Source organism: Comamonas thiooxydans, from assembly GCF_002157685.2.
Classification (GTDB): domain Bacteria; phylum Pseudomonadota; class Gammaproteobacteria; order Burkholderiales; family Burkholderiaceae_C; genus Comamonas; species Comamonas testosteroni_H.
This window is the reverse complement of sequence record NZ_AP026738.1, coordinates 285,417-339,974: the sequence shown is the minus strand read 5'-3', so window position 1 is coordinate 339,974 and position 54,558 is coordinate 285,417. Positions and strand designations below refer to the sequence as shown.

61 protein-coding genes (2 of these 61 running past the window's edge) are annotated in these 54,558 nt (G+C 61.2%); 21 read left to right on the top strand and 40 right to left on the bottom strand.

From position 1 onward, the window contains the following. On the bottom strand, positions 1 to 416 hold the 5' portion of the coding sequence (locus tag CTR2_RS01545) for a c-type cytochrome (protein WP_087085365.1). The gene continues 31 nt to the left of window position 1, outside the view; 416 of the gene's 447 nt are visible here — the first part of the coding sequence; the start codon lies at positions 414 to 416; its stop codon lies off the left edge, out of view. A 107-nt stretch (positions 417 to 523) separates the two neighbouring features. Between CTR2_RS01545 and CTR2_RS01540 the strand changes: the two genes are divergently transcribed. Together CTR2_RS01540 and CTR2_RS01535 are read left to right on the top strand one after the other, a co-directional pair. Further along, a complete protein-coding gene (locus tag CTR2_RS01540; protein WP_087085759.1) occupies positions 524 to 1,258 on the top strand; it encodes a cytochrome b/b6 domain-containing protein in 735 nt (244 codons plus the stop codon). Positions 1,259 to 1,340: 82 nt separating this feature from the next. Continuing rightward, the gene (locus CTR2_RS01535; protein ID WP_087085760.1) at positions 1,341 to 1,829 is read left to right on the top strand and encodes a GNAT family N-acetyltransferase; all 489 of its coding nucleotides are present in this window, start codon (positions 1,341 to 1,343) and stop codon (positions 1,827 to 1,829) included. 117 nt (positions 1,830 to 1,946) lie between these two features. Here the strand turns inward: CTR2_RS01535 and CTR2_RS01530 are convergent, their stop codons facing one another. From CTR2_RS01530 to CTR2_RS01430, 21 genes are all read right to left on the bottom strand, one after another. Then, positions 1,947 to 2,453 (bottom strand): peroxiredoxin, encoded by a 507-nt coding sequence (locus CTR2_RS01530; RefSeq protein ID WP_003065420.1) that lies wholly within the window; start codon positions 2,451 to 2,453, stop codon positions 1,947 to 1,949. Between the two features lie 116 nt (positions 2,454 to 2,569). Next, positions 2,570 to 2,839, bottom strand: coding sequence for a 30S ribosomal protein S17 (rpsQ, locus tag CTR2_RS01525; RefSeq protein ID WP_003059401.1), 270 nt, complete (start codon positions 2,837 to 2,839; stop codon positions 2,570 to 2,572). A gap of 9 nt (positions 2,840 to 2,848) precedes the next feature. Beyond that, on the bottom strand, positions 2,849 to 3,046 hold the full coding sequence (rpmC, locus tag CTR2_RS01520; RefSeq protein WP_003059403.1) for a 50S ribosomal protein L29: 198 nt from the start codon (positions 3,044 to 3,046) through the stop codon (positions 2,849 to 2,851). A 10-nt stretch (positions 3,047 to 3,056) separates the two neighbouring features. Further along, positions 3,057 to 3,473, bottom strand: a complete 417-nt coding sequence (gene rplP / locus CTR2_RS01515; RefSeq protein WP_003059405.1) for a 50S ribosomal protein L16 — start codon at positions 3,471 to 3,473, stop codon at positions 3,057 to 3,059. 2 nt (positions 3,474 to 3,475) lie between these two features. Further along, on the bottom strand, positions 3,476 to 4,345 hold the full coding sequence (gene rpsC, locus CTR2_RS01510) for a 30S ribosomal protein S3 (RefSeq protein WP_003059406.1): 870 nt from the start codon (positions 4,343 to 4,345) through the stop codon (positions 3,476 to 3,478). Between the two features lie 16 nt (positions 4,346 to 4,361). Continuing rightward, positions 4,362 to 4,694, bottom strand: a complete 333-nt coding sequence (rplV, locus tag CTR2_RS01505; RefSeq protein WP_003059408.1) for a 50S ribosomal protein L22 — start codon at positions 4,692 to 4,694, stop codon at positions 4,362 to 4,364. Positions 4,695 to 4,704: 10 nt separating this feature from the next. After that, positions 4,705 to 4,980 (bottom strand): 30S ribosomal protein S19, encoded by a 276-nt coding sequence (gene rpsS, locus CTR2_RS01500; protein WP_003059413.1) that lies wholly within the window; start codon positions 4,978 to 4,980, stop codon positions 4,705 to 4,707. Positions 4,981 to 4,990: 10 nt separating this feature from the next. Further along, entirely contained in the window at positions 4,991 to 5,815 is an 825-nt protein-coding gene (rplB, locus tag CTR2_RS01495; RefSeq protein WP_003059414.1) for a 50S ribosomal protein L2, read from the bottom strand. Between the two features lie 2 nt (positions 5,816 to 5,817). Then, a complete protein-coding gene (rplW, locus tag CTR2_RS01490) occupies positions 5,818 to 6,132 on the bottom strand; it encodes a 50S ribosomal protein L23 (protein WP_003059415.1) in 315 nt (104 codons plus the stop codon). Then, positions 6,129 to 6,752, bottom strand: coding sequence for a 50S ribosomal protein L4 (gene rplD, locus CTR2_RS01485; protein ID WP_087085366.1), 624 nt, complete (start codon positions 6,750 to 6,752; stop codon positions 6,129 to 6,131). The genes rplW and rplD overlap by 4 nt, the downstream gene beginning before the upstream one ends. Next, complete coding sequence (rplC, locus tag CTR2_RS01480; protein ID WP_003059417.1) at positions 6,752 to 7,426, bottom strand: 50S ribosomal protein L3; 675 nt, start codon at positions 7,424 to 7,426, stop codon at positions 6,752 to 6,754. Before rplC ends, rplD begins: the two co-directional genes overlap by 1 nt. Before the next feature lie 200 nt (positions 7,427 to 7,626). Next, on the bottom strand, positions 7,627 to 7,938 hold the full coding sequence (gene rpsJ, locus CTR2_RS01475; RefSeq protein ID WP_003059431.1) for a 30S ribosomal protein S10: 312 nt from the start codon (positions 7,936 to 7,938) through the stop codon (positions 7,627 to 7,629). 25 nt (positions 7,939 to 7,963) lie between these two features. Beyond that, a complete protein-coding gene (gene tuf, locus CTR2_RS01470; protein WP_012836789.1) occupies positions 7,964 to 9,154 on the bottom strand; it encodes an elongation factor Tu in 1,191 nt (396 codons plus the stop codon). Positions 9,155 to 9,334: 180 nt separating this feature from the next. Beyond that, positions 9,335 to 11,443 carry an elongation factor G gene (fusA, locus tag CTR2_RS01465; RefSeq protein WP_087085367.1) on the bottom strand — a complete coding sequence of 703 codons (2,109 nt, stop codon included), beginning with the start codon at positions 11,441 to 11,443 and terminating at the stop codon, positions 9,335 to 9,337. 145 nt (positions 11,444 to 11,588) lie between these two features. Next, positions 11,589 to 12,062 carry a 30S ribosomal protein S7 gene (gene rpsG / locus CTR2_RS01460; protein ID WP_003059438.1) on the bottom strand — a complete coding sequence of 158 codons (474 nt, stop codon included), beginning with the start codon at positions 12,060 to 12,062 and terminating at the stop codon, positions 11,589 to 11,591. Between the two features lie 168 nt (positions 12,063 to 12,230). Next, the gene (gene rpsL / locus CTR2_RS01455; protein WP_003059441.1) at positions 12,231 to 12,608 is read right to left on the bottom strand and encodes a 30S ribosomal protein S12; all 378 of its coding nucleotides are present in this window, start codon (positions 12,606 to 12,608) and stop codon (positions 12,231 to 12,233) included. Between the two features lie 235 nt (positions 12,609 to 12,843). Beyond that, complete coding sequence (locus tag CTR2_RS01450; RefSeq protein ID WP_003059442.1) at positions 12,844 to 14,016, bottom strand: D-alanyl-D-alanine carboxypeptidase family protein; 1,173 nt, start codon at positions 14,014 to 14,016, stop codon at positions 12,844 to 12,846. 152 nt (positions 14,017 to 14,168) lie between these two features. Then, positions 14,169 to 14,807, bottom strand: a complete 639-nt coding sequence (locus tag CTR2_RS01445; RefSeq protein WP_087085368.1) for an alpha/beta hydrolase — start codon at positions 14,805 to 14,807, stop codon at positions 14,169 to 14,171. 161 nt (positions 14,808 to 14,968) lie between these two features. Then, positions 14,969 to 15,325: a (2Fe-2S) ferredoxin domain-containing protein gene (locus CTR2_RS01440; protein WP_034357909.1), complete on the bottom strand. Its 357-nt coding sequence runs from the start codon at positions 15,323 to 15,325 to the stop codon at positions 14,969 to 14,971. A gap of 11 nt (positions 15,326 to 15,336) precedes the next feature. Then, positions 15,337 to 16,434 (bottom strand): VanZ family protein, encoded by a 1,098-nt coding sequence (locus CTR2_RS01435; RefSeq protein ID WP_087085761.1) that lies wholly within the window; start codon positions 16,432 to 16,434, stop codon positions 15,337 to 15,339. Positions 16,435 to 16,491: 57 nt separating this feature from the next. Further along, positions 16,492 to 16,908, bottom strand: a complete 417-nt coding sequence (locus CTR2_RS01430) for a CopD family protein (RefSeq protein ID WP_003064013.1) — start codon at positions 16,906 to 16,908, stop codon at positions 16,492 to 16,494. Between the two features lie 144 nt (positions 16,909 to 17,052). Here CTR2_RS01430 and hemB point away from each other — a divergent pair, with 144 nt between their 5' ends. Then, on the top strand, positions 17,053 to 18,063 hold the full coding sequence (gene hemB, locus CTR2_RS01425; protein WP_087085369.1) for a porphobilinogen synthase: 1,011 nt from the start codon (positions 17,053 to 17,055) through the stop codon (positions 18,061 to 18,063). A 133-nt stretch (positions 18,064 to 18,196) separates the two neighbouring features. Continuing rightward, a complete protein-coding gene (locus CTR2_RS01420; RefSeq protein WP_087085370.1) occupies positions 18,197 to 19,399 on the top strand; it encodes a magnesium transporter CorA family protein in 1,203 nt (400 codons plus the stop codon). Between the two features lie 165 nt (positions 19,400 to 19,564). Here the strand turns inward: CTR2_RS01420 and CTR2_RS01415 are convergent, their stop codons facing one another. Beyond that, positions 19,565 to 20,257 (bottom strand): dienelactone hydrolase family protein, encoded by a 693-nt coding sequence (locus CTR2_RS01415; RefSeq protein ID WP_087085371.1) that lies wholly within the window; start codon positions 20,255 to 20,257, stop codon positions 19,565 to 19,567. Between the two features lie 182 nt (positions 20,258 to 20,439). Here CTR2_RS01415 and CTR2_RS01410 point away from each other — a divergent pair, with 182 nt between their 5' ends. Next, positions 20,440 to 21,087, top strand: a complete 648-nt coding sequence (locus CTR2_RS01410; RefSeq protein ID WP_003059455.1) for a MarC family protein — start codon at positions 20,440 to 20,442, stop codon at positions 21,085 to 21,087. 71 nt (positions 21,088 to 21,158) lie between these two features. Here CTR2_RS01410 and CTR2_RS01405 read toward each other — a convergent pair whose 3' ends face one another. The 5 genes from CTR2_RS01405 to CTR2_RS01385 all read right to left on the bottom strand — a co-directional run bounded on the left by CTR2_RS01405 (position 21,159) and on the right by CTR2_RS01385 (position 25,680). Then, positions 21,159 to 21,656 carry a hemerythrin domain-containing protein gene (locus CTR2_RS01405; RefSeq protein WP_087085762.1) on the bottom strand — a complete coding sequence of 166 codons (498 nt, stop codon included), beginning with the start codon at positions 21,654 to 21,656 and terminating at the stop codon, positions 21,159 to 21,161. A 172-nt stretch (positions 21,657 to 21,828) separates the two neighbouring features. After that, positions 21,829 to 22,512 (bottom strand): ABC-type transport auxiliary lipoprotein family protein, encoded by a 684-nt coding sequence (locus CTR2_RS01400; protein WP_087085372.1) that lies wholly within the window; start codon positions 22,510 to 22,512, stop codon positions 21,829 to 21,831. A 106-nt stretch (positions 22,513 to 22,618) separates the two neighbouring features. After that, positions 22,619 to 23,566: an MlaD family protein gene (locus CTR2_RS01395; RefSeq protein WP_087085373.1), complete on the bottom strand. Its 948-nt coding sequence runs from the start codon at positions 23,564 to 23,566 to the stop codon at positions 22,619 to 22,621. Beyond that, positions 23,566 to 24,426 carry an ABC transporter ATP-binding protein gene (locus tag CTR2_RS01390; RefSeq protein WP_409021361.1) on the bottom strand — a complete coding sequence of 287 codons (861 nt, stop codon included), beginning with the start codon at positions 24,424 to 24,426 and terminating at the stop codon, positions 23,566 to 23,568. The genes CTR2_RS01395 and CTR2_RS01390 overlap by 1 nt, the downstream gene beginning before the upstream one ends. A gap of 126 nt (positions 24,427 to 24,552) precedes the next feature. Further along, the gene (locus CTR2_RS01385; RefSeq protein ID WP_087085375.1) at positions 24,553 to 25,680 is read right to left on the bottom strand and encodes an MlaE family ABC transporter permease; all 1,128 of its coding nucleotides are present in this window, start codon (positions 25,678 to 25,680) and stop codon (positions 24,553 to 24,555) included. A gap of 312 nt (positions 25,681 to 25,992) precedes the next feature. Between CTR2_RS01385 and CTR2_RS01380 the strand changes: the two genes are divergently transcribed. Together CTR2_RS01380 and CTR2_RS01375 are read left to right on the top strand one after the other, a co-directional pair. Continuing rightward, positions 25,993 to 27,660 carry a GMC family oxidoreductase gene (locus CTR2_RS01380; protein WP_087085376.1) on the top strand — a complete coding sequence of 556 codons (1,668 nt, stop codon included), beginning with the start codon at positions 25,993 to 25,995 and terminating at the stop codon, positions 27,658 to 27,660. Between the two features lie 573 nt (positions 27,661 to 28,233). Then, a complete protein-coding gene (locus CTR2_RS01375; RefSeq protein ID WP_087085377.1) occupies positions 28,234 to 28,992 on the top strand; it encodes a sulfite exporter TauE/SafE family protein in 759 nt (252 codons plus the stop codon). A 36-nt stretch (positions 28,993 to 29,028) separates the two neighbouring features. Here CTR2_RS01375 and mrdA read toward each other — a convergent pair whose 3' ends face one another. From mrdA to CTR2_RS01355, 4 genes are all read right to left on the bottom strand, one after another. Beyond that, positions 29,029 to 30,981, bottom strand: coding sequence for a penicillin-binding protein 2 (gene mrdA, locus CTR2_RS01370; RefSeq protein WP_057094411.1), 1,953 nt, complete (start codon positions 30,979 to 30,981; stop codon positions 29,029 to 29,031). Positions 30,982 to 31,103: 122 nt separating this feature from the next. Continuing rightward, on the bottom strand, positions 31,104 to 31,622 hold the full coding sequence (gene mreD / locus CTR2_RS01365) for a rod shape-determining protein MreD (protein ID WP_034372326.1): 519 nt from the start codon (positions 31,620 to 31,622) through the stop codon (positions 31,104 to 31,106). After that, complete coding sequence (gene mreC, locus CTR2_RS01360; RefSeq protein WP_003074630.1) at positions 31,619 to 32,635, bottom strand: rod shape-determining protein MreC; 1,017 nt, start codon at positions 32,633 to 32,635, stop codon at positions 31,619 to 31,621. Before mreC ends, mreD begins: the two co-directional genes overlap by 4 nt. A 165-nt stretch (positions 32,636 to 32,800) precedes the next feature. Further along, complete coding sequence (locus tag CTR2_RS01355; protein ID WP_003059473.1) at positions 32,801 to 33,844, bottom strand: rod shape-determining protein; 1,044 nt, start codon at positions 33,842 to 33,844, stop codon at positions 32,801 to 32,803. Between the two features lie 212 nt (positions 33,845 to 34,056). On the opposite strand from CTR2_RS01355, the gene gatC reads away from it, so the two are divergent. The 6 genes from gatC (at position 34,057) to CTR2_RS01325 (ending at position 41,391) form a co-directional block, all read left to right on the top strand. Beyond that, positions 34,057 to 34,356, top strand: a complete 300-nt coding sequence (gene gatC / locus CTR2_RS01350) for an Asp-tRNA(Asn)/Glu-tRNA(Gln) amidotransferase subunit GatC (protein WP_003070403.1) — start codon at positions 34,057 to 34,059, stop codon at positions 34,354 to 34,356. A 20-nt stretch (positions 34,357 to 34,376) separates the two neighbouring features. Further along, on the top strand, positions 34,377 to 35,867 hold the full coding sequence (gene gatA / locus CTR2_RS01345; RefSeq protein WP_087085379.1) for an Asp-tRNA(Asn)/Glu-tRNA(Gln) amidotransferase subunit GatA: 1,491 nt from the start codon (positions 34,377 to 34,379) through the stop codon (positions 35,865 to 35,867). 150 nt (positions 35,868 to 36,017) lie between these two features. After that, positions 36,018 to 37,475, top strand: coding sequence for an Asp-tRNA(Asn)/Glu-tRNA(Gln) amidotransferase subunit GatB (gene gatB / locus CTR2_RS01340; protein ID WP_087085380.1), 1,458 nt, complete (start codon positions 36,018 to 36,020; stop codon positions 37,473 to 37,475). 128 nt (positions 37,476 to 37,603) lie between these two features. After that, on the top strand, positions 37,604 to 38,296 hold the full coding sequence (locus CTR2_RS01335; protein WP_087085381.1) for an excinuclease ABC subunit A: 693 nt from the start codon (positions 37,604 to 37,606) through the stop codon (positions 38,294 to 38,296). 133 nt (positions 38,297 to 38,429) lie between these two features. After that, a complete protein-coding gene (locus CTR2_RS01330; RefSeq protein WP_140401085.1) occupies positions 38,430 to 39,758 on the top strand; it encodes an ATP-binding protein in 1,329 nt (442 codons plus the stop codon). 820 nt (positions 39,759 to 40,578) lie between these two features. Further along, positions 40,579 to 41,391, top strand: coding sequence for an alpha/beta hydrolase (locus tag CTR2_RS01325; protein ID WP_087085383.1), 813 nt, complete (start codon positions 40,579 to 40,581; stop codon positions 41,389 to 41,391). A gap of 43 nt (positions 41,392 to 41,434) precedes the next feature. Here CTR2_RS01325 and CTR2_RS01320 read toward each other — a convergent pair whose 3' ends face one another. From CTR2_RS01320 to serA, 4 genes are all read right to left on the bottom strand, one after another. Continuing rightward, positions 41,435 to 41,773: a YegP family protein gene (locus tag CTR2_RS01320; RefSeq protein ID WP_087085384.1), complete on the bottom strand. Its 339-nt coding sequence runs from the start codon at positions 41,771 to 41,773 to the stop codon at positions 41,435 to 41,437. A gap of 123 nt (positions 41,774 to 41,896) precedes the next feature. Next, positions 41,897 to 42,721, bottom strand: coding sequence for a hypothetical protein (locus CTR2_RS01315; protein WP_087085385.1), 825 nt, complete (start codon positions 42,719 to 42,721; stop codon positions 41,897 to 41,899). Beyond that, entirely contained in the window at positions 42,718 to 44,718 is a 2,001-nt protein-coding gene (locus CTR2_RS01310) for an OPT family oligopeptide transporter (RefSeq protein ID WP_087085386.1), read from the bottom strand. Before CTR2_RS01310 ends, CTR2_RS01315 begins: the two co-directional genes overlap by 4 nt. Before the next feature lie 158 nt (positions 44,719 to 44,876). Further along, on the bottom strand, positions 44,877 to 46,106 hold the full coding sequence (serA, locus tag CTR2_RS01305; protein ID WP_034357918.1) for a phosphoglycerate dehydrogenase: 1,230 nt from the start codon (positions 46,104 to 46,106) through the stop codon (positions 44,877 to 44,879). 276 nt (positions 46,107 to 46,382) lie between these two features. Between serA and CTR2_RS01300 the strand changes: the two genes are divergently transcribed. The 5 genes from CTR2_RS01300 to CTR2_RS01280 all read left to right on the top strand — a co-directional run bounded on the left by CTR2_RS01300 (position 46,383) and on the right by CTR2_RS01280 (position 50,083). Continuing rightward, positions 46,383 to 47,420 (top strand): hypothetical protein, encoded by a 1,038-nt coding sequence (locus tag CTR2_RS01300; protein ID WP_087085387.1) that lies wholly within the window; start codon positions 46,383 to 46,385, stop codon positions 47,418 to 47,420. Between the two features lie 100 nt (positions 47,421 to 47,520). Further along, positions 47,521 to 48,084 (top strand): nitroreductase family protein, encoded by a 564-nt coding sequence (locus CTR2_RS01295; protein ID WP_087085388.1) that lies wholly within the window; start codon positions 47,521 to 47,523, stop codon positions 48,082 to 48,084. Positions 48,085 to 48,218: 134 nt separating this feature from the next. After that, the gene (locus tag CTR2_RS01290) at positions 48,219 to 49,340 is read left to right on the top strand and encodes an HPP family protein (protein ID WP_238707613.1); all 1,122 of its coding nucleotides are present in this window, start codon (positions 48,219 to 48,221) and stop codon (positions 49,338 to 49,340) included. A gap of 90 nt (positions 49,341 to 49,430) precedes the next feature. Continuing rightward, entirely contained in the window at positions 49,431 to 49,649 is a 219-nt protein-coding gene (locus tag CTR2_RS01285; RefSeq protein WP_003070377.1) for a hypothetical protein, read from the top strand. 86 nt (positions 49,650 to 49,735) lie between these two features. Continuing rightward, the gene (locus CTR2_RS01280; protein ID WP_087085390.1) at positions 49,736 to 50,083 is read left to right on the top strand and encodes a hypothetical protein; all 348 of its coding nucleotides are present in this window, start codon (positions 49,736 to 49,738) and stop codon (positions 50,081 to 50,083) included. Between the two features lie 11 nt (positions 50,084 to 50,094). Here the strand turns inward: CTR2_RS01280 and CTR2_RS01275 are convergent, their stop codons facing one another. Next, positions 50,095 to 50,766, bottom strand: coding sequence for a DUF4124 domain-containing protein (locus tag CTR2_RS01275; protein WP_087085391.1), 672 nt, complete (start codon positions 50,764 to 50,766; stop codon positions 50,095 to 50,097). Between the two features lie 8 nt (positions 50,767 to 50,774). Further along, positions 50,775 to 51,476 carry an orotate phosphoribosyltransferase gene (gene pyrE / locus CTR2_RS01270; RefSeq protein WP_087085763.1) on the bottom strand — a complete coding sequence of 234 codons (702 nt, stop codon included), beginning with the start codon at positions 51,474 to 51,476 and terminating at the stop codon, positions 50,775 to 50,777. 10 nt (positions 51,477 to 51,486) lie between these two features. Between pyrE and CTR2_RS01265 the strand changes: the two genes are divergently transcribed. Next, on the top strand, positions 51,487 to 52,290 hold the full coding sequence (locus CTR2_RS01265) for an exodeoxyribonuclease III (RefSeq protein ID WP_087085392.1): 804 nt from the start codon (positions 51,487 to 51,489) through the stop codon (positions 52,288 to 52,290). A gap of 211 nt (positions 52,291 to 52,501) precedes the next feature. Next, positions 52,502 to 52,957, top strand: coding sequence for an azurin (gene azu, locus CTR2_RS01260; protein WP_087085393.1), 456 nt, complete (start codon positions 52,502 to 52,504; stop codon positions 52,955 to 52,957). A gap of 167 nt (positions 52,958 to 53,124) precedes the next feature. Here azu and CTR2_RS01255 read toward each other — a convergent pair whose 3' ends face one another. After that, on the bottom strand, positions 53,125 to 53,580 hold the full coding sequence (locus tag CTR2_RS01255; RefSeq protein ID WP_087085394.1) for an Lrp/AsnC family transcriptional regulator: 456 nt from the start codon (positions 53,578 to 53,580) through the stop codon (positions 53,125 to 53,127). A gap of 105 nt (positions 53,581 to 53,685) precedes the next feature. Here CTR2_RS01255 and CTR2_RS01250 point away from each other — a divergent pair, with 105 nt between their 5' ends. Next, the gene (locus CTR2_RS01250) at positions 53,686 to 54,312 is read left to right on the top strand and encodes a LysE family translocator (protein WP_087085395.1); all 627 of its coding nucleotides are present in this window, start codon (positions 53,686 to 53,688) and stop codon (positions 54,310 to 54,312) included. Positions 54,313 to 54,450: 138 nt separating this feature from the next. Here CTR2_RS01250 and pntB read toward each other — a convergent pair whose 3' ends face one another. Beyond that, positions 54,451 to 54,558, bottom strand: partial view of a Re/Si-specific NAD(P)(+) transhydrogenase subunit beta gene (pntB, locus tag CTR2_RS01245; protein ID WP_087085396.1) — the 3' end only. Its footprint extends 1,308 nt past the window's final position; only the last 108 of its 1,416 coding nucleotides appear in the window; its start codon lies off the right edge, out of view — the gene reads right to left on this strand; the stop codon is at positions 54,451 to 54,453.

The window sequence follows — 54,558 nt, the reverse complement described above, 5'->3', positions numbered from 1 at the left end:
TTGCAGCTATTGGCGGCCGGGCCGAAAGCCGTCTTGAGATTGTCCAGATTGCCGGTCTTGGCGGCAGCGTTGAGCTTGACGACTTCTGCTTCCATCTTGCCCGACAGGTCATGGAACTTGGCCTGCTCCTTCCACACCTCAGGCTTGGCCTTGCCGCCTTCGGTGCCGGCGCCGAAGCCGGCCCAGGGCAGCTTGGCCATGAAGGCCACCACCTCGGCGCTTTCCTGCGCGCTCTTGGCATCGAAGGGCATCTTGCCGTTGGCCATGGCGCCCAGACGGCTGAAATGCGTGCCCAGCACGCTCAGGGCGCTCTGGCGGTACTTGATGGCATCTTCAGCCTTGGCGAATTGGGCCGAGGCAGGCAGGGCCACGGTGGCAACCACAGCAGCGAATGCCAGAGTGGAAAAAGCTTTCATCGGGGTATCCTTTCTTGGTTCTGCAGCCTGCCGCAGGCGGCTGCCTGACCAGTATGGCAGAGTCACCCAAAGGCCGCGATTTGGGCTTGCGGCCCTGCCAGGGCACAATGTCCGGGTCCATCAGCCATGAAAAAGCCATGACAGAGTCCGCCGCACAAGCCGCCACGAAAATCCACAGAATCCGGATCTGGGACCTGCCCACCCGCCTGTTTCACTGGCTGCTGGCAATCTGCATCGTGGCCCTGGTGGTCACCGCCAAGATGGGAGGCAATGCCATGAACTGGCACCTGCTGCTGGGACAGGTGGTGCTGGCCTTGCTGGTCTTCCGCATTCTCTGGGGCCTGGTGGGCGGGTACTGGTCGCGCTTCGGCAGCTTCATCCCTTCTGCAGCAGCCATGAGACGCTATCTGAGCGGCGCATCGACCACGCAGGACCGCGCTGGCCACAACCCGCTGGGTTCACTGTCCGTGATCGCGATGCTCATCGTTTTAATAGCGCAGATCGCAAGCGGGCTGATGAGCGATGACGAAATCGCCTTCAGCGGACCGTTGACGCGTTTTGTCTCTGGCGAGCTGATCTCCAAGGCCACCGATTACCACGCCCACTGGGGCCAATATCTGATCTACGGACTGATCGCGCTGCATCTGCTGGCCCTCATTGGATACAGCATCAAGGGCAATAGACTGGTCCCAGCCATGGTCACGGGCGACAAATGCCTGGCCGAACCAGTCGCCGCGAGCCGCGATACCGCAGCCACCCGCATGCTGGCTGCGCTGCTGGCCGTGGTGGCAAGCGCACTGTCCTGGTGGATCCATCAGCTGGGCCAGGGCGCTGCTTTCTGAGTTCTGACAATGCAGCCTGCGCTTTAACCATGAAGCGCACTTGCCGCTACACTGGCCCTTCTTTCATCATTGCCTAGTTGCCGTGGACAAGCCCGCCGTGGACTTGCTGACGCCCAGCCTGGAGGAAATGGGTGCTGTGCGCCAGATCTTCCAGGAGTATGCGGACAGCCTGAACATCGACCTGGAATTTCAAGGATTCGAATCCGAAATCGCCGATCTGCCCGGCGACTATGCCCAGCCCCGCGGCCAGATCCTGCTGGCCCATGTGGACGGCGCCCTCGCCGGCTGCTGCGCGCTGCGACCGCTCGATGATTGCGACTATCCCAATGCGGCCGAAATGAAGCGCCTGTATGTGCGCAAGCCCTTTCGGGGCTTCGGCCTGGGCCGCCAGCTGGCCGAGGCCATGCTGGACGTGGCGCGCCAGAGCGGCTACGACCATGTGCTGCTCGACACGCTGGATGACATGGAATCCGCCCGCGCGCTGTATGTGGACCTGGGCTTCACGTCCATCGAACCCTACTACCACAACCCGCTTCCAGGCGCGCACTACCTCAAGGCCGATCTTTTCTGAGCCCGGATGCGAAAAAGGCATTGCCAGACTGGCAATGCCTTTTTTCTGTGGCGACGCGCCAAGCCGCCTAGCGGCGAGAACATCAGTCCCGCGCGCAGCGGCTCAGGGCTTCACCCATCAAGCCTTGGCCTGAGCCAGCATGGTGCCGGCATCGCTGACTTCAAACTTGCCGGGGGCCTCCACGTTCAGGGTCGCAACCTTGCCATCCTTGACCAGCATGGAGAAGCGATTGGCGCGCAGGCCCAGGCCCTTGCCGTTCAGGTCCAGCGTCAGGCCGGTCGCCTTGGCAAAGGCCGCATCGCCGTCGGCAATCATGCGCACCTTGCCAGCTACCTTCTGATCGCGGCCCCAGGCGCCCATGACGAAAGCATCGTTCACGGCCAGGCACCAGATTTCGTCCACACCCGCAGCCTTGAGCTCTTCGGCCTTGGCCACATAGCCTGGCAGGTGCTTTTCGGAGCAGGTGGGCGTGAATGCGCCGGGCACGGCAAACACGGCAATAGTCTTGCCGGCCAGAGCTTCGGGCAGCTTCACGGGGTTGGGGCCAAGGCTGCAGCCATTGCCTTCCACTTCCACATATTCCATCAAGGTCACTGCGGGCAGGGCATCACCAACTTTAATCATGACTATCTCCTTTGTTGCAAAGCACGGACCGCATTCTTGGCGGCCCAAATAAAAAAACGACCCACAGCATTGTGGGTCGTTTTCAAGGGCTTTGCAGCCGGCGGGCCTGGTTAGGCTTACACCAGAGCAGCCTTTTGAACCAAGCGGGTAGCAACCCAGTTCTTGGTCTTGGAGAGAGGACGGCTCTCGGTGATTTCAACCACGTCACCCAGCTTGTACTCACCTTGCTCGTCGTGAGCGTGGTACTTGCTCGACTTGATCATGATCTTGTCGTAGATGGGGTGCTTGACGCGGCGTTCCACCAGAACGGTCACAGTCTTGGCACGCTTGTCGCTGACCACCTTGCCAATCAAGGTGCGCTTGAGGGATGTTTTAGCTTCCGTCATGTCGGCTCCTTACTTGGCGGCTTGCTTTTCAGCAAGGATGGTCTTGGCACGAGCGATGTCACGGCGTGTAGCCTTGATGGTCGCAGTGTTGCCCAGTTGTTGCGTGGCCTTTTGCATGCGCAGACCGAAGTGAGCCTTTTGCAGGGACTTCACTTCAGCTTCCAGACCAGCCACGTCTTTTTGGCGGAGTTCAGCAGATTTCGTCATGTTGATCTCCTTAAGCACCAATGTGACGGGACACGAAGGTCGTGCGCAGAGGCAGCTTTGCAGCAGCCAGGCGGAACGCTTCACGGGCCAGCTCTTCAGGCACACCCACGATTTCGTAGATCACCTTGCCGGGCTGGATTTCGGCCACGTAGTACTCGGGGTTACCCTTACCGTTACCCATACGCACTTCGGCGGGCTTGGTAGAGATGGGCTTGTCCGGGAACACGCGGATCCAGATACGACCACCACGCTTGACGTGACGGGAAATTGCACGACGTGCAGCTTCGATCTGGCGTGCGGTCAGACGACCACGGTCGGTAGACTTCAAACCGAAATCGCCGAAGGCAACGGAGTTGCCACGAGTAGCGATGCCGGTGTTGCGGCCTTTTTGTTCCTTACGGAACTTGCGGCGTGCAGGTTGCAGCATGTTTATTCTCCTTTACCGTCCGCTGCTGTAGCGGGCGCGTCGGCCTTACGAACGCGCTTAACGGAATCAGCACCAGCGCCAGCAGGCTTGTCGCTGCCATCGGCAGGAGCGGCATTGGTGCCTGCGGGACGACGGCCACCACGGCCAGCGCCATCACGGCCATCACGGCGACCGTCACGACGGGGACCACGAGGACGACGCTCGTCTTCAGGACGGGGCGTTTCCACGGCGGGCAGATCGTTGCGGCCCAGGGTGTCACCCTTGTAGACCCAGACCTTCACGCCGATGATGCCGTAAGTCGTCTTGGCTTCGGAGAAGCCGTAGTCGATGTCGGCACGCAGAGTGTGCAGAGGCACGCGGCCTTCGCGGTACCACTCGGTACGAGCGATTTCGATACCGTTCAGACGACCGGAAGACATGATCTTGATGCCTTGAGCACCCAGACGCATGGCGTTCTGCATGGCACGCTTCATGGCGCGGCGGAACATGATGCGCTTTTCCAGCTGTTGGCAGATGGAGTCAGCGATCAGCTTGGCATCGATTTCAGGCTTGCGCACTTCTTCGATGTTCACAGCCACGGGCACGCCCAGGCGAGCAGCGAGTTCCTTCTTCAGGGCTTCGATGTCTTCACCCTTCTTGCCGATCACCACGCCCGGACGAGCCGAGAAAATGGTGATGCGGGCGTTCTTGGCAGGACGCTCGATCAGAACGCGAGCCACGGCGGCGTTCTTCAGCTTGGCCTTCAGGTACTCGCGCACCTTGATGTCTTCGGCCAGCATGCCGGCGAAGTCACGGTTGCTAGCGTACCAGCGGCTTGCCCAGTTGCGGCTCACCGCCAGACGGAAGCCGGTAGGATGGATTTTCTGTCCCATATTCTTCCTTAAGGCCTCAGTTACCCACTGTCACGTAGATGTGGCAGGTAGGCTTGCTGATGCGGTTGCCGCGGCCCTTGGCGCGAGCAGTGAAACGCTTGAGCGTAGTGCCTTGCTCGACGTAGATGGTCTTGACCTTCAGTTCGTCGATATCGGCGCCGTCGTTGTGCTCAGCGTTGGCGATAGCGGATTCCAGAACCTTCTTCACGATCACGGCAGCTTTTTTCTGCGTGAACTGGAGAATGTTCAGAGCTTGATCCACCTTCTTGCCGCGGATCAGATCCGCGACCAGGCGACCCTTGTCAACAGACAGGCGGACGCCACGGAGAACAGCACGTGTTTCAGACATGTTCTATTCCTTACTTCTTGGCTTTCTTGTCCGCAGGGTGACCCTTGAAGGTACGAGTCAGCGCGAATTCACCCAGCTTGTGGCCGACCATCTGGTCAGTCACATAAACCGGCACGTGTTGCTTGCCGTTGTGCACGGCGATGGTCAGACCGATGAACTCGGGCAGGACCATGGAGCGACGCGACCAGGTCTTCACTGGCTTCTTGTCCTTGGTGGCGATGGCCTTTTCGACCTTGGCCAGCAAGTGATGGTCAACAAACGGACCCTTTTTAAGAGAACGAGTCATTTGCTACCCCTTACTTCTTACGGCGCGACACGATCATGGTCTGTGTGCGCTTGTTGTTACGGGTGCGGTAGCCCTTCGTCAGATTGCCCCATGGGTCAACTGGGTGACGGCCTTCACCGGTCTTACCTTCACCACCACCGTGCGGGTGGTCGACAGGGTTCATGACCGTACCGCGGACGGTAGGACGAATACCCATCCAACGCTTCACACCGGCCTTGCCCAGACGGCGCAGGCTGTGTTCTTCGTTGGCAACTTCACCGATGGTGGCGCGGCACTCGATGTGCACCTTGCGGACTTCGCCCGAACGCATACGCACTTGAGCGTAGATGCCTTCGCGAGCCAGCAGAGTGGCGGAGGTACCAGCCGAGCGAGCGATCTGAGCACCGGCACCGATCTTCAGTTCGATGCAGTGGATGGTCGAGCCCACGGGGATGTTGCGGATAGGCAGGGTGTTGCCCACGCGGATAGGAGCTTCGGAGCCGCTGATGATGGTAGCGCCGACTTCCAGGTTGCGAGGAGCAATGACGTAGCGACGCTCGCCGTCTGCATAGCACACCAGAGCGATGTGGGCAGTACGGTTGGGGTCGTATTCAATGCGCTCAACCTTGGCGGGGATACCGTCCTTGTTGCGCTTGAAGTCCACCACACGGTAGTGGTGCTTGTGACCACCGCCCTTGTGGCGAGTTGTGATGTGACCGTTGTTATTACGACCGGCCTTCTGGAATTGAGCTTCCAGCAGGGGGGCAAAGCCCTCACCCTTGTGCAGGTGGTCGCGAGTAACCTTCACCGCGCCGCGTTGGCCGGGGGTCGTAGGTTTGAGCTTGATAACAGCCATGATTACGCAGCCTCCCCGGACAGGTTCAGCTCTTGACCGGGCTTGAGCATCACGTAAGCCTTGCGCACATTGTCGCGACGGCCAACGGTCTTGCCAAAGCGCTTGGTCTTGCCCTTGGTGTTCACCACAGACACGCCAGCCACTTCAACCTTGAACATCAATTCCACAGCGGCCTTGATTTCGGGCTTGGTAGCGTTCTGCAGCACCTTGAATGTCACAGCATTGGACTTTTCAGCAACCAGAGTGGCCTTTTCGGACACGATGGGAGCGACCAGCACTTGCATCAGACGACCTTCGTCAAACTTGGTAGTGCTCATGCGAACATCTCCTTGAGTTTGTCGATCGCACCCTTGGTGACGAGCACTTTCTTGTAGTGCACCAGCGACACGGGGTCTGCATAGCGCGGCTCAACCACGAACACGTTCTTCAGATTGCGGGATGCCAGGTACAGGTTCTCGTCGATTTCTTCAGCGATCACCATCACCGACGAAGACAGGTTCATAGCCTTGAACTTGTCTGCCAGCACCTTGGTCTTGGGGGTATCCAGCGTCAGGGATTCCACAACTGCCAGACGGCCTTCGCGGGCCAGCTGAGACAGGATGGCAGCCATACCGGCGCGATACATCTTCTTGTTGATCTTCTGCGAGAAGTTTTCTTCGGGCAGATTGGGGAAGATGCGACCGCCGCCACGCCACAGAGGCGAGGAGGACATACCAGCACGTGCACGGCCTGTACCCTTTTGCTTGAAAGGCTTGGCAGTGGTGTGACGCACTTGTTCACGATCCTTCTGGGCGCGAGTGCCTTGACGTGCGTTGGCACGGTAGGCAGTCACCAGCTGGTGGACCAGATCTTCGTTGAATTCACGACCGAACACAGTCTCGGGAGCTTCCACCTTGGAAGCGGCCTGGCCTTGTTCATTCAGGAGTTCGAGCTGCATTAGTTCGCTCCTTTGGAAGCTTTAGCCTTGATCGCGGGGCGCACGGAAACGAAGCCACCCTTGGCACCAGGAATGGCACCCTTGATCAACAGCAGTTGGCGTGCTTCGTCGATACGAACCACGTCGAGGTTTTGAGTAGTGACGGTTTCGTCGCCCATGTGGCCAGTCATACGCTTACCGGGGAACACGCGACCGGGGTCTTGTGCCATACCGATAGAACCGGGAACATTGTGCGAACGGCTGTTACCGTGCGAAGCGCGCTGCGAACTGAAGTTGTGGCGCTTGATCGTGCCGGCGTAACCCTTACCGATGGAGGTGCCTTGCACGTCCACCTTCTGGCCAACGCTGAACAGCTCTGCCACAGGCAGAACGGCACCAGCGGCATACTTGCCAGCGGTTTCATCGGTCACGCGGAATTCACGGGTCACTTCACCGGCTTCGACACCCGCCTTGGCGAGGTGGCCGGCTTGAGGCTTGGTCACGCGAGAAGCCTTGCGTGCACCGAAAGTGACCTGCAGGGCCACATAGCCATCGTTCTCTTGGGTTTTGACCTGAGTCACGCGGTTGTTAGAAACATCCACCACTGTGACAGGCACTGCGTCCCCATCATCAGTGAACAGACGCATCATGCCCACCTTGCGACCCAGCAACCCCAGGGAGTTGCTCAGACTCATTTGTTTGCTCCAAAACTTTTGCCGCTGAAACTGCAATTGGCCCAGCGTTGTGCTCTAGCAATCATGCCTAGCACACAAAAGAAGGTTAATAAAACTTCGCATCAAAGGCGAAGCTCCAAATTTTAACGCGAACTGCTTTTTCAAGCAAGTTCGCGTTAAACAAAGACCCTTAAAAGCCTCTTGCGAGGCTTCCAAAACTCTTATTGCAGTTTGATCTCGACGTCCACACCTGCGGGCAGGTCCAGCTTCATCAGAGCGTCAACAGTCTTGTCAGTCGGATCCACGATGTCCATCAGACGCTGGTGCGTACGGATTTCGAACTGGTCACGGCTGGTCTTGTTGACGTGAGGCGAACGCAGGATGTCGAAGCGCTTCATGCGTGTCGGCAGGGGTACGGGACCCTTGACGATGGCGCCGGTACGCTTGGCGGTATCAACGATTTCGGCTGCAGACTGGTCGATCAGCTTGTAATCGAAAGCCTTCAGACGGATACGGATTTTTTGCTTAGACATTGTTAATTCCTAGCTTTTCTAAGAATTAGGCAATGATCGTGGCAACCACACCGGCACCAACGGTACGACCACCTTCGCGGATAGCGAAGCGCAGACCTTCTTCCATGGCGATGGGGGAGATCAGCTTCACAGTGATCGACACGTTATCGCCAGGCATCACCATTTCCTTGCCTTCGGGCAGTTCGATGGAGCCGGTCACGTCAGTTGTACGGAAGTAGAACTGGGGACGGTAGTTGTTGAAGAAGGGAGTGTGGCGACCGCCTTCGTCCTTCGACAGCACGTAAACTTCAGCAGTGAAGTTGGTGTGGGGCTTGATGGAGCCGGGCTTGCACAGCACTTGGCCGCGTTCCACGTCTTCACGCTTGGTGCCGCGCAGCAGCAGACCCACGTTGTCGCCAGCTTGACCTTGGTCCAGCAGCTTGCGGAACATTTCCACGCCGGTGACGGTGGTCTTGACGGTGTCCTTGATACCGACGATTTCGATTTCTTCGCCGACCTTGACAATACCGCGCTCGATACGGCCGGTCACCACGGTACCACGACCGGAGATGGAGAACACGTCTTCCACGGGCATCACGAAGGCGCCGTCAACAGCACGCTCGGGAGTGGGGATGTAGGTGTCCAGAGCTTCGGCCAGCTTCAGGATGGCAGGCTCGCCCTTGTCGGACTGGTCACCTTCCAGGGCCAGCTTGGCGGAACCGCGGATGATGGGGGTGTCGTCACCGGGGAAGTCGTACTTGGACAGCAGCTCGCGCACTTCCATTTCGACCAGTTCCAGCAGTTCTTCGTCGTCCACCATGTCGGCCTTGTTCAGGAACACGATGATGTAGGGCACGCCCACCTGACGCGACAGCAGGATGTGCTCGCGAGTCTGGGGCATGGGGCCGTCAGCAGCGGAGCAAACCAGGATAGCGCCGTCCATCTGAGCGGCACCAGTGATCATGTTCTTCACATAGTCAGCGTGGCCGGGGCAGTCCACGTGAGCGTAGTGGCGGTTGGCAGTTTCGTACTCAACGTGCGAAGTGTTGATCGTGATACCACGAGCCTTTTCTTCGGGGGCGTTGTCGATCTGCGAGTAATCCTTGGCTTCACCGCCGAAGTGCTTGGACAGCACGGTAGCGATAGCAGCAGTCAGGGTGGTCTTGCCGTGGTCAACGTGACCGATGGTGCCCACGTTCACGTGGGGCTTGGTACGTTCGAACTTTTCTTTTGCCATGATTTCTCCGAAAGAGCAAAAACCTGTGTGATGTTTAAGGTCTGCACCTCATTGCTGACTCGCCCCGCACAGGAAACAGGACGGCATGGGATCGCAGACCGGCAAAAATCGCGGCAATCCTCAAAGGACTGCCGCGATTGGAAGCCGTAGATTATGACTGATTCGTCAAACCTGCGTCAATTACTTGGCGCGGGCAGCAACGATGGCTTCAGCCACGTTACGAGGAGCTTCAGCGTAGTGCTTGAATTCCATGGTGTAGCTGGCGCGACCTTGAGTCATGGAGCGCAGCGAAGTGGCGTAGCCGAACATTTCGGACAGAGGCACTTCAGCCTTGATGGCCTTGCCGCCACCAACCATGTCGTCCATGCCCTGAACCATGCCGCGACGCGAGGACAGATCGCCCATCACGGTACCGGCGTAGTCTTCGGGCGTTTCCACTTCCACAGCCATCATGGGTTCCAGGATGACGGGGTTGGCCTTGCGGGCAGCTTCCTTGAAACCGAAGATAGCAGCCATCTTGAACGCCATTTCGTTCGAGTCCACATCGTGGTACGAACCGAAGGTCAGCGTAACCTTCACGTCGACCACGGGGTAGCCAGCCAGCACGCCGGAAGTCAGGGCTTCGATCACACCCTTTTCCACTGCAGGGATGTATTCGCGAGGAACCACACCGCCCTTGATGGCGTCGACGAACTCAAAGCCCTTGCCGGCTTCTTGAGGTTCGACAGTGAACACCACGTGACCGTATTGACCCTTACCACCGGACTGACGAACGAACTTGCCGTCCACGTCCTTGACCGCGCTGCGGATGGTTTCGCGGTAGGCAACCTGGGGCTTGCCCACGTTGGCTTCCACGTTGAATTCGCGCTTCATGCGGTCAACGATGATTTCCAGGTGCAGCTCGCCCATGCCGGCGATGATGGTCTGACCGGATTCTTCGTCGGTACGCACGCGGAAGGAAGGATCTTCTGCAGCCAGACGCGACAGGGCAATACCCATCTTTTCCTGGTCGCTCTTGGACTTGGGTTCCACAGCCTGTGCAATCACGGGCTCGGGGAACACCATGCGCTCCAGCACGATAGGCGCTGCGATGTCGCACAGGGTTTCACCGGTGGTCACGTCCTTCAGGCCCACGCAGGCAGCGATGTCGCCGGCACGGATTTCTTCCACTTCCACGCGGTCGTTGGCCATCATCTGCACGATACGGCCGATACGTTCCTTCTTGCCCTTGACGGCATTCAGAACAGTCTCGCCCTTGGTCAGAACGCCAGAGTACACGCGCACGAAAGTCAGCTGGCCCACGAAGGGGTCGGTCATCAGCTTGAAGGCCAGAGCCGAGAACTTCTCAGCGTCGTCGGCCTTGCGGCTCAGCTTCTTCTCTTCGTCATCGGGGTCGGTACCGGTAACGTCAGGGATGTCCACAGGAGCGGGCAGATAGTCGATCACGGCGTCCAGCATGCGCTGCACACCCTTGTTCTTGAACGCGGTGCCGCACAGCATGGGCTGAATTTCGGTGGCCAGGGTACGAGTACGCACGCCGAGCTTCACTTCTTCTTCAGTCAGAGTACCTTCTTCCAGGTACTTGTTCATCAGCTCTTCCGAAGCTTCAGCAGCGGCTTCCACCAGGTTTTCACGCCACTTGTTGGCGGTTTCCACCAGCTCGGCGGGGATGTCCTGGTATTCGAACTTCATGCCCTGGGAAGCTTCGTCCCAGATGATGGCTTTCATCTTGACCAGATCGACCACGCCCTGGAAGTTTTCTTCAGCGCCGATTGGGATCACCACGGGCACAGGGTTCGCGTTCAGGCGAGTCTTCATGCCTTCATAGACCTTGAAGAAGTTGGCGCCGGTACGGTCCATCTTGTTCACGAAGGCCAGACGAGGCACCTTGTACTTGTTGGCCTGACGCCACACGGTTTCGGACTGGGGCTGCACGCCACCCACAGCGCAATACACCATGCAAGCACCGTCCAGCACGCGCATGGAACGCTCCACTTCAATCGTGAAGTCCACGTGGCCGGGGGTGTCGATGATGTTGAAGCGGTGCTCGGGATAGGACAGATCCATACCCTTCCAGAAGCAGGTCACTGCAGCGGAAGTGATGGTGATACCACGCTCTTGCTCTTGCTCCATCCAGTCGGTGGTGGCAGCGCCGTCGTGCACTTCGCCCAGCTTGTGGGTCACACCGGTATAGAACAGGATACGTTCTGTAGTAGTTGTCTTACCTGCGTCAATGTGAGCGGAAATACCGATGTTGCGATAGCGCTCAATGGGGGTCTTGCGAGCCATGATGGATCCTTGCTTGATCGTATGGGAGTACTGCCGGCCCCGCATTGTGCGCAGGAGGCAGCAGCTCTATATGGGGGCGCTCAGAATCGACACAAGGCCGCAGCAAGTTTTTGCATGCGGCCCTGTATCTCGAGCGAGATTCCGATTAGAAGCGGAAGTGGCTGAAGGCCTTGTTGGCTTCGGCCATACGGTGCACTTCGTCACGACGCTTCATGGCGCCGCCACGGCCTTCCGTAGCTTCCAGCAGCTCGTTGGCCAGGCGTTGAGCCATGGACTTCTCGCCACGCTTGCGGGAGGCTTCCTTGATCCAGCGCATGGCCAGAGCCAGACGACGGACGGGACGCACTTCCACGGGCACCTGGTAGTTGGCACCGCCAACACGGCGGGACTTCACTTCAACCATGGGCTTGACGTTGTTGATGGCAACAACGAAAGCTTCCAGAGGGTCCTTGCCGGGGTGCTTCTTCTCGATCAGGTCCAGAGCGCCATAAATGATGCGCTCAGCAACCGCCTTCTTGCCGCCTTCCATGATCACGTTCATGAATTTGGACAGCTCTACATTGCCGAACTTGGGATCCGGCAGGATTTCACGTTTGGGGACTTCGCGACGACGTGGCATTTTTTACCTCTATCTTTGCTTCAGTTGGCATCTTTTCAGATACCGCGAGAGCTATTCAAAACTCTCACTTACTCGACCCGCACAAAACATTCGTGCTCAGGGCCACTACGTTTGACCGCGCCAGTCAGGCGAATCAAACACCGTTTGTTTTCAAAAAACCAGGGCTGATTACTTAGCCTTAGGCTTCTTGGCACCGTACTTGGAGCGAGCTTGCTTACGGTCCTTGACACCTTGCAGGTCCAGGGAACCGCGCACGATGTGGTAACGCACACCGGGCAAGTCCTTCACACGACCACCGCGCACCAGCACAACGCTGTGCTCTTGCAGGTTGTGGCCTTCACCGCCGATGTACGAAATGACTTCGAAACCGTTGGTCAGACGAACCTTGGCCACCTTACGCAGAGCCGAGTTAGGCTTCTTGGGAGTGGTGGTGTACACACGGGTGCACACGCCACGGCGTTGGGGGCAGTTTTCCATAGCAGGGCTCTTGGATTTAACAACTTCTACCGTGCGGCCCTGACGCACGAGTTGGTTAATGGTTGGCATTAATTAAACGTCCCTAAACGTGAATTTGCTTCGTGAAAGCAAAAGGTTTATCCGCAGCAACAGATGCCGATGCGGAAACGTGAATCCCTTCGGAAATTCCGAAAAGCCCTCGAATGTACCAGCTTGCGCAAATCAGCACAAGCACCTGTGGGCAATAGCCCCCAGGCAGCAAGATGCTTTGCATGGCCGACAAAGGCTGTTGCCGGCAGGAGCAGCCTCCTGCCGGCCCGGGAACTTACTTGATCCAGAGGCGGATGGTGTCCCACAGACGGCCGAAGAAGCCTGCCTGCTCGACGGCCTCAAGCGCCACCAGCGGCACCTCGGCCACCACATCCGCGCCCGACTTGACCTTGAGCACGCCCATGGACTGGCCCTTGGCGATAGGAGCGATCAGCGGATCCTGGCGCACCACTTCGGTGGTCAGCTTGCCGCCGGTGCCCGAGGGCACGGTCACCACCACGGCGCCGTCGGCCTTGCCGATCTTGACGGCATTGGCCGCGCCCTTCCAGACGGCCGGAGTGGCCACGGGTTGATCGGCATCGAACAGCTTGACCGCATCGAAAGCGGTGTAGCCCCAGTTCAGCAGCTTCTGGCTTTCGTTGGCACGCGCCTTTTCGCTGGCCGTTCCCAGTACGATGGACAGCAGGCGGCGCTGGCCCACATTGGGCAGATCGCGCTTGGCCGTGGCCACCAGGCAGTAGCCGGCGGCATTGGTGTGGCCGGTCTTCAGGCCGTCCACGGTGGGATCGCGGAACAGCAAGGCATTGCGGTTGCTGCCGTTGGAAGCGGGCGTGCCGGGATAGCTGTACTGCTTGGTGGAGTAGTAGTGCATGTACTCGGGGAAGTCATGCATCAGGCGCTGGGCCAGTATGGACAGGTCACGCGCCGTCGTCAGGTGGCCGGGCTCGGTCAGTCCTTCGGGGTTCTTGTAGCTGGTGTTCTTCATGCCCAGGGCCTTGGCCTGGTCATTCATCATCTTGACGAAGTTCTCGGCCGTGCCGCCCACGGCCTCGGCCAGTGCCATGGTGGCATCGTTGCCGGACTGGATGATCATGCCGCTGAGCAGATCATTGACGGGAACCTGCATCTTGGGGTCGATGAACATGCGCGAGCCGGGCATCTTCCAGGCGCGCTCGCTCACGGGCATGCGTTGCTCCAGCGTGATTTTCTTGGCACGCAGGGCGTCGAACACCACATAGGCCGACATCAGCTTGGTCAGCGATGCCTGCTCGACGGGAGCGTCGATATCCTTGGCACCCAGCACCTGGCCGGCAGTGACGTCCACCAGCAGATAGTTGCGGGCAGCGATTTCGGGAGGGACAGGGGCCGCCACCTGTGCCATGGCAAACACGGGCGCCACTGCGGCCGCAACGGCCAGAACACGCAGTGTGGAGTAGATGGGCTTCATGAAGAGGATTCTCGCTAAAGCAAAGGTAAGCGCGGTGATTTACCGTCGAAAACGGCCAAAGCCAAGGATATACCTAGGCTTGGCGCTATGAAAAGAGGGGTTGACCGAGACAGGGCAGCAATTCACGTGCGTCAGGGTGTGGCGACTGGCTCTTACTGTGACTTCAGGTGGCGCACCACCAGGTTCTTGAGCAGAGGCAATTGTCCGTGAAAGAAATGGCCGACCTGCGGAATCACGGTAACAGGCAGTATCTGCGGGCGCGCCCAGTCCATCACGGCGGACAGCGCCACCGTGTCGTCCGCCTCGCCGTGAACCACCAGCGTCTGGTCATGGGCATCGGCAGGCACGGGAGCCACCTCGAAGCGGCTGGCGGCCGTACCAACCAGCACGGCCTTCTGCACCCGACCTTGATCCCAGAGCTGGGCCAGCGCATGGCTGGTGACAAAGGCGCCAAAGGAAAAACCGGCCAGGGCAATCGGGCCTTCGGGAGCCACCTGCTGCACCACGGCCAGCAAATCCTGCAGCTCGGCCTTGCCGGCGTCATATTCGCCAGCACTGGCACCCACGCCGCGAAAATTGAAACGCACGGCCGTATAGCCGCACTGCACAAAGGCACGCGCCAGGGTCTGGACCACCTTGTTGTCCATGGTGCCGCCAAACAGCGGATGCGGATGGGCGATGATGGCCACGCCCTTGGGGCTCTGCCCTTCGGCCAGTTGCGGCGCATCGCGCAGGGCCTCAATGGCACCGGCAGTGCCGGTGAGCGTCAGTCGTTCGGTCTGGGAATTCACGATTGCTATCCTAGTTGTAGCTTTTTGCGCTTGCTGTAATTGGGCTGACGCTTGAAAACGCTTAAAGTTCCTGAACCAGCAAGCCCAAAGTCGGCCGCACCAGGCAAGAACCGCCTTGCCGCAAGCCTGTCAGGACAGCCAAAGGACTCAAGGCGGCCAGATCAGCGTCCCACGCTTTCGGGCAGCACCAGGCGCTCGACCACCTTGCCGTTCTTGAGATGGGATTCAACGATTTCATCGATATCGCTGTCGTCGATGAAGGTGTACCAGACGGCCTCGGGATAGACCACGGCCACGGGACCGCCAGCGCAGCGATCCAGGCAGCCAGCCTTGTTCACTCGCACCTGCCCCTTTCCGGCAAGCCCCTCTTCCTTGACTTTGCGCTTGCAGTGGTCAAAGCCCGCCTTGGCGCCGTGCAGAGCGCAGCAGTCCTCACCGTTGGGGCGCTCGTTCAGGCAAAAGAAGATATGACGCTGGTAGTAGCCACCGGCCTGGTCTTGATTCTGGATGTCGCTCATGGTGGGTCATTCTAGGCAGGCTGTTGACGACGCGAGAGTCGAATCACTACATACGCCAGTGTCACGTAAGGCCAGAGCCAGCCCAGCCATTGACCCAGGCCGTAGAAGCGGATGAAACGGCCTTGCTCCCAGGCCTGCAGGGTCTGGGCGAAGTACACATTCGTCGGCGCCTGATTGAGGATGCTCAGATGCAGTACCAGCACCAGCAGCAATAGCACGGCGCACATGCGGCGCGAGGCAGGCAATGCAATCACGGCCAGACCCAGCCCACCCCAGACACCCAGGCGCACCGGCAGGTCCACCCACTCCCAGGCATGGGCCGGACCCCAGCTCAACGCGGCCGACAGCGCTGTCACTCCCACCCCTGCCGCCACCAGAAGCAGTCCGGCCAGCGCGCGGCGGCCCATATGACGCACGGCGCAGTAGGCCAGCAGGCAGGGAATCCACAGCCCCAGCATCACGCATAGCATCTCCGTCACCAGCGACAGCGGCGTCATGGCGAAATCGCCCAGCGGCAACCAGTCCTCGAACGGCGTGTTCAGCAGCCAGTCCTGCAAGGTGTCGTCGATGCGCTCCAGCACTTGGCCCAGGCCAAACGGCACGGCCGCCGGAAACAGCAGCGCAAACGGCCACAGCGCCAGCAGCACCAGCACGCCAGCACCGCCCTCGCCCAGCCACTGGTTGCGAAAAGCACTCCAGCGAGAGAGAGCCCCCAGCCTCTCCAGCAGCGCAGCCAGCAGGGCACCGATCAGGGTGCCGCCGGCATTGAGCACCAGATCCAGATTGGACGGCACGCGGCGCGGCAGATAGATCTGCAGAAACTCCATGCACAGCGACAGCAGCGTGCCGGCAAGAAAAGCCAGCGGCACGGCCAGCCTGGGCTGGCCTGAGCGCATCAGGGCCAGCGCCAGAAAAAAGCCCAGCGGCGCATAGCCGACGATATTGGTGTTGACGTCGAACCAGGTCCAGTACGGCGGCGGAATCCTCGCGAACAGGAATACGCTGGGATCAATGCCCTGGGCGCGCCAACCGTCAAACGGGAACAGGCTGGCAAAGACGATGAGCAGTCCATAGACCAGCGCCAGCGGCCAGGCCGAGGTATGGCGCATGGAAATCACCGGCACCGCAGAATCGGACACAGTCGCCTCCTACTCTAAGCGCAAGATTCAGAAGGGCTTGACCACCACCAGAATCACGGCAGCGATCAGCAGCAGCACCGGCACTTCGTTATAGAAACGGAACCAGCGATGGCTTTTGTGACAGGTGTTGTCCGCCAGCTTGCGCAGCAGCACGGCACAGCTGTGGTGGTAGCCGATGACCAGCAGCACCACGGCCAGCTTGGCATGCAGCCAGCCGCCCGCGAAGCCCCAGCCCAGCCACAGCCACAGGCCCAGACCCAGCGCGGGCACGGCCAGCATGGTGGTGAAGCGCAGCAGCTTGCGCGCCATCAGCAGCAGGCGCTCGCGTTCGGCCACCGAGCCCGGCGTGACCATGGCGATGTTGACAAAGATGCGCGGCAGGTAGAACAGACCAGCAAACCAGCTGGCGACAAAAACGATGTGAAAGGCTTTGACCCATAGCATGGAGCCAGTGTAAAGGCCTGCGCTGCGCCACAGCCGCTGCGCGCCGCGTCTTTACCTCGAAGCTCGGGCCTTGTCGCGCCGGTCGTCATGGAATAGTCACGCAGCTGCAAGCCAAGCCATGACGAATGGGGCACAATTTTCCCCATGCATTTGTCCAGCCCTACTCCTTTTCCCCAGAATCGTCCGCGCCGCCTGCGCCGCGATGCTTTCACCCGCAATCTGGTGCGCGAGAGCGTGCTGACGCCGCACGACTTCATCTACCCCGTGTTCGTGCACGAAGGCCAGAACAAGCGCGAGGCCGTGCCCTCCATGCCCGGCGTGGACCGCCTGAGCCTGGATCTGCTGCTGCCCGTGGCCGAGGAATGCGTGAAGCTGGAGATTCCCTATCTGGCGCTGTTCCCAGCCATCGAAGCCAGCCTCAAGACCCCCGACGGCAAGGAAGCCCTGAACCCCGACGGCCTGATCCCGCGCGTGGTGCGTGCACTGAAAAAGGAATTCCCCCAACTGGGCGTGATGACCGATGTGGCCCTGGACCCCTACACCAGCCACGGCCAGGACGGTATCCTGGACGAGAGCGGCTACATCATCAACGATGACACCGTGGAAGTGCTGGTCGGCCAGGCCCTGGCCCATGCCGAAGCCGGCGTGGACATGGTGGCCCCCAGCGACATGATGGACGGCCGCATCGGCGCCATCCGCGAGGCACTGGAGCTTCAAGGCCATATTCACACCCGCATCATGGCCTATAGCGCCAAGTACGCCAGCGCCTTTTACGGCCCCTTCCGCGATGCCGTGGGCACACGCGGCGCCCTGGGCAAGGCCGACAAGAATGTCTACCAGATGGACCCGGCCAACACCGACGAAGCCCTGCGCGAAGTGGCGCAGGACATCGCCGAAGGCGCGGACATGGTCATGGTCAAGCCCGGCATGCCGTATCTGGACGTGGTGCGCCGCGTCAAGGACGAGTTCAAGGTGCCGACCTTCGCCTACCAGGTGTCCGGCGAATACGCCATGCTCAAGGCCGCTGCCGCCAACGGCTGGCTCGATCACGACGCCGTGATGATGGAAGCCCTGCTGGCCTTCAAGCGCGCGGGCGCCGACGGCATCCTGACCTACTTTGCCATCGACGCCGCCAAGAAGCTGCGTGGCCTGTAACAAAATTGATAGCTGTCAGCGCAGGTCATGCTTGCGCCTGAGAGCATTTCAGGCATGATCTGACGGCCCGTGCAGCTTGCCCGGGCCGTTTTTGCATTCGCCTTCTGCACTGACATCGAGACTGACTATTCCCATGCGTGTGCTGCATATCTCTCCCCTCTATGCCCAGCCAGTCGACGGACTGCCTACGCAGGCGGCGACAACGGGGTTCTACTGGGTCTCCTGCACACGCTCGGAGCTGGAGGCTCAACTGCCAGCCATTCAGACCATGCTGGCCCGGCTGGGCGGCTCCACCCTCGTGGACCTGCATGTCTCCGACCTGCTGAATCCGGCCATCCCCTCCAATTACGACTACACCTCGGTGTACGACGTGCTGGTGTTCCGCCGCCTGGCCAACGCCCATCTGCCGCCGCTCAACGGCAGCCACGCCCCCGCCTCGCCAGCCGTGACCACACCGCCAGGCCTGCCTGCAGTGATGACAGGCACCGGCAGTGCGGCATCCTGCGCCCCACCGCCATCCCACAGCCTGGCCCACAGCGGCCAGCGCGAAGCGCCGGTGCTGCAACGCGTGGAAACCCAGCCCGTGGGCTTTGCGCTGTATGACCAGATCCTGCTGTCCGTACATCCCGACGGCTGCTTTGTGCTGGAAAACTTCTGGCAGCGCCTGATTTCCGGCCCCGCCAAGACTGACGGCCGCCAGATCAGCACCAAGATGCCCGTGGAGCCTGCGGACCTGATGCTGCGCATGGTCAACGGCATGGTGGACGGCTATCTGGACCTGCGCCGCACGCTGACGCGCCAGATCGACCACTGGCAGATGGCGCTGCTCAAGCCCAACAAGCGTTTCAGCAACTGGGCCAGCGTGCTCGACGTGCGCCTGGCGCTGCATCAGCTTGATGAAATCTGCGAAGACCAGCGCGCCGCCGTACAGGACTGGACCGAGGCGCTGGAGGGCTGGCCGCCCGAGCACACACCTGCGCGCCAGCATGAGCGCGAACTGCTGCGCGTGCGCTCGCGCGACGTGCTCGAACATATAGAGCGCGTGACTCACCACATTCACCGCATGGAGCAAAGCGCCGAGACCGCCGTGCAGATGCACTTTTCGGCTCAGAGCAACCGCGCCAACGACATCATGCGCACGCTGACCACGGTGACGGCCATCTTTTTACCGCTGAACCTGATTGCCGGCATCTTCGGCATGAACTTCGAGTTCATACCCTTCGTGCACAAAAAGGACGGCTTCATCTGGGCCCTGGTGGCCATGGTGATCATCACCGTGGTGCTGGTGGCCTATTTCTGGCGCCGCCGCTATCTGGAAAGCGAAGAAAAAGAATGACCCCCTGAGGCGCTTCCGCGCCCTCCTCCAAGGGGGACGACATCCTCGCTGCGCGGCGGCGCTTGCCTGATGTCTCTGATGGGGGACCGCCCAGCGGCAACGGGCTTTAGATAAAAACAGCTGCTTGCGCTTATATATCAAGCACAAGCAGCTATTGTTTTTAGATCAACCCAGATGCTGGGCGAAGAAGGCCAGAGTGCGCTCACCTGCCAACGCTGCAGCGGCTTCGTTGTAGGAGCCGCGCTGGTCGCAGTTGAAGCCGTGGTCGGCGTCGTAGACATGCACTTCCACCTGGGGCTGGGCCTTCTTGAAGGCTTCGACTGACTCCAGCGAGATGTAATGGTCCTTGCTGCCGAAGTGGGCCAGCACCGGGCACAGTGCCTGACGGCTGGCTTCCAGCTCGCCGGTCATGCCGCCGCCGTAATAGCAGACCGCCGCCGAGACGCTGGCCAGATTGCAGGCCGAGCGCCAAGTCATGAGGCCGCCCCAGCAAAAGCCCACCACGCCGATCTTGCCGCCGGGCACCAGCGTCGCCGCATGGGCCACGGCCGCTTCCACATCGCGCAGCGCGCCAGGCTCGGGCAGGGCCTCCACTGCGGTCTTGAGCGCAAAGCCGGCCTTCATGTCTTCTTCGCTGTACCCCAGCTCCACATCGGGCTTGACGCGGGCAAACATGGCGGGCGCCACGGCCACATAGCCCTGGGCTGCGTAGCGGTCTGCCACGGAGCGGATATGCGAGTTCACGCCGAAGATCTCCTGCAGCACCACGATGGCACCGCGTGCCTGGCCCTCGGGCATGGCCACATAAGCCGGGGTTTTTGCGCCATCCACGGCTGTCAGTTCAACAAAGCTGCCCATTGCGAAGCTCCTTAACATGGTTCAAAAGGGAAATCCGCGACGCGGCCGCCAGCAATGCTGTAATGGCTGATGCCGCGTCGATGATTCGGCCATTTTTTCACAGGAGTGTTGATGCCAGCTATCCCAGCCCCACAAAAGGCCGACAGTCGCAAGAAGCCCCCCATGCCAGGAGGCGAGCTGTAATGGATATCAAGCCGTTGATCACCCTGGTCGCCATCATCAACCCGCTGGCCATCGTCCCGTTCTTCATCCACTACACGGCCGGCTTCGACGCCGAGCAACGCTGGCAGACGATTCGCACCGCCGCCTTTGCCGCCTTCTGCGTGATTGCGGTCTGCGCCCTGCTGGGGTTGCAGATTCTGCAGTTCTTCAATATCTCGCTGCAGAGCTTTCAGGTCGGCGGCGGCCTGCTGCTGCTGATCAGCGCGATGAACATGCTCAACGCCCGCCCTGCCGAAGACCGCCCCAACAATGCCACGCTGGCAGCCGGCGTCGAAAAGGCCGCCGAGGGCAACAGCATTGCCGTCGTGCCGCTAACCATTCCGCTGCTGACCGGGCCCGCCGCCATGTCCACCGTGGTGATCTATGCCGATCAGGCGCGCACCATCTGGCAGCATGTGGCACTGGTCGGATACGGCGTGGTCGTGGCCGCCGCCATCATGGTGTGCTTTTCGCTGGCCCACCCGATTGCCCGTGTGCTGGGCAAGACCGGCATCAATGTGATGACCCGGCTCATGGGCCTGATTCTGGCCGCGCTGGCCATCGAGGTGATGGCGGGAGGCCTGATCAAGATCTTCCCCATCCTGGCCTCCCCGGCGATATACCCTTGACCCCCTGAGCGGCTTCCCCCAAGGGGGAGGCGGCGCTTGCTCGCGGTCTCTCGCCTTGGCGCGTGCCAGTTTCAGGCAGTGACCACTTCCATTTTTTCAGCCTCACCACAGGCACCACCACAGCCGGTGATCGGCTCGGCCGGCAAAGCCTCGGGCACCAGCACCGCGCCGGTCACCGGATCGAAGCCCGAACGGCGCATGTGCAGAGCCAGGGCGGCATCCATATTCTGCGCATGGTGGCTGAACCACGGGCCCAGCTCGGCCGCCATATGGCGGATCGTGGCCAGATCGCCCTGCCCGCCCTTGGCCGCCCCCTCGCGCAGCACGGCCAGCACCACCTTGTGCTGCTGGCTGTGGCAGTTGCCCGTGGCAAAGCCCGTGGTCTGCATCCAGCGGTCTTCCTGATCGAAGTGCTGCTGGGTATGGGCAATCAGCTCGTCCCAGAGCGCGCACAACTGCTCATCGGCCGCGGCCTCCACCTGGGCCAGCAAGGTGACGAACTCTTCATGCACCGCGTCCATGACGGGAAAATCCAGGATGAGAGCGGCATTCCATTCGAGGCTGGCCATGGCAGTTCCTTGTGCGAGATTGAGGAACTGCCAGCTTAAGAACAAGACCTGGCCCGGCCATTGACCCACATCAGCAAAGCAGTTGCCCACAGGTAACCAAGACTTGCCCGGAATCAACAAAGCCCTGCATGGCAGGGCTTTGGGAGCGGAAATGCCTGGGACTGGTCGGGCCTTAGCGTCCGTAACCCTGCAGCCAGCGGCTGAGCTGAGCCGCCGCCTCGTCCACGGCGCGTGCCATGGCCTGGGCACCGCCGGCTGCATCGGCTGCCGCAGCGGGAACTTCGACCGTGAACACCTTCTGGCCCAGCAACTGGTTGCCTGCACTCTCGCCGGCACCGATCAGGCTGGCGCTCAGGCGCAGCAGCGCACGGCTGTTGCTGGCGTTGTCGAAGACCTGGCTGAACTCGTCCACCGTCACGCGCAGCTGCGCAATCGAGCGCTTGTCGGCCAGCAGGGGGCGGACATTGTCCTTGCCCGAAAGCACGGGGCGCTCCAGCCCCAGGCGCATGCGCAGGCGCTGCTCCACCATCTGAGCAGGAGGCAGGCTCCAGCGCGCGTTCTGGTAGGCACGCAGTTGCTGGCTGTCGCTGTAGTTCAGACGGTAGAACATGGCCGTCAGGCCCTCGGGCAGTCCCGGCGCCTGGACTTCGGCCAGCACCAGCGGAACCGGAGCTACCGAAGAAGCGGCTGCATTGGCGACCGGCACCGCGAGATCGGTCATGCCCAGGTCATAGCGCACCGGCTGCGTGGGTGCCGTGGGCAGGCCTGAGCAGGCTGCGAGCGCCAGCACCAGGGAAGAAGCGCCCAGCAATCGCCGTGCTCCGCGGCCGGTGAGTGAAATCTTTGTGTCTGCCATATTGATTCCTTTGGGACTTAGGCCAGCCAGGATGGGCAGCAGGCATTTCCATCGAGAAACAGCCTGCCTGGTCCGAATTTGCGCAAGTCGTGTCCTTGTTGCGGCTTCACTTGGCCGGGGCCACGAAACCGGGCTCGCCGGGGCCTGGCTGGCCCAGGCCCTGGCCGTAGATGACGGACTGCGGGTTGTCATTGAAGCGGCCCGCGGCCGCGCCCATGGTGCGCGCCGCGCGCGAGACATCGTCGGCCGCGCCGTTCATGCGCGGCAAGGTGCTGCGTCCCAGCGACTCGGCCGCCTGCGACAGGGCCTGCGTGCCCTCGGCAATCTGCTGCAGCGGACCATCGGGGGCATTGACCTTGCGCACGGTCTGCTGCAGATCGGTCGCCACGCCCGTGGCAGCATTGCCGGCCTTGGTCAGGGACTGCAGGGTCTGGTGCGCATCCGCCGTGATCTGTGGAAAGTCCTTGGCCGTCTTGTTCATGGTCTCGGCCAGATCCTTGATTCCGCCGGATGCGGCAGCGATATTGTCCAGCGCCGCGCTCACCCGCTTCTGGTTGTCCTCGCCCAGCATGGAGTTGAGGCGGCGTGAAATTTCGTCAACCCGCTCCAGCAGCACCGGCCCCTGGTCGGCCAGCATGTTCAGCGGCGATGACTTCATGGGCAGGCGCGGCAGGCCGCTGGGCCCGGGCTTGAGCGGTTGCGAAGGCTTGCTGTCGTCGTCGAGCTGGATATGGGCCAGCCCCGTCACTCCCTGATAGCCGAGCTGGGCGTAGGTGGCCGGCGTGACCGGCGTGTCCTCGCCCACGGCAATGCGAATCAGCACATTGCCGGGAATCTGCGGGTCAAAGCCGATGCGCACCACCTTGCCCACGGGCACGCCCTTGTAGCGCACCGTGGCCTGGGGCTGCAGGCCGCTAACACCGTCCTTGGTGGACATTTCATAGAGCTGGTATTCGCGGTTGTCGCGCGTCAGCCAGACGGCCAGCCCTGCCAGCAGGGTCGCCACCACCAGCACGAAGATGCCGGCAGCCATGGCATGGGACTTGTTTTCCATCAGCTTTCCTCTGCGGCCACGCCGCCTTGCACCGGGGCCATGGCACGGCGGCCACGCTCTCCCTGGAAGAAATGTTCAATAAACGGGTGCTTGATCCGGGCCACATCGCGCGGAGCCCCGGTGAACAGCACTTTTTTCTCGGCCAGCACGGCCACTCGTGTGGACAGCGCAAACAGCGTGTCCAGATCGTGGGTGACCATGATCACGGTCAGGCCCAACTCTGCATGAATATCGCGCAGCAGCTCGCAGAACTCATCCGAGCCCTTGGGGTCCAGCCCCGCTGTGGGTTCGTCGAGCAGCAGCAGCGGCGGATCCATCATCAGCGCGCGCGCCAGCGCCACACGCTTGATCATGCCGCCCGACAGGTCTGCAGGCATGCGCGATGCGTGCTCCGGCTTGAGGCCCACCATCTGCAGCTTGACCATGGCCGCGTCGCGCACCACGGCATCGGGCAAGGTGCCCTGCTCGCGCAGCGCGAATGCGATGTTGTCCAGCACATTGAAGGCCGAATACAGCGCCCCCTGCTGGAACAGCATGCCCACCTGACTCGCCGCCAGCTCGCCGCTGATGACCTCGCGCGAGGGCTGGCCATCCACGGTCACCGTGCCGCGCGAAGGCGAGAGCAGGCCCAGTATCTGTCGCAGCAGCACGGTCTTGCCCGTGCCGGAGCCACCCACCAGGGCCAGAATCTCACCCGGATAGACATCAAAGTTCAGGTCCTGGTGCACGGCAAAGCGCGACTCGCCCTCGCCGAACTCGGTCCACAGGTCCACTGCCTGCACCAGCGGCCTCACATCCTGCGGCGGCGCGTAGTCGCCCACGGCCCCCTCGATACGGCGGTTCTGCATCACCTCTGTCATTTGCGTGCCCCCCGCTGCGCGAGGCTGGCGCGACCCAAGCCAGAGACGCCGAGCAAGGGCCGCCCCGCAGCGAAGGTGTCGTCCCCTTGAGGGGAAGCGGCGAAGCCGCACAGGGGGTAGTTCATCCTAAAAGCCCACGTTTCTGAAGAGGATGGCAAAGATGGCATCCACGATGATGACCATGGTGATGGATGACACCACCGCCGCCGTGGTGCCCCGCCCCAGGCTCTGGGTATTGGGCTCTACCTTCAGACCCCAATGGCAGCCGATCAGGGCAATCAGCACGCCAAACACCACGGACTTGCCCATGGCCAGCACCAGATTGCCGATCTTCACGGCCGCAGGCAGGCTTTGCACGAAATAGGACGGCGTGATGTCCATGGTCAGGTCCGCCGCGACCATGCCGCCAGCCAGTGCCGCAAGAATGGTCCACAACGCCACCAGCGGCATGGACACAGCCAGCGCCAGCGCACGCGGCAGCACCAGCCGGTAACCCTGGGAGATGCCCATGACCTGCATGGCGTCGAGCTCTTCGGTCACGCGCATCACGCCGATCTGCGCCGTGATGGCCGAGCCGCTGCGCCCTGCCACCAGAATCGCCGCCAGCAGCGGCCCGAGCTCGCGGATCAGCGAAATGCCAAGAATGTTGACGATAAAGGATTCGGCCCCGAACTGGCGCAGCTGCAGCGCCATCAGATAGGCCAGCACCACACCGATCAGAAAGCCGACCAGCGCCGTGATCGGCAAGGCTGTCGCTCCCGTTGCATAGAGATGGCCCGAAATATCGCGCCAGGGGCCGCGAAGCGGGTTGCGCAGCAGGCGCAGGCAATCCAGCAGCAACTGGCCGACCAGCTGGATCAAGTTGGAAAAGTGCCCACAGGCATCGATCACCATCTGACCCAGTCGATTGACCTCGCACATCCATCCCGAGGGTTCGGGCTTGGACTCGGGCACTTCGCTGAATCTGGCCACACGCTCCAGCATGGAGCGCTGGGTCTTGGTCGTCAGCAGTTGGGCCGGCCAGGCCTTGCCCCATTGCTCCCACAGCAGCTGGGCACCGATGTGGTCCAACCAGACCATTTGCTGCAAATCCCAGGCCACGCCCTTGGGCACGGCCCTGATCTGCGGCGCCAGCCGGCGCCAGATATGGCGATCGCCCAGCTCGGCGGCACTCCAGCGGCCCGCAGGCACGGCCCATTGCTGACCTTCGCGGGACTGCAGCGGGCATTGAGGTAGTTGGTCTGAGCTGGGCAAAGAAAAGCTTCCTAGGACATGAGGGAGACGGGCTGGCCGCAGGGGCCAGCATAACGCGCCAAGCGAGGAACATGCCAAGCACAGCGCGTAGGCCGCTGCCGCATGCCACGCAATGATAGCGTTGCAATTTTTATCAAAAATCCGCGAAAGTCAAAACCAGCACTGCGCCGACAGCTTCCAAAACAGGAGTATGCGAGCGCTTTCCCTATCGACACCCGCAAGCTCATCACACCTAATGAACCAGCCTTTTTGCCCATGACTGCCTGATGCTCTGGCCTCTGCGCCTGGCTGTACCGGCCTTTTGATCTGCCCATGAGTGATACCCAGTTCGACTACATCGTCATCGGCGGCGGCACAGCAGGTTCTCTGCTGTGCAACCGTCTCACCCGCAACAAGAATCACCGGACTCTGCTGATCGAAGCCGGCGGCAAGGATGACTACCACTGGATCCACATCCCCGTCGGCTATCTCTATTGCATAGGCAACCCGCGCACCGACTGGCTCTACCAGACCGAGCCCGACCCCGGCCTCAACGGTCGCAGCCTGCGCTATCCGCGCGGCAAGACACTGGGCGGCTGCTCCAGCATCAACGGCATGATCTACATGCGCGGCCAGGCCCGCGACTACGAGCAATGGGCCGAACTCACCGGCGACGACACCTGGCGCTGGGAGCAGGTGCTGCCGGCCTTCAAACAGCATGAAGACCATTGGCGTCTCGACGCCGGCGGCAGCGCCAGCGAAGAGTTCATGCGCCTGCACGGCAGCAAGAGCACCGGCGGCAGCGGCGAGTGGCGCGTGGAGAAGCAGCGTCTGCGCTGGGACATCCTCGACGCCTTTGCCCAGGCCGCGCAGCAGGCCGGCATTCCGGCCACCGACGACTTCAACCGCGGCTGCAACGAGGGCGTGGGCTACTTCGAGGTCAACCAGAAGTCAGGTCTGCGCTGGAACACAGCCAAGGCATTTCTGCGTCCCACCTGCTATGGCCGCCCCAACTTCGAGATGTGGACCCGCGCCCAGGTGCGCCGGCTGCTTCTGGAAGATCTGCCGGACGGCAGCCAGCGCTGCACCGGAGCCGAAGTCTGGACCGGAGAGGAGATGGTGACCGTGCAGGCCGGACGCGAAGTGCTGCTCTGCGCGGGTGCGGTCAACTCGCCGCATATCCTGCAGCTGTCTGGCATAGGCCCCGGCGAATTGCTGCAGCGCCATGGGATGGCTGTGCGCCGCGATCTGCCCGGCGTGGGCGCCAATCTGCAGGACCATTTACAGATCCGCTCGGTCTACAAGGTGCAGAACGCCAAGACGCTCAACACCATGGCCGGCAGTCTCTGGGGCAAGGCGGCCATCGCCCTTGAATACGCACTCAAGCGCAGCGGCCCCATGAGCATGGCGCCTTCGCAACTCGGTGCCTTTACACGCAGCAATCCGGCATTGGCCCATCCCAATCTGGAATATCACGTGCAACCGCTGTCGCTGGATGCCTTTGGCGAGCCGCTGCACGACTTTGCCGCCTTCACCGCCAGCGTCTGCAACCTCAACCCCAGCAGCCGCGGCACGGTACAACTGCAAAGCACGGATTTCCGCCAGGCTCCGGCCATCGCACCCCACTACCTCTCCACGCCAGAAGACCGGCAGGTGGCGGCAGACAGCCTGCGCGTCACGCGGCGCATCGTCAGCCAGCCGGCGCTTGCGCGCTTCCAACCCGAAGAGTTCAAGCCCGGTGTTCAATACCAGAGCGACGAGGAGCTGGCGCGTCTGGCCGGTGATATCGCCACCACCATCTTCCACCCCGTGGGCACGACCAAGATGGGACGCGCCGACGACCCGATGGCAGTCCTGGACAGCCGTTTCAAGGTGCGAGGCGTGCAGGGTCTGCGCGTGGTCGATGCCGGCGCCATGCCCACCATCACCAGCGGCAACACCAACAGCCCGACGCTGATGATGGCCGAGAAGGCGGCGCAGTGGATTCGTGACGCGACCTGAAAAACGGCCGCTTGAAAAGCCGAGCGATTCACTGCGAAAAGCCCGTCAGCCCCTGAAATTCGCTCTGGAGCGCAAAGCCTGTACTAGCGGAAGAATCCCGCGCGGCGTCATGCGCAATGAATCAAAGTCCCCAGAGATCTTTTGCTTATAAGCATATGACGCTATTGTTTTTGAAATATCGCAAAACTCATAAGGATGTCACGAAACTTTCTGATTCATTTGTCAGACGTTTTTGATATAACCCAAGGGAATTCCCCAATGCACCACACAGGTGCAGCCCTTACATTCTCGTCACTCTCGCTGCTCCACGAAGCAGCATGGAGGGCCGAGGAGACAACTCGACACAACCAGACCAATACATATAAAAGCATCAAAGATGCGTTCAAAAGCGCCCCACAGTGGGCGCTTTTTTTATGCCTGCGCACAAGCTTGAGGCGGCGGTGCGACAATGCCGGCGCCATCCTCGGGCTTGCAAGCCCGCTCTCCCCTGGCTTCTTCATCTCGCCTCCGGCAACGCCGCCCAGCGGCAACGCGCGTTGCTCACGGCATGCACCAATTGCAGGCATTTGCTCCATGGAATGGATTCTTGTTTCCTTCGCCTCGGCCCTGGCCGGGTTTGTTGACGCCATCGTGGGAGGCGGCGGACTGATTCTGGTGCCGGCCATGTTTGCAGCCTTCCCCACCACCACGCCTGCCACGCTGTTTGGCACCAACAAGAGCGCCGCCGTCTGGGGAACGGCCATTTCCGCCTGGCAGTACAGCAAGCGCGTGCATATCACCTGGGCCACGCTGCTGCCCGCCATCGGCACGACGCTGGTGGGAGCTTTTCTCGGAGCCTGGGCAGTCACGTTGATTTCGCCCGATTTTCTGCGCAAGCTGCTGCCCTTCATCCTGCTTGGCGTGCTGGGCTACACCTTGGCAAAAAAAGAGCTGGGCCGCGACCACGAGCCACGCCTGGCGGGCCGCACCGAGATGCTGACCGCCAGCGCCATCGGCCTGCTGATCGGTTTCTACGACGGCTTCTTCGGCCCGGGCACAGGCAGCTTCTTCGTGTTCCTGTTCGTGCGCCTGCTGGGCTATGACTTCCTCAACGCCTCGGCCAGCGCCAAGCTGCTGAACCTGGCCTCCAACGCCGCAGCACTGCTGCTGTTCACTCTCAAGGGCCATGTCTGGTGGCACTTTGTCATCCCGCTGGCCGTGGCCAATGTGCTGGGCAGCATGCTGGGCACCTGGATGGCCTTGCGCCACGGCACGGGCTTTGTGCGTACGATTTTCATCGGCGTGGTCAGCCTGCTGATTCTGAAGACAGGTTACGACGCTTTTCTGCGTTAAGCCCTTGCGTTAAAAGCGTCAGCAGCTATCCATTTATCAAGGTGCTGTTTCGTCGTCGGACAGCACCGAGATGTCTTCCACACGGCGCGGCGTGCCGATCGGTGCGCCCGCCTTGCCCTGACGCACGGCAGCAATATCGGCCTCGCTGGGATAGTTGCCCACCAGCCAGTAGTCCAGGATACGGCGTGCGATAGGCGCGGCAGCCGCCGCACCGAAGCCGGCATTCTCCACAATCACCGCCACGGCAATCCTGGGCGCTTCGGCCGGGCCGTAGGCGATATAGAGCGAATGGTCGCGCTGATACTCGGCCAGACGCGCAGCGTTGTACTTTTCCTTCTGGCCCACGCTCACTGCCTGGGCCGTGCCGGTCTTGCCCCCCGACAAATAGCTGGCACTGCCGAATACGCCGCGCCCCGTGCCGCCGGTCACCACTCCCACCATGCCACGCTTGACGGCATCGACATTGCTCTGCTTGTAGCCCAGGTTGACGGGAGCCGGCTGAACAATGGTCGTTCGCGTACCGGTGACGGAATCGATCAGCTCCTTGCCCACATGGGGCGTGAAGCTCATGCCGTTGTTGACCAGCGTGGCCAGCGCATGCGAGAGCTGGAGGATGGTGAAGTTGTTGTAGCCCTGGCCGATACCCAGAGAAATCGTCTCGCCTGCAAACCATTGCTGCTGGGCGGCGCGCTTGTAGGTCTTGCGCTTCCACTCCTTGCTGGGCAGCACGCCGCGCACCTCGCCGGGCAGATCGATGCCTGTGATCTGACCAAAGCCCAGCGGCTTCATGAAGTCGTGGATCGCATCCACGCCCATCTCGTTGGCCAGCGTGTAGAAATAGACGTTGCTGGAATGCTGGATGGCGCGCGCCAGATCCACCGGGCCCAGTGCATGGCCGGAGCGGAAGGTATGGCCGCCAAAAGTCCAGGAGCCGCCGTCCTGAATCACCGTGCCCGGCGTGCGCTTGCCGGTCTCTATGCCCGCCAGGCCCATGAAGGGCTTGTAGGTCGAGCCTACCGGGTAGGTGCCGCGCATGGAGCGGTTGAGCAAAGGGCGATCCAGCGACTCGTTGAGTGCCTTCCAGCTCTCCTGGTCGATGCCGTCGACAAACAGATTCGGGTCGTAGGTCGGCTTGCTGACCATGGCCAGCACCTCGCCGTTGCGCGGGTCCATGGCAATGGCCACGCCACGGCGATTGCCGTAGAGGTCTTCCACCATCTTCTGCAGCTTGATGTCCACCGACAGCTGCAGGCTGTGTCCCGGCGTGGCGGGGCGACTGCCCAGGCGGCGCACGGCATGGCCGCCAGCCGAGGTTTCCATTTCCTCCCAGCCGGTCTGACCGTGCAGTTGCAGCTCATAGCTTTTTTCGGCACCCAGCTTGCCCATGACCTCGGTGCCGCGGTAGTTGGCCGCATCGTCGGACTCGTCGATCTCTTCTTTTTCCCTTTGATTGATACGACCGATGTATCCGATCAGATGGCTGCCGGTTTCCTTGAGCGGGTAGGTACGGAACAGACGGGCCTTGATGTCCACGCCCGGAAAGCGATAACGCTGAGCCGCGAACTTGGCGACTTCCTCATCCGTCAGGCGCGAGCGGATCGGAATCGACTCAAAGCTCTTGGAGTCATCCATGAGTCGCTTGAACTTGCGGCGGTCGCGCGGCGTGATCTCTATGACCCCGGACAGCCCCTCGATGGTCTCGTCCAGATCCTCGACCTTGGAGCGAGTGATCTCCAGCGTATAGGCCGAGTAATTGGTGGCCAGCACCACGCCGTTGCGATCCAGGATCTGGCCCCGGTTGGGCACGATGGGCACCACCGCCGTGCGATTGCTCTCGGCCCGCTCGGCAAATTCCTCATGGCGCTCCACCTGCAGCACCAGCAGCCGCCAGACCAACAGACAGAACGCCAGAAATACCACGCAGCCCATGACGACTGCACGCATCCGGAAGCGCTGCAGCTCGACTTCGGTGTTGCGAATCTCCATCATGCGCAGGCTCCCCGCACGCCAAGCCAGTGACTGCAAGCAAGGGCCGCCCCGCAGCGAGGCAGTCGTTCCTCCCCGCGAAGCGAGAGGGGGAAAGGCGCGCAGCGACTCAAGGGGGCTTTCATCTACAGAGGCCGGTTTTCATCGCTGTCCGGCGCACGGCGCTGCGGCGCCAGCAGCAAAGCACTGACCACAGGCCACAGCAAGGTCTCGATCACTGGCGCTATCAGAAACTCCAGCCCGGGGAAGATACCTCCCGTCGCGACACGCAGCAGTACCTGAATGCCGTGCGCCGCGGCAAATACCGGCAGCAGGTGCAGAGCCTGCACGGGGCTCGAGAACCAGAGCAGACGACGACTCATCCAGCCCGTCACGAAGACCAGCAAGGTGTAGGCCAGTGCATGCTGGCCCAGCAGCGAGGCCCGGTCCACATCCATGACCAGGCCCAGCGCAAAGGCAATGCCCAGACCCACGCGCTGCGGCTGGTTCAGGCTCCAGAAGGCCAGCAGCAACATGAGCATGTCCGGCAGCCAGACGATGCGGCCCAGCGGCAGCATATTGACGGCCAGTCCGATCACCAGGGTGACGACGATGAACAGAGGGTTGACCGGCAGCAACAGCTGCTGGCCGCGCGGCATGATCATGCGGGGTCCTTTGCGGGCTTGGCACCCGCCTTCTCAGCGGCCGCCTTCTCCTTTTCGGCTGCGGCGGCTTCCTTCTTGCCTCGCGCCTTGGCTGCGCGGTCGGCCTTCTCGGCATCGGCCTTGGCCTGCATATTGGCGGCCTCGGGATGCTCGGTACGGCCCTGAGGCTTGAGCACCATCACATGGCGCACGCCCTGCACGCGGCCCACGGGCTCGCAGTAGATGCGGGTGAAGGCAGAGTCGGCACGGCGGTCCACCGTCACCACCTTGGCCACGGGCAAACCCAAGGGATAAAGCCCGTCAATACCGCTGGTAGTGAGCAAATCGCCCACCTGTACATCGGCATTGCTGGGCATGAAGCGCAACTCCAGCCCGCCGGCGCGGGTCGAAGATGCATCGCCATAGGCAACGCTGCGCGCGCCAGTGCGCGGGTTGAAAACGGGAATGGCCTGATCGCGATCGATGAGCAGCGTGACCTCGGCACGCGTCGGATAGACGCGCGTGACCTGGCCTATCACGCCTTTTTCATCCAGTACGGGTGAGCCCGGCTCGACCCCGTCGGCCTGCCCCTTGTCGATCACCACACGGCGCGTATAGGGGTCGGGGCTGTCATAGACCACCTCGGCCACCTGGCCCGGCGTCAACGAGCGCTCACGCAACTCCAGCATGGAGCGCAGATGCTCGTTCTCCTTGATCAACTCGTCGGCCAGTTCGGCACGCTGAGCCATGACGACCAGCTCCTTGCGCGCAGCATCCTCGCGGGCCACGGCCTGCTGCTGCACTTCGGCATAGCGGCTGGCGTTCTGATAGGCCAGCACCGGCTGAGCCACCACCCATTGCACAGGCGACAGCGCCACCGACAAGGCGGAGCGCACGGGAGTGGTGATCTTGAAACGCGCGTCGGCTACCATCAAAAACAGCGCCAAGGCGCTGTAGAGGGCAAGCTGGGAAGTGCGCGAGGCCTGTTGCTTGAACAGTGATGGAGCGCGGTGGTCCAGGGTGTCCAGGCTCATGTGCGCTCCCTGGGCATGGCCGTATGCGCACGGCCTTCCCAACCAGAAGGAATGCAAAAAGAGAGCGCGGTATGCAGGCGTATCACGGACTCAGGCCCTGTTCATGGAAGTGGCTGCGGTACGCGCACTATGCCGCGTGCCGCAAAACACCACATTGCACAGCGATTAATCGCTGGTGAAGATGCTGCCCTGGCGATCCATGGTCTCCAGTGCCATGCCGCAGCCGCGCACCACGCAGGTCAGCGGCTCTTCGGCCACCAGCACGGGCAGACCGGTTTCTTCGGCCAGCAGACGGTCCAGGTCGCGCAGCAGCGCGCCGCCACCGGTCAGCATCATGCCGCGTTCGGCAATGTCGGCACCCAGTTCGGGAGGCGTCTGCTCCAGCGCGTTCTTCACGGCGGAAACAATCTGGTTGAGCGGATCGGTCAGCGCTTCCAGCACTTCGTTGGAAGAGATGGTGAAGCTGCGCGGCACGCCTTCGGACAGGTTGCGACCCTTGACTTCCAGTTCCTTGACTTCGGAGCCGGGGAAAGCCGAGCCGATCTGCTTCTTGATCAGTTCTGCCGTGGGCTCGCCGATCAGCATGCCGTAGTTACGACGGATATAGCTGATGATGGACTCGTCGAACTTGTCGCCACCGACGCGCACGGAACCCTTGTAGACCATGCCGCCCAGCGAGATCACGCCCACTTCGGTCGTGCCGCCGCCGATGTCCACCACCATGGAGCCCGAGGCTTCGGACACGGGCAGGCCCGCGCCGATACCGGCTGCCATGGGTTCTTCGATCAGGTACACGGCCGTGGCACCCGCAGCTTCGGCGGCGTCCTTGATGGCGCGGCGCTCGACCTGGGTGGAGCCGCAGGGCACGCAGATGATGATGCGGGGGCTGGGCGTCAGCACCGAGCGCGGATGCACCATCTTGATGAACTGCTTGATCATCTGCTCGGTGATCACGAAGTCGGCGATCACGCCGTCCTTCATGGGACGGATGGCTTCGATGTTGCCGGGCACCTTGCCCAGCATGGCCTTGGCTTCGCGGCCGACAGCCTGGATCACCTTCTTGCCGTGAGGGCCGCCTTCGTGACGGATCGCAACCACCGAAGGTTCGTCCAGAACAATGCCCTTGTCTCGGGCGAAAATCAGGGTGTTAGCTGTGCCAAGGTCAATGGCAAGGTCGGTGGAGAAGTACCGACGGAAAGCTCCGAACATTCAGGGTCCTCTCAGGCACGGCTTGCGCATCGGCTGGCCGTCGCCGGGATGTAAGGTAATGGAGTCTGGGTGGTGGGCATTTTTTGCACAATGACCAGCCGAACGGAGGTATTGCGGCAAAGCCGAGATAATACCGTATCCCCTGTGAATAACTTCTACTGTCAGGGTTAGAAACACTGCTTTACACGCGGCGGCCCTGTTAAATAATTTCTATGGCATTGAACGATCAAGACATTGCGCGCATCGCCAACTTGGCCCGCCTTGAACTGTCGCAAGACGAAAGTAAGCGCATGCTCGCGCAACTAAACAACTTTTTCGGCATCGTCGAAAAAATGCAGGCTGTGGATACTTCGGGCGTCAGCCCTCTGTCACATCCCGTGGCTGCCATCCAGGACGTCGCCTTACGGCTACGTGACGATTTGGTAAGTGAGGGCAATAACCGCGACGCCAACATGCAGAACGCCCCTGCAGCCGAAAAGGGTTACTTCCTCGTGCCCAAGGTCATCGAATAAACGCGCGGAACCACAAGAACATGAGCCAAACCGAACTCCACCAATTGAGCGTGGCCGAGCTGGCCGCGCAACTGCGCGCCAAGCAGGTCTCCGCCACCGAAGCCGCCCAGCATTTCCTGGCCCGCGCCAAGCAGCACCAGAACCTGGGCGCTTTTGTCGCCATCGATGAAGACGCCACCCTGGCCCAGGCCAAGGCGGCCGACGCCCTGATTGCCGAAGGCAAGGGCGGCAAGCTGGCCGGCGTGCCCATCGCGCACAAGGACATCTTCGTCACCAAGGACTTCCCCACCACCGCCGCCAGCAAGATGCTGGAGGGCTACCGTTCGCCGTTTGACGCCACCGTGGTGAAGAAGCTCGCCGATGCCGGCGTGGTCACCCTGGGCAAGCTCAACTGCGACGAATTCGCCATGGGCGGCGCCAACGAGAACTCGGCCGTGGCTCCCGTGGGCTTTGATGCGGCACAGCCCGTGCGCAACCCCTGGAACACCGAGCGCGTGCCCGGCGGCTCGTCCGGCGGCTCGGCCGCCGCCGTGGCCGCACGTCTGGCCCCGGCCGTGACCGGCACCGACACCGGCGGCTCCATCCGCCAGCCCGCCTCGTTCTGCGGCATCACCGGCATCAAGCCCACCTACGGCCGCGCCAGCCGCTACGGCATGATCGCCTTTGCCTCCAGCCTGGACCAGGCCGGCCCCATGGGCCGCAGCGCCGAAGACTGCGCGCTGCTGCTCTCCGAGATGTGCGGCCCCGATCTGGACCGCGACTCCACCAGCCTCGATTACCCGGCCGAGGACTTCAGCGCCAAGCTGAACGACTCGATTGAAGGCCTGCGTATCGGTGTACCCGCCGAGTTCTTTGGTGAAGGCCTGTCCGACGATGTCCGCGCAGCCGTGGACGCCGCACTCAAGGAATACGAAAAGCTGGGCGCCAAGCTGGTGCCCGTGAGCCTGCCGCGCACCGAGCTGTCCGTGCCCGTGTACTACATCCTGGCTCCGGCCGAGGCCTCGTCCAATCTGTCGCGCTTCGACGGCGTGAAGTTCGGCCACCGTGCGGCGAAGTACGAAGACCTCAACGACATGTACAAAAAGACCCGCGCCGAAGGCTTTGGCGACGAGGTCAAGCGCCGCATCATGATCGGCGCCTATGTGCTGTCCGAAGGCTACTACGACGCCTACTATCTGCAGGCACAGAAGATCCGTCGCATGATCGCCGACGACTTCCAGGCTGCCTTCAAGGACTGCGACGTCATCGCCGGCGCGGCCGCGCCGACGACGGCCTGGGCGATTGGCGGCAAGGCCGACCCTGTGAGCAACTATCTGGCCGACATCTTCACCCTGCCCGCTTCGCTGGCCGGCCTGCCCGGTCTCAGCCTGCCCGCAGGCTTCGGCGACGGCGGCATGCCCGTGGGCCTGCAGCTGATCGGCAACTACTTCAGCGAAGCCAAACTGCTGAACGCGGCCCACCGCTTCCAGCAAGCCACCGACTTCCATCTGAAGCGCCCCGCTGGCATTTAAATGGAACACCCCCTGAGTCGCTTCGCGCCTTCCCCCTCAAGGGGGACGACAGCCTCGCTGCGGGGCGGCCCTTGCTCGCTGTCCCTGGGTCAGGCCGCGCCAGTTTCATGCGCGGCACCATGGATACCGCCCACTTTTTGAAGCAAGAACATGACTGTGAAACTAATCAATGGCTACGAAGTCGTCATCGGCTTCGAGACCCACACCCAGCTGGCGACCAACAGCAAGATCTTCAGCCGTGCCAGCACCGCCTTCGGCGCCGAGCCCAACACCCAGGCCAGCGCCGTGGACCTGGCCCTGCCCGGCACGCTGCCGGTAATGAACAAAAAGGCCGTGGAATGCGCAATCAAGCTCGGCCTGTCGCTGGGATCGACGATTGCGCCGCGTTCCATCTTCGCGCGCAAGAACTACTTCTACCCCGACCTGCCCAAGGGCTACCAGATCTCCCAGTTCGAGATCCCCGTGGTGCAAGGCGGTGAAGTCAGCTTCTATCTGGAAGAAGGCAAGAACAACGTCCTCAAGACCGTGCGCCTGGTGCGCGCCCACCTGGAAGAAGACGCTGGCAAGTCCGTGCACGATGAATTCATCGGCCAGTCCGGCATCGATTTGAACCGCGCCGGCACGCCGCTGCTGGAAATCGTGACCGAGCCCGATATCCGCTCCACCGCCGAAGCCGTGGCCTATGCCAAGGAACTGCACAAGATCGTCACCTGGATCGGCATCTGCGACGGCAACATGCAGGAAGGCTCATTCCGCTGCGACGCCAACGTGTCCGTGCGCAAGCCCGGCCAGCCGCTGGGTACACGCCGCGAGATCAAGAACCTGAACTCGTTCAGGAATATGCAGATCGCCATCGACTACGAAATCCTCTGGCAGATCGAGCAGATCGAGGACGGCCACAAGATCCAGCAGGCCACCGTGCTGTTCAACCCCGACACGGGCGAGACCCGCGCCATGCGCACCAAGGAAGACGCGGCCGACTACCGCTACTTCCCCGACCCCGACCTGCCTCCGCTGGTCGTGGCGCCCGAATGGGTGGAGCAGGTCAAGGCCGAGATGCCCGAGCTGCCCCGCGCCATGGCCGCGCGCTTTGTCACGCAATACGGACTGCCCGAGTACGACGCCACCACGTTGACGCAAAGCCAGGCCATGGCCGCCTACTTTGAAGCCGCCGCCAAGGCCTGCGGCCAGCCCAAGCTGGCGTCCAACTGGATCATGGGCGAGATCTCGCGCCGCCTGAACATGGAAGAGATCGGCATGGACCAGGTCAAGGTCAGCGCCGAGCAGCTGGGCACCCTGATCGCCCGCATCCACGGCAATGTCATCAGCAACAACTCGGCCAAGCAGGTGTTTGAAGCCCTGTGGACCGGTGAAGGCTCCGATGTGGACGCCATTATCGAAGCCAAGGACCTCAAGCAGTCCAACGACACCGGCGCGCTGGAAGCCATCATCAACGAGGTGATTGCTGCCAACCCCGCCAACGTCGAGCAATATCGCGCCGGCAAGGACAAGGCCTTCAACGCCCTGGTCGGTCAGGTCATGAAAGCCTCCAAGGGCAAGGCCAACCCCGGCCAGGTCAACGAGCTGCTCAAGGCCAAGCTGGCCTAAGCCGCCAACTCCAGGCGCCACCTCACCGTTCAAGGCCGCAGGCAGCACATGCCTGCGGCCTTGTTGCTTGCCGGACCTCCAGGTCCGCCATCTCCATGCCCTGCGCCGCGCGGCACAGGAAAATTTCAGTGATCTTCTCGAACGCTTCCCTCATCGAATCTGAAAAAGAACGCAACCTCTGCACCAAGTTCTTTGCCGGCTACTTTTTCAACGAATTCACGGCCGGCTATGCCAAGCGCATCGTCCAGTTCAACCGCTACATCCAGGAAGTCACAGGCCGCGAAGACCTGGGCATTCAAAGCCCCCATATCTCGTTTGACACCCACGCCTACCTGTGCCACGAGCGCCTGCGCAGCAAGCTGGCCGATGTGCTGATCTCCGACGCCGCACGCCAGGTCTTTCTGTTCATCGAGACCAAATACCTGAGCAACTGGACTTACGCCGCAGATGTGGCCAAAGGGCTGGAGCGCCTGGACAAGGTCTTCGACGCCGATAAGAAGCCGCATCTGGCCGACGCCCGCCAGCATTACTTTGTGCTGACCTCCCGCCGCAAGGAAGAAGCCGCAGGCCGCCCGGTGCAGCACTACGCCCCGGTCAATGGACCGATCTATGTTCCCACCCCTGCGCGCGCCGCAGAAGTGAGCGAGGGCGATACGGCCGAGTCCGCGAAGCCTGCTTTCACCAGCCTGCTCTATTGGGAAGACCTGGCGCAGATGTGCGACCGCTCGGAAGTGCGCCAGTACATGGAGGCGCGGTTGAAGCTGTGTGTGAGCGGTTCGCGGAATCAGCATAAGGCGGGGTATTTTTTGCCGGGGGCGTGAGATCTATCCGAGACGTACCAGAATTCACGTTGTCAGTTATTGCTCGCTTTCATGTTTATCGAATAAAAGCCTCCATCCGGAGGCTTTTATTTTTAGAAAATAACGCCATGTTTGCTACCTACAAAAAACACAAATGATTAATCAGTTGTATGAGGTTTTTACGCCAAGTGTTCCTGCCAAAAAAGCTTTCATTGAGCGTGAAGCAATACAAAATAAATTAGTAAATGCTCTTCTAACGCCTGGCAAGCAGCTTGTCATCTATGGCCACTCTGGCGTTGGAAAGACCACCCTAATAAATCACAAAATATTTCAAACCTATTCATCGCACATCACAACAAGATGTATGAAAGGAATGAAGTTTGATCAACTCTTATTAGATGCCTTCTCCAAATTAGAGATTTTTTATTCTTCTGAAGTCACCAACTCAACATCAAAAAATTTCACCATTGGTGGCGATACTGCTAATTTATTCTCCCAAATTAAAGCACAACTTTCTCTTAATTTGAAGAAGGATGAGTCTAATAAGCAATCCATATTAGTTCCCCCTCAGCTGACTGGTCCAACACTTGGCAGATTTTTAGGTGAAATAAAGGCATGCTGGATTCTTGAAGATTTTCACAAGATGGATTCATCTGAAAAGTCCTATCTTTCACAGCTAATGAAAGTTTTCATGGATTTAGGCAGTGATTTTCCAGAATTGAAAATTATTGCAATTGGTGCTGTAGACACCGCTAGACAGGTCGTTGAATACGATCCTGAAATGAAAAATAGAGTATTTGAACTATCAGTCCCACTAATGACGGACGACGAAATAATTCAAATTATACAAAAAGGCTGTGAACTTCTAAATTTACAGTTCACATCAAATTTAATTAATGAAATTGTCCAGCACTCTGCAGGAATGGCATCTGTTTGTCACGACTTATGCGTTCACCTCTGCCAGAATAGTGGAATTTATGAGACATCTCAAACAACAACAAATTTTGACATCAAAAATTGGAAAACGGCATTACTTAGTTACCTTGAAGCAGCTTCAGACAAGATCCAAAGTGCTTTTGAGAAAGCACTGCGACAAGACAGAAGAAATAAATTTGCTCATGAGAAAATAATTATCGAAAGTTTGTGTGATTTCCCCAGAGGGGAGGCTGCCAGATTTGATCTAGAAGCCAAGATATTACGAAATCATAAAGATTATCCAAAATCTGGATTGAAAAATAAATTAGATAAATTATGCCAACCCGATAAAGGAAGTATTCTAAGATACAACCAATACTCTGGAACATATTGTTTTGCAGATCCCATTTACCATGCTTATGCTCTGGCTCATCGTAAAGCAATATTTGAGTCAACAGATAATTCTCCCATTCCTCCTGAGCATGAGGCGTTCCTAGAAGCAATAAAGAAACTTCTTAGCATGCCAAATTCGAAGATATCGATAAGCCATATCTCTACAAGCGCTTAGCAAATAGTAAAGAGCTGCAGGTACAGGTAGCTTCCACAACAGCATCGCTTTGTCGCCAGCGACAGAGGACGGGTCTCGGCCCGTCAGCCGAGGTACTTTCTTTTGCTTCGCCAAAAGATAAGTACCCAAAGAGAAAGGCGACCCGACTGTCCGCGTCGCTACGCTACGTTTCACTTCGCTCCGGGCAACCTGCGTCACGCCATTCAATCTGCGGTGCGGCAAAACTCACTGCGCACCTTTGGAGCTCCGTTCAAACAGGTTGCCGCAAATTTGTTCACGATGCATTGGCACTCTTCGGTGCCAATGCCCGCGGCCCGAACCCCGCGCCGCAGGCGCTGAAACACGGGTGGAAGCGGGTACGGACGGCCTGCGAGAGTTGGAATGAAATTGGTTTCAAGCCCAATTGCTGATTGCGGTAGCAGCTATTAATTTTTCAAAGAAGCTATCCCGCATCCGGTATTGCCCCCCTTTTGCCCACGTTGCCCGCAGGCGAAGCCGGAGGGACGGGGGCAGCAGGGGCTGTGTTCTTTGCTTACTTTCTGGTGGTCCGGCATATCGGCAGCAGAAAGTAGGTCGGCAAGCGGGCCGAGACCCGCCCTCTGCAAGCAAGGCAGGCAGGCAGGCAGGCAATCAGCCTCGCCACATCAGGCAAACAGCTAAAGCATCACAACAAGCCAAACAAGCCCCAAGCACAGACAACACAAGCGCCACTCGCTATCAATTTCAAAAACTACCGCTTACATAAAGCCGAGGTAAAGCGCACACCAAACCCACACAAATCTGCGCACAATCCGGCGCAAACCCCATACTTTTGCGCTCCATGCTCTCCAAGCTGCTCAAGCCCCTGCTCTGGCTGCTGGCCCTGTGCCTGGCGGTCTATATCTGTATCTGCAGCTATATGTTTGCGCAGCAGCGCCAGATGATCTTTCCGGGCGGCAGCACACAGGTGGCGGCCGAGAGCACCGATTTCTCGCTGCAGCGCTCCGACGTGCTGCTGCGAGGCTGGCAGCTGCACCCGGCGGACGGCAAGGCGCGCAATGCGGTGATCTACTTTGGCGGCAATGCCGAGAACATTGCCCATCGGCGCCAGCAGCTGGCGCGCAGTCTGCCGCACAGCGATATCTATATGCTGGCCTACCGTGGCTATGGCGCCAGCGAGGGCGAACCCACGCAGGAGCTGATGGAGCTCGATGCCGCCGCCTTGTTCGATGAGGTCAGGCGCCTGCACCCCCAACTGCCCATCACCGTGATCGGCCGCAGTCTGGGCACGGGCGTGGCGGCTGCCGTGGCCGACCTGCGCCAGCCTGACCAGTTGGTGCTGGTCACTCCCTTCGACAGCATTCTGAACACGGTACGCGGCATGTATGGCTGGCTGCCTGTGGAACTGCTACTGCGCGATCCGTTCGACTCTGCCGCGCATCTGCGCAACTACCGCGGGCCGATTCTGGTGCTGCGTGCGGGACGCGACCAGGTGGTGCTGCCCGAGCGCACCGACGCCCTGCTGCACAGCCTCAGGGACAAGGCGGTGCAGGTGCAGGCATTCGCCCAGGCGAATCATTCGACCATCTTCCGCGCCAACGGCTTCTGGAGCGCCATAGAGCAGTTTGTGGACGGGCATCAAAAAGAGGCCTGAAAGGCCTCTGACGCTCCCAGCAGGTGCTGTCCGGCGATGGGCTTCAAGTGCCAGTCAGATCCTTGACGACCGTCGTCGCACCGTTTTTCCTGACGGACTCAATGCCCGCATCACGCGATGCCGCCGAGGCATAGAGCTGGCTTGTGCCGATAACCTGATGGTTGGCAGCCTTGAGGTTGAAATACTCCTTGCCGTTGCTGGCGGTCTTTTTCTCGTAGCGCTCGGCCAGCGGGCTGTTGGTCTGCACCGAGGCAATGCCGTTCTCGGCTGCCGCCCGGGTCTTGTACAGCTCGCTGGTGAGAATAATCTCTCCGTTGCTGGCCTTCAGCACAAACCGGAACTGCACATCGCTGCTCTTGCTCAACTCGAAATGACCTGCCATTGGTTTCTCCTTCAGTTGCAAAAAGCGGCCTGCGCCGCAGGGGGTAGCCAGCACACTATAAAACCATCACCGCTGAAACCGGGCCTCTCATGGCTGGCTCCGGCGGTGATGAATCCAACCTTGTCAGCTTTTCATGCCGCTTTCATAAGACGGCTGATCCAGCCCCAGGCCCTCGGCCAGGCTCTCGGCATATCCGAGCATCAACGTGCGTCGCGATAACAGCACGGACGCCAGCTGTGACCAGCCTGCGTGTTCCCTTACCTCGTCCTGCCTCTGGCCGTAGAGCATGCGCAAATCCTCTATCAGCCGCTCGACCAGCGCCGCGTCGGGCAGGCTGGCACGCACAAAGCCCATCCATGCGGCGCCCATGCCGAAGAAACGGTAACCGTATTGGCCCGCCAGATGGCGGATCACGGCCTGGTTCTGGAAACTGTCCCAGTCCGCGCTGAAATAGCCATTGGGCTGGCCCGCAATCATCAGCTCGTCGCTGGGCACGGGCAGACGCTGTACATAGACCACCTCGTCGAGCAGCACCTCGGGACTGCGGTTGGCCAGCAGCAGGGCATCTACATCCTCGGTCGCCAGCAGCAGCGTGCCGCAGACCTGCGCCCAGTCCTGCATCAGCTCGGGCCGCTGCAGCTGCGCCACGCGGTGCTGCAACGAAGCCAGCGTCAGGGCCTGCTCCTGCGCCGGGTCCTCCCAGTCCATGTCCTCGGGGTCATCCAGATACAGGCGCTCATCCTGGCTCGCATGGCCGCTGGTGTAGCTGCACTGGCTCACATCGTCCAGCGTGCAGAGGTAGCGATGTGCAGGGTCGGCGGCGCGCAGCGCGTCCAGCCGCTCCAGCACCTCGTCCAGGGTCTTGAACTCTTGCAGCCATTCATGTGCGAAGGCAAAGTTACCCTGGCGGTATTCGGCCTGTTCCCCGTCGAATTTTCCTGTCTTCATTTGCGCAGCACCCGGCGATAAAAGAACACACACAGACCGACGAAATAGGCCAGGCCGAGCCACATGGCGGGCGCAAAGCCGTCGCCCACCAGGGCCAGCGGCGCATCCATCCCGCTGAAGCCTATGAGTGCCGCAATCAGCAGGCCCATCAGGCTCTCGCCCACGATGAGACCCGAGGCCAGCAGCAGGCCGCGCTCCTCGGCCGCCGCCGTCCAGTCCTTGCCGCCGCGCTGCGCATAGGCCTTGATGGCTCTGGCAATGCACCAGCCCAGCACCGCGCCTATGGTCAGCGTCAGGCCTATGGTGGGCGGCAGATAGATGCCCAGGCCCACGGCCAGCGGCGGCAGCGCGCCCTTGCCGCTCTTGCGCAAAGCCAGATCAATCAGGATGACGGCAATGCCCACGGCCACGCCCAGACCCAGCATGCTCCAGTCCAGCGAGCCCTTGAAGATGCCGCTGGCAATCTGCATCATCAGCGTGGCCTGCGGTGCGGCCAGGGCCTGATTCGGGTCCATGCCGGCACGCGGCATGCTGCCTGCAAAACCGTAGGCGTTGTAGAGCAGATCCAGCACGGGCGGTATGACCAGCGCGCCCACCAGACAGCCGATGATGAGCACGATCTGCTGACGCCAGGGCGTGGCCCCCACCAGGTAGCCGGTCTTGAGATCCTGCAGGTTGTCGTTGGAGATCGCGGCCATGGCCAGAACGGCCGAAACCATGAACAGCACCAGCGCAATGCCCATCTGCCCTGCGACGGCGCTGGCATAGGCCGGCACCAGGGCATGCAGCGCCAGCAGGGCCACGCCCATGAGCAGGGTGGCGATGATGCCGATTCCCGAGATGGGACTGGCCGACGAGCCCACCAGACCGGCCATGTAGCCGCAGGCGGCGGCTACCAGAAAGCCGAACAGGGCCGCGAACAGCACGCACAGGGCTGCCAGGCCGTAGCGTGCGCCAGCGGCCAGATCGGGCATATGCCCGGCGATGAAGTCATTGACCACCAGGAACAGCACGCCCAGGGCGGCGGCCCCTATCATCATCATCCAGCTGCGCGGCATGTCCTTGTCGGTCTCGTCGCCACCGGCCCCCTCGGCGACGCTGCGCGCAGGCTGGTTGCGGATCGCCTGGACAATGGGCTTGGCCAGCGTGGCCACGGTCCACAGCGCCGAGATGCCGATGACGCCCGCCCCCAGAAAGCGGGCCTTGCTGCCCCAGAGCTGGGTGGACAGCTCGGAGAGCGCCTGACCGGCCGCAGGAGAAGCCTGGGCCGTCAGCCAGGGAACGACCACGCCCCAGCACAGCGCCAGCCCCACCAGCACGGCAATGCCTGCGGCCGCCCCCATCAGATAGCCGGCAGCCAGCAGGGCGGGCGAAAAGCCCGCCGCCAAGCGAAAGGCCACGCTGCCTGCGGGAATCCAGAAGTTGAAGGCATCGCCGAGCAGACGCAGACCGCCGCTGAGAAAGCCGAACAGCGCGGCCAACCCCGTACCCCAGCCCAACTCGCGCAAGCCCGAGCTACGCGGTTTGCCCAGGTTCTCCGAGTCATGGGCATGACGCTGCTCATCGCCTACGCGCAACACCTCGGCAGCGGCCACGCCCTCGGGATAGGGCAGCTCGGACTGCACCACCAGCACGCGGCGCAGGGGCACGGTGTAGAGCACGCCCAGCGTGCCGCCGGCCGCGCAGATCAATGCCGTCTGCCAGAACGGAAAACCCGTCCACAGCCCCAGCATGAGCAGTGCCGGCAGCACAAAGATCACCGAGGACAAGGTGCCGGCAGCGGAAGCCTGGGTCTGCACCAGATTGTTTTCAAGGATGTTGGAATCCTTGAAGCGATAGAGCAGCGCCATGGAGATCACGGCAGCGGGAATCGCCGAGGCAAAGGTCAACCCGACCTTGAGCCCCAGATAGACGTTGGCGGCGGTGAACGCCAGGGTGATGAGCGCGCCAAGCAGCACGCCACGAAAGGTGAACTCTCTCTTGATTGGTGTATTCATTGTGCAAGCGGGAGGGTCTGTAACGGCACAAGCCTAGCATCAGCGGCGCGCAACACCATGTCCGTCGCGCGCCCTTCGGGCCAGCTCCTTGCATCGCCAATGGCCGGTTCATGAAAAAAGGAGACCGAGGTCTCCTTTTCCGTTCAGCAGCCAGGGCTTCAGAACAGCACGCGGCAGCGGATGGTGCCCGCAATCTGCGCGAGCTTTTCCAGCGCCAGCGCCGAGGACTTGGCATCGATATCGATCACCACATAGCCCACTTTTTCATCGGTACGCAGGTACTGGCCCGCGATATTGATGCCGTTGTCGGCAAACACCTGGTTGATGGCAGAGAGAATGCCGGGACGGTTCTCGTGCACATGCAGGATGCGGTTGTTGCCGGGGTGCTCGGGCAGCGCCACTTCGGGGAAGTTGACGGCCGATGTGGTCGTGCCGTTGTCGCTGTACTTGACCAGCTTTTCCGCCACTTCCAGACCGATATTGGCCTGTGCCTCCATGGTGGAGCCGCCGATATGCGGCGTGAGGATGACATTGTCCATGCCTCGCAGCGGCGACAGGAATTCGTCCTTGTTGCTCTTGGGCTCCTTGGGAAAGACGTCGATGGCCGCGCCCAACAGCTTGCCGCTTTGCAGCGATTCCGCCAGCGCCTCGATATCGACCACCGTGCCGCGTGATGCATTGATGAGAATGCTGCCGGGCTTCATGGCGGCAATCTGAGCCGCTCCCATCATGCCGTTGGTGGAGGCCAGCTCGGGCACATGCAGGGTGACGATATCGGACTGGGCCAGCAGCTCATTGAGACCGCTGCTCTGCTGGGCATTGCCCAGCGGCAGCTTGGTCACCACGTCGTGGAAGATGACCTTCATGCCCAGGCCTTCGGCCAGCACCGACAACTGGGTGCCGATGGAGCCATAGCCGACGATGCCCAGCGTCTTGCCGCGGATCTCGAAGGAGTTCTCTGCGCTCTTCTTCCAGCCGCCGCGGTGGGAGACGGCATTCTTTTCGGGGATGCCGCGCAGCAGCAAAATGGCTTCGCCCAGCACCAGCTCCGCCACCGAACGGGTATTGGAGTAAGGCGCGTTGAAGACCACCACGCCGCGCTCGCGCGCTGCGTTGAGATCCACCTGGTTGGTGCCGATGCAAAAGCAACCCACGGCCACCAGCTTCTGCGCGGCCGCGAACACATCGGCTGTGAGCTGGGTGCGCGAGCGGATGCCGACAAAGTGTACATCGGCAATCTTGCGCTTGAGCTCCTCGCCGTCCAGCGCGCCGGTCAGTGCCTCCACATTGGTGTAGCCCGCGTCATGCAGCACCTTGAGCGCGGAGGGATGTATGCCCTCGAGCAGCAAAAACTTGATCTTCGATTTATCCAGCGACGTCTTACCCATGATCCAGCCTCGATCCATCAAAACTCCATTACAGCGGTTTCGTAATTCCGTTACAGGATCTGGGTGCATCACCCCTTCGTGAAGTGAAGAGGAGCCACACCGGCGTCCCTGACCCAAAAACAAGCGCATGGCGGGGCAGAAGCGTGCATTTGTCGACTCACCTGTAACAAATTACGACTTTCCGATTCGCTTCCTACAATCGCGATCATTCACGCGCTTCGAATTTCATAGTCGAAAGTGCAGACCACTCAAGCTTTTTACAAGGATTTGCTGCCTATGCTGACCCTCTTGCGCCGCGCAGAAGATTTGCTGATTCAAGTTCTGCGTCTTGTCTTGCTCGCCTTTTCCATCTTTGTGCTGTTTGGCATGGGCCACTGGATCTGGGACCACTACAAGCCCAAGAAGCCCGATGTCGCCACTGCCGGTGCAACGGTGCTGAACTGGAAGGATGCACCCTACGACCTCAAGTACATGGAAGAAGAGACCGGTCGCGACCTGAGCGTCCTTGGCAACGCCGTGCCCATGGAAAAGCGTCTGGCCGACCCCGCCCTGCGTCCTGATTTCCGCAAGGCCGACGGCCTGCTGCGTGGCTTCATCTACCGGGACACCGCTGCGCGCAAACGCGTAGAAGCGGAAAACAGCAGCCAGGGACTGGATCCCATCCACCCCCTGCTCAAGGGCGATGCCCTGCCCTCGGCCGACGATGTCAACCGCCAGATCAAAATGCGCGAGGCACGTGAGAACTCCTGCTGCGACAAGGAGGCTGCCGACGCGGCCGCTGCCGAAGTGGATGCCGCCTGGACGGCTCGCCGCATCTCGCTGACCCGCGAGGACCGCATGGCCCGTGCCGCCGCAGAGGCTGCAACCGATGCAGCGATGGCGGCAGCCGCCGAGGCTTCAGGCGAAGACGCCATGCTGATGGATCCGGTGAACCTGGCCTCCGAAATCAACGACCGTGCCCAGGCAGCCGAGATGGAGCATGGCGAGGGCTCGTACGCGGCCTACATCAAGGGACTGCCCGTGGCGCTGGAAAAGGTGCTGGGCAACGAAGGCCTGGCCAAGAAGCTGCAGCAGCAGTCCGCCCCGCAGATCGTCAACACCTTGCTGACCAACTACACACTGTCGTTCGACCGCACGGCCGCCAAGCTGCGCGGCGACAACCCCGATGAGGAAAAGTGGGAGTTTCTGGGCATGGACACGGCTTTTGCCACGCTGCTGATTTCCTGCCTGGTGATGGTGATGATGGCGCTGGTGATGTTCCGCATGGAGCGCCATCTGCGCGGCATCGGCGCGCAATCGGGTCAAAAGTCCTGATCTCCCGGCTCCGGCACAAAGGCCGGGGCTTGCGCTATGGTTTCGGGCCCGCCTCTGTACAGTAGGCGGGCCCTTTTCTTTTCAGTTCAGTGATATCACCATGAGCACCACCCGTAGCAGTACCGTCCCCGTCCACGCGCAATTCATCGAGCGCATGTCGCCGCGCGCCTTTGTACCTGAAGCACTGAACGCTGCCCAGATCGAGCAACTGGTGGAAGCCGCCCGCTGGGCGCCTTCGGCCAGCAACAAGCAACCCTGGCACTTTGCCTACGCCCTGCGCGATGACGCTAACTGGCAGGCGTTCTCGCAGATCCCCAACGAAGCCAACCGCCGCTGGTGCCTGAATGGCGGCGCGCTGATCGTGCTGCTGTCGGACAAGCAGGCTTCCGCCGCCAAGCACAGCTTCGATGCGGGCTGCGCCTGGGGCTATCTGGCGCTACAGGCCCATGCCATGGGCCTGGCCACGCACGCCATGGGTGGCTTCTCGGCGGACGAAGCCCGCAAGGTGCTGAACCTGCCCGAGCATCTGGTGCCCGAATGCGTGATCGCCGTGGGCCGCCGCGCCGATGCCGCAACCCTGCCTGACGATCTGCGCGAGCGCGAGCTGCCCTCCGGTCGCAAACCGCTGGTCGAGGTGCTGAGCGCCGGTGCAGTGCCAGCCTGAAGCGCCAGCCCCGCTGCCAAAGCTCCACAGCTCACCTTGTGGAGCTTTTTTTGACAGAATTGCGGCACTAATCAATACAACATTGCGGGAGCAGCTATTAAATTTGCGCCCCGTAGCCTGAGCCTATGTCCGTCATGCAAACAATGTGGCAGCGCCTGGGGCCGGTGGCCTCGCGCCCTTCTTGGAAAGAGCTGATCCGCGCCAGCATCGGTGCCGGCCTGGGTCTGGCTCTGGCCGGCATTCTGGTAGGGCTGGTCGAGCATTTCTTTCCCAACACCCTGTTTCTGTTCGCCCCGCTGGGCGCCACGGCCGTGCTGGTGTTCGCCGTGCCCAGCAGCCCGCTGGCCCAGCCCTGGAACTGTGTCGTCGGCAACACCGTGCCTGCGCTCTATACCTTGCTGCTGCTCTGGGCGTTCCCCATGCTGTCCCAGACCTCGCTGGCAGCACTGGCCGTGGCAGGAGCCATTGCCCTGATGCTGCTGCTGCGCGCCCTGCATCCGCCGGGCGGCGCCGTGGCCTTGCTGACGGTCCTGGCTGCGGCCCAGATGGCGCCGCTGGGATGGCATCTTCTGATCCCCATGGCCGTGCTCTCGGGCGTTCTCGCAGCCATCGGCGTGCTCTACCACCGCGCCTGCGGCCGTCCCTACCTGCACCAGCCGCCCCAAGCGGCCAAGACCCTGCGCCCCACCACGCGCCTGGCGCTGAGCGAGCAGGATCTGGAGCAGCTGTTGCAGCGCTTCGAGCAAAGCTACAACCTGACACCCGAGGACCTGGGCGAGCTGCTGGCCGCCGCCGAGGAGGAAGCCATCAAGCGCCGGCTGTCCAGCGTGAACTGCGGCACCGTCATGTCCGCCAAGCTCCTGACAGTGAGCCCGCAGACTCCGCTCGAAGAGGTGGCCGAGCTGTTTCACCGCCATCTGGTCAAAAGCCTTCCCGTGGTCGATGCGCAAGGTGAGCTGATCGGCCGCGTGCTGCGCGCCGACCTGTTCGACTGGCTCTGGCAGGACCACCGCGCGCGCCAGCAGCAAAACCTCTGGCAGCGCCTGCGCAGCCGGCCATCCAAGGTGCAGTCCGTGGCTCAGGAACTGATGCGCGCGCCCGAGATGAGCGTGCAGGAAGACACACCCATGGGCGATCTGCTGCACGAGCTGGCATCGCACAGCGTTCAGTTCATTGCCGTGCTGCGCGGCAAAACCCTGGTCGGTGTCATCACGCGCTCCGACGTGATTCGCACCTTGCTCTCCATCAATCAATAGCCATGCGGGCAAAGGCCCTCTTGCCTGACACGGGCTGCTGGATAAACTATGGGCAGTACTGGTTTGATTGCCCGAAAAGGAGTTGCTGCCATGGACGCCGTGTTCACCCCCAACCTCGACAAGCTGCGCAACATCGTGCAAAGCTTTGGAGCCAGTTCCTTTACCGCGACACAGGTGGCCACGGAATATGAAGGCAGCACTGCCAGCAGCGAAATCACCAAGACCTTCGAAGAGCTGCTCGCCCACCACGCCACCGTGCTGGGCATTCAGTCCGTGCCGGGCCACCATGTGGTCTGGCGCGCAAACTGAGTTGCTGACAAGCCCCTTCATGCATGCCCACCTCGGTGGGTATTTTCTTTTTCATCAAGGGATCAACTGGGCTAAAGTGCGGCGCCATGTCGCTGATTCCTCTTTCGTTGTGGATGCCGCTGTCCGTTGCGGCCTGCGTGCTGCTGGTACTGGCCGCCGTGGGCTGGCTATGGCGCACCGCCCTGCGCATCCCCGCAGGCAGCCGTGACGGCCGCAATATGCGCAGCATGGCCGCCATTGCCAGCGCAGGCCTGCTGCTGTGGCTGGCCTATGGCTTGTTCAAGGGTTATGGGACGCTGTGGCAAGTCGATGCGCTGATGCTCATGGCTCAGGCGCCGTTGCTGGTGCAGGTGCCCTTGATCATCGCTGGAGTGGCCTGGATTGCGGCCCTGCTGCTGGGCCGCGTCATGGCCATGCACAGGCACGAGGACTGAAAGCGCGGTCCCTAGTGCGCGCGCGGTACGGTCGGCGGCAGGTCCGCCCATAGCTTGCGCAGCTGCTGCAACTCGGCATCGAAGCGCTGGTTGATGCGCTGCTTTTCCTCTTCCTGCTGCTTGATGAAGCGCTGCTGCTCGGCCTGGGAGTCCGTGTTGTCGTCCAGTTGGCGGCGCAGATTGGCCGGAGCCTTCTTCGGGTCGTTCTGATAGAACTCCAGCTCGGTATTTAGCTTGCGGCGTCGTTCCTTGAGATCGACCAGGCGCTGCTGGGCCACGCCGATCACATCGTTGACCTGGGCAATGGCCTCGGCTCTGGCGGCATCATGCACGCCCTGATTGGGGAAGCGCGCCAGCATGGCGCGGTCACGCGAGCGCTCCTCGCGCAGGCGCTGCTGCTCGGCCTGGTCCTGGCGTCGCCTGGCCTCCTGTGCACTGCGCTCCTGATCGGTCAGCGTGGGGCCCACGCGGCGCAACTCGACGCCCGTGGTGCCGAGCACACGCTGCTCGCGATCGACGCAGGAGGCAATAGGTCTGTCGGCCGTGATGCGCCGCCCATTGGCATCTGTGCAGGCGTAGATACCGCTGCTATTGGCTGGAGCCTGGGCTTGAGCCGGCATGGCACCTGCCCAGACGGTAGCTACCACATACAAACTCAGTTTTGCATGCAAGGCCTGCTTCATTTGCGTGTTTATTCCTTGTCTTCAACACCATAACGCTGACGGTAGGCCAGCACGCGCTCATGATGCTCGCGGCCGGCGTCCCCGCCCTGCTGCTCGAGATAAAGCAACAGATCTGCCAGCTTGGCAATCGCACAGACCTGCATGCCCAGTTGATTGCGCACATATTGCACGGCGCTATGCGCCACGTCCTGGCCATTCTCTGTTGCCATTTCCTGACGATCCAGAGCGATGGCCACGGCATGCGGCTCGGCACCGGCCGCCTTGATGATAGCAATCGACTCGCGCGCGGCCGTACCGGCCGACATCACGTCGTCAATGATGAGCACGCGGCCCTTGAGGGGAGCGCCCACCAGGGTACCGCCTTCGCCATGATCCTTGGCTTCCTTGCGGTTGTAGGCGAAAGGCACGTTCTTGCCCTGGCGTGCCAGTTCCACCGCCACCGTGGCTGCCAGAGGGATGCCCTTGTAGGCAGGCCCGAAGACCATATCAAACTCCATGCCGCTGGCCAGAATGGCTTTTGCATAGAATTCGGACAGACGGGCCATCTTGGCGCCATCGTCGAACAGGCCGGCATTGAAGAAGTACGGGCTGATGCGCCCGGCCTTGGTCTTGAATTCGCCAAAACGCAGCACGCCCGCATCGACGGCAAACTGCACAAAATCCTGCGCCAGACGGTCTGCACCGCCCATTGGCTTCTCACTCACCACCATGGATTCATCCTTGTTCAAATTAACCAGCCTCAACCTCAACGGTATCCGCTCTGCCACGACCAAAGGCGCCGAAGCCTGGATCGAAGCCACTGCGCCGGATTGTATTTGCGTCCAGGAAATCAAGGCCCAGGCTTCGGATATGGCCGGGCGCTTCGAGGTGTTGGCCGGCATGAAGGGCTATTTCCACTTCGCCGAGAAAAAAGGCTACTCGGGCGTGGGCGTCTACACCCGCCACGAGCCCAGCGATGTGGTGGTGGGCTTCGATATCGACGAGTTCGACGCCGAGGGCCGCTATGTCGAAACCCGCTTCGACACGCCCGGCCGCAAGTTCTCCATCATCAGCGCCTACTTTCCCAGCGGCAGTTCGGGCGAGTTGCGCCAGGAAGCCAAGTTCCGCTTTCTCGCCAAGATGCACAGCCACCTGATGCACCTCAAGGCCGAGCGCGACTTCGTGCTTTGCGGCGATATCAATATCGCGCACCAGAAGGAAGACCTGAAGAACTGGCGCGGCAACCAGAAAAACAGCGGCTTCCTGCCCGAAGAGCGCGACTGGATGAGCAAGTTGTTGCACAAGACCGAGGCCAGCGGCGGTCTGGTCGACGTCTATCGTCAGCTTCAGCCCGACACCACGGATGCCTGCTATACATGGTGGAGCAATCGGGGCCAGGCCTATGCCAACAACGTGGGATGGCGACTGGACTACCATCTGGCCACGCCTGCCATCGCGGCCCTGGCGCGCACCGAGTCCATCTACAAGGGCGAGAAGTTCTCGGACCACGCGCCCATCACCATTGGTTACGACATGGCGATCTGAAGCGCACAAGCAACACCGGCAGCGACCTGCAAGGCAGTGAACGCACGCATGCTCGGCGAATTGAGTTAGCGCAAGGTGCAACAGTACAACCCATGCGAGCATGAGTTGTACTGAGCCGGCTGGGCAGGTTTCCGAAAGAATGAACTGCGGAACCTGGATGGCGACAAGGCCACAGCGGTTCCCGTTTCGCTTTTAGGAAAAGGAATAGCCAATGAAGAAGATCCTGATGACCCTGGCCCTGTGTGCAGTCGGTGCCATGAGCGCACCCGCCATGGCGGCAGGCTGCGAAGCCGTCGTTGAAAGCAACGATGCCATGCAGTTCAATGTCAAAAGCATCGATGTGCCCAAGTCCTGCAAGAAGTTCAGCGTGACTCTCAAGCATGTGGGCAAGATGCCCAAGACCGCCATGGGCCACAACATCGTGGTCAGCACCGCTGCCGACATGCAGGCCGTGATCACCGACGGCATGGCCGCGGGTGCTGGCGCCGACTATGTGAAGGCCGGCGATGCACGCGTGCTGGCTCACTCCAAGGTGATCGGTGGCGGCGAGACTACCAAGTTCGACATCGATGCGAGCAAGCTCAAGGCTGGCACTGACTATGCCTTCTTCTGCTCCTTCCCCGGTCACTCGGCCCTCATGAAGGGCTCGCTCAAGCTGGGCTCCTGAGCTCCGAAGCTCCCGATTCAGGAGCTTGCAGCGCTTTCTTCACATAAGTTTTGAAGTTATTCACACTGAAAAACATTGATGGACAAGCGCCAGCAGCTCTTAAATAAGGAGCTCATCCGGCTGCATCAAAGCGCCTGTGATTCGCGTCACAGGCGCTTTTTCATGGCTTATTCCATTGCCGAAGTCAGCGGTCTGTTGCTCACCACATGCTTCATGACCAGCGTGGACGTCATGCGCAGCACGCCGGGCAGCCGGGTCAGTTGCTCGTCATAAAGCCGCTGGTAGGCAGGCAGATCACGCACCACGACCTGCAGCAGATAGTCGGGATCGCCGAACAGGCGCTGGGCCTGCACCACATTGTCGAGCCGGGCCACGGCATCCTCGAACGCAGGCACGGATTTGCTGTCCTTGAGCGTGACAAAGACCAGCGACGAGAAATCCAGCCCCAGCGCCGCAGGGTCCAGTTCGGCGCGGTAGCCGCGAATCACGCCCGAGTCCTCCAGTGCACGCACACGCCGGTGGCAGGGCGACAGGCTCAGGCCCACCTGCTCGGCCAGCTCGGTCACCGTGAGGCGGCCATTGTTTTCGAGCGCAGCAAGAATTTTTCGATCCAGCGAGTTCACGAGGCAGTTTCTTCCAATTTCAAGCCGTTCAGTGGCAAATATTGAGAGCACATTCTCGCTCCTCTTCCATATTCTCTCGGCATCAACGCTTTTCGAGGAAATTTCGTGTCCTACGCCGCCTTGACCGCCTTCTGGGCCGTCTCCTTTCTTCTGGTGCTCACGCCCGGGGCCGACTGGGCCTATGTGATCTCGGCCGGTCTGCGCGGCCGGCGGCTGGTGCTACCCGCCACGCTGGGCCTGGCCTGCGGTGCGCTGCTGGCCACGCTGGCTGTGGCAGCGGGCGTGGGCGCCCTGGTGGCGCGCAACCCGGCCCTGCTCACCGCCTTGACGGCCACCGGCGCGCTGTACCTGGCCTGGATGGGCGTGGGCCTGTGGCACAGCCCCGCAGCCATCGGCAGCGCCAGCGATGCCGAGAGCGGCACGCGCTGGCACTGGACGATCAAGGGAGCCAGCGTCAGCGGCCTCAACCCCAAGCAGCTGTTGCTGTTGCTGGCCCTGCTGCCGCAGTTTGTGCGGCCTGCCGAGAGCTGGCCGGTGTTTGCGCAAATCATGGCTCTGGGCGCGGTCCATGCAGCCAGTTGCGCCGTGGTCTACTTCGGCGTGGGCTGGGGCTCGCAAAGCGTGCTGCGCTCGCGGCCTTCCGCCGCGCTTGCCGTCTCGCGCCTGTCTGGCACGCTGATGCTGGTGATTGCCGCCGTGCTGCTCGGTGAAATCGCCGTTCAACATCTCTGACAGCAAAAATGCCTGCGGCCGAAAACCGCAGGCATTTCAAGAACAGGCATATGCCACAACCCGGGACACCGGGCTCCCGCATTGCAAGGCAAGGCGGCAGAGGGGGCAGAGCGCCTCAGCAGAGGCCACTCCATCTCATCAGCTCTTCAGAGCCCCCAGTACCTCGTCGAGCATCTTCTTGGCATCGCCGAACAGCATGCGGTTGTTGTCCTTGTAGAACAGCGGATTGTCCACGCCTGCATAGCC

Excerpts from the sequence above, each read along its gene's own strand:
- CTR2_RS01315 (WP_087085385.1), bottom strand. The coding sequence starts at position 42,721 with ATGAAGACAGGAAAATTCGACGGGGAACAGGCCGAATACCGCCAGGGT.
- CTR2_RS01330 (WP_140401085.1), top strand. The coding sequence starts at position 38,430 with ATGATTAATCAGTTGTATGAGGTTTTTACGCCAAGTGTTCCTGCCAAA.
- CTR2_RS01405 (WP_087085762.1), bottom strand. The coding sequence starts at position 21,656 with ATGGCCAGCCTCGAATGGAATGCCGCTCTCATCCTGGATTTTCCCGTC.
- rpsQ (WP_003059401.1), bottom strand. The coding sequence starts at position 2,839 with ATGACGGAAGCTAAAACATCCCTCAAGCGCACCTTGATTGGCAAGGTG.
- CTR2_RS01310 (WP_087085386.1), bottom strand. The coding sequence starts at position 44,718 with ATGAATACACCAATCAAGAGAGAGTTCACCTTTCGTGGCGTGCTGCTT.
- CTR2_RS01275 (WP_087085391.1), bottom strand. The coding sequence starts at position 50,766 with ATGAAGCAGGCCTTGCATGCAAAACTGAGTTTGTATGTGGTAGCTACC.
- tuf (WP_012836789.1), bottom strand. The coding sequence starts at position 9,154 with ATGGCAAAAGAAAAGTTCGAACGTACCAAGCCCCACGTGAACGTGGGC.
- CTR2_RS01400 (WP_087085372.1), bottom strand. The coding sequence starts at position 22,512 with ATGGCAGACACAAAGATTTCACTCACCGGCCGCGGAGCACGGCGATTG.
- gatA (WP_087085379.1), top strand. The coding sequence starts at position 34,377 with ATGAGCCAAACCGAACTCCACCAATTGAGCGTGGCCGAGCTGGCCGCG.
- mreD (WP_034372326.1), bottom strand. The coding sequence starts at position 31,622 with ATGATCATGCCGCGCGGCCAGCAGCTGTTGCTGCCGGTCAACCCTCTG.
- rpsS (WP_003059413.1), bottom strand. The coding sequence starts at position 4,980 with ATGACTCGTTCTCTTAAAAAGGGTCCGTTTGTTGACCATCACTTGCTG.
- CTR2_RS01380 (WP_087085376.1), top strand. The coding sequence starts at position 25,993 with ATGAGTGATACCCAGTTCGACTACATCGTCATCGGCGGCGGCACAGCA.
- rpsG (WP_003059438.1), bottom strand. The coding sequence starts at position 12,062 with ATGCCACGTCGTCGCGAAGTCCCCAAACGTGAAATCCTGCCGGATCCC.
- rplC (WP_003059417.1), bottom strand. The coding sequence starts at position 7,426 with ATGAGTCTGAGCAACTCCCTGGGGTTGCTGGGTCGCAAGGTGGGCATG.
- gatB (WP_087085380.1), top strand. The coding sequence starts at position 36,018 with ATGACTGTGAAACTAATCAATGGCTACGAAGTCGTCATCGGCTTCGAG.
- CTR2_RS01435 (WP_087085761.1), bottom strand. The coding sequence starts at position 16,434 with ATGCGCCATACCTCGGCCTGGCCGCTGGCGCTGGTCTATGGACTGCTC.
- rpsC (WP_003059406.1), bottom strand. The coding sequence starts at position 4,345 with ATGGGACAGAAAATCCATCCTACCGGCTTCCGTCTGGCGGTGAGCCGC.
- CTR2_RS01395 (WP_087085373.1), bottom strand. The coding sequence starts at position 23,566 with ATGGAAAACAAGTCCCATGCCATGGCTGCCGGCATCTTCGTGCTGGTG.
- mrdA (WP_057094411.1), bottom strand. The coding sequence starts at position 30,981 with ATGATGGAGATTCGCAACACCGAAGTCGAGCTGCAGCGCTTCCGGATG.
- CTR2_RS01375 (WP_087085377.1), top strand. The coding sequence starts at position 28,234 with ATGGAATGGATTCTTGTTTCCTTCGCCTCGGCCCTGGCCGGGTTTGTT.
- CTR2_RS01450 (WP_003059442.1), bottom strand. The coding sequence starts at position 14,016 with ATGAAGCCCATCTACTCCACACTGCGTGTTCTGGCCGTTGCGGCCGCA.
- CTR2_RS01280 (WP_087085390.1), top strand. The coding sequence starts at position 49,736 with ATGTCGCTGATTCCTCTTTCGTTGTGGATGCCGCTGTCCGTTGCGGCC.
- CTR2_RS01320 (WP_087085384.1), bottom strand. The coding sequence starts at position 41,773 with ATGGCAGGTCATTTCGAGTTGAGCAAGAGCAGCGATGTGCAGTTCCGG.
- CTR2_RS01390 (WP_409021361.1), bottom strand. The coding sequence starts at position 24,426 with ATGACAGAGGTGATGCAGAACCGCCGTATCGAGGGGGCCGTGGGCGAC.
- CTR2_RS01300 (WP_087085387.1), top strand. The coding sequence starts at position 46,383 with ATGCTGACCCTCTTGCGCCGCGCAGAAGATTTGCTGATTCAAGTTCTG.
- CTR2_RS01285 (WP_003070377.1), top strand. The coding sequence starts at position 49,431 with ATGGACGCCGTGTTCACCCCCAACCTCGACAAGCTGCGCAACATCGTG.
- CTR2_RS01530 (WP_003065420.1), bottom strand. The coding sequence starts at position 2,453 with ATGATTAAAGTTGGTGATGCCCTGCCCGCAGTGACCTTGATGGAATAT.
- rpmC (WP_003059403.1), bottom strand. The coding sequence starts at position 3,046 with ATGACGAAATCTGCTGAACTCCGCCAAAAAGACGTGGCTGGTCTGGAA.
- gatC (WP_003070403.1), top strand. The coding sequence starts at position 34,057 with ATGGCATTGAACGATCAAGACATTGCGCGCATCGCCAACTTGGCCCGC.
- hemB (WP_087085369.1), top strand. The coding sequence starts at position 17,053 with ATGCATTTGTCCAGCCCTACTCCTTTTCCCCAGAATCGTCCGCGCCGC.
- azu (WP_087085393.1), top strand. The coding sequence starts at position 52,502 with ATGAAGAAGATCCTGATGACCCTGGCCCTGTGTGCAGTCGGTGCCATG.
- CTR2_RS01325 (WP_087085383.1), top strand. The coding sequence starts at position 40,579 with ATGCTCTCCAAGCTGCTCAAGCCCCTGCTCTGGCTGCTGGCCCTGTGC.
- CTR2_RS01295 (WP_087085388.1), top strand. The coding sequence starts at position 47,521 with ATGAGCACCACCCGTAGCAGTACCGTCCCCGTCCACGCGCAATTCATC.
- rplW (WP_003059415.1), bottom strand. The coding sequence starts at position 6,132 with ATGAGCACTACCAAGTTTGACGAAGGTCGTCTGATGCAAGTGCTGGTC.
- CTR2_RS01415 (WP_087085371.1), bottom strand. The coding sequence starts at position 20,257 with ATGGGCAGCTTTGTTGAACTGACAGCCGTGGATGGCGCAAAAACCCCG.
- rpsJ (WP_003059431.1), bottom strand. The coding sequence starts at position 7,938 with ATGTCTAAGCAAAAAATCCGTATCCGTCTGAAGGCTTTCGATTACAAG.
- rplP (WP_003059405.1), bottom strand. The coding sequence starts at position 3,473 with ATGCTGCAACCTGCACGCCGCAAGTTCCGTAAGGAACAAAAAGGCCGC.
- rplV (WP_003059408.1), bottom strand. The coding sequence starts at position 4,694 with ATGTCTGAAACACGTGCTGTTCTCCGTGGCGTCCGCCTGTCTGTTGAC.
- CTR2_RS01355 (WP_003059473.1), bottom strand. The coding sequence starts at position 33,844 with ATGTTCGGAGCTTTCCGTCGGTACTTCTCCACCGACCTTGCCATTGAC.
- serA (WP_034357918.1), bottom strand. The coding sequence starts at position 46,106 with ATGGGTAAGACGTCGCTGGATAAATCGAAGATCAAGTTTTTGCTGCTC.
- fusA (WP_087085367.1), bottom strand. The coding sequence starts at position 11,443 with ATGGCTCGCAAGACCCCCATTGAGCGCTATCGCAACATCGGTATTTCC.
- CTR2_RS01290 (WP_238707613.1), top strand. The coding sequence starts at position 48,219 with ATGCAAACAATGTGGCAGCGCCTGGGGCCGGTGGCCTCGCGCCCTTCT.
- CTR2_RS01440 (WP_034357909.1), bottom strand. The coding sequence starts at position 15,325 with ATGAGCGACATCCAGAATCAAGACCAGGCCGGTGGCTACTACCAGCGT.
- pyrE (WP_087085763.1), bottom strand. The coding sequence starts at position 51,476 with ATGGTGGTGAGTGAGAAGCCAATGGGCGGTGCAGACCGTCTGGCGCAG.
- CTR2_RS01410 (WP_003059455.1), top strand. The coding sequence starts at position 20,440 with ATGGATATCAAGCCGTTGATCACCCTGGTCGCCATCATCAACCCGCTG.
- rplD (WP_087085366.1), bottom strand. The coding sequence starts at position 6,752 with ATGCAGCTCGAACTCCTGAATGAACAAGGCCAGGCCGCTTCCAAGGTG.
- rpsL (WP_003059441.1), bottom strand. The coding sequence starts at position 12,608 with ATGCCAACCATTAACCAACTCGTGCGTCAGGGCCGCACGGTAGAAGTT.
- CTR2_RS01430 (WP_003064013.1), bottom strand. The coding sequence starts at position 16,908 with ATGCTATGGGTCAAAGCCTTTCACATCGTTTTTGTCGCCAGCTGGTTT.
- CTR2_RS01420 (WP_087085370.1), top strand. The coding sequence starts at position 18,197 with ATGCGTGTGCTGCATATCTCTCCCCTCTATGCCCAGCCAGTCGACGGA.
- CTR2_RS01540 (WP_087085759.1), top strand. The coding sequence starts at position 524 with ATGTCCGGGTCCATCAGCCATGAAAAAGCCATGACAGAGTCCGCCGCA.
- mreC (WP_003074630.1), bottom strand. The coding sequence starts at position 32,635 with ATGAGCCTGGACACCCTGGACCACCGCGCTCCATCACTGTTCAAGCAA.
- rplB (WP_003059414.1), bottom strand. The coding sequence starts at position 5,815 with ATGGCTGTTATCAAGCTCAAACCTACGACCCCCGGCCAACGCGGCGCG.